We start from the raw sequence: 57671 nt of genomic DNA on the forward strand, positions 1-57671 counted from the left end.
CATCCAGTCCTACTTCAAGGACAACGCCGACCAGTGCGGCTTCGTCGGCTTCCCGAGCGCCGACGGGCTCGGCGCCCCGGTCTACGCGCTGGGCGTCGGCTCGACCCTGTCGATCGCCGCAGCCTCGCAGAATCCCGACGGCGCCGCCGCCGCCATCGACTATGTCTTCTCGCCGGAGTTCTACGGCGCCATGAACTCCGTCTGGCAGGGCGAGTGGAACACGCCGCTCGAAGACCTCAGCATGGTCAAGATCAGCGACACGGTGCCGGCCCTCTATGCCGAGACCATGAAAACGCTGGCCGACGCGGTGGGCGACAACAAATACGGCTATACGTCCTGGACCTTCCTGCCGCCGGCCACCGACACGCAGCTCATCAACGGCATCGAAGAGGTCTGGCTCGGCCGGTCGACCGTCGCCGACTATCTCGCGCAGCTCGACGCCACGTTCCAGCAGGAAAAGGCGGAGGGCAAGGTGCCGGCTGTACCGGCCCGCTGACATCGGAGCGGCGTGTGTTCTTGTGAACGCCCGCCGTTCCATTCCCCGGTGTTCGCATCGTCTCGACGGGAGATCGGTTCCCGTGTTTCCGGACGGTGCCCCAGCTCGACGGATGGAAGCGGCTCCGGCCGCTTCCGCTCGCCGGAGACAATCCGCATGCATCGCCTCTATCTGATCCCGACGTTGCTCATCAACGTCGCCATCATCTTCATTCCCGCCGCGCTGACCATCGCGCTCGCCTTCTGCCGGTGGGACGGTATGGGCATACCTGTGTTCGTCGGGCTGGCCAACTTCCGCCAGCTCCTGGCCGACCGCGTGTTCTGGATGGCGCTCGGCAACAACGTGATCTGGACGGCCATCTTCCTCACGGTTCCGATCGCCATGGGGCTGCTCGCCGCAACCATGATGCTGGTCGCCCGCCGCGGCAGCGCCTTCTTCCAGGTCATCTATTTCCTGCCGATGGTGATCGCCACCGCCATTACCGCCCGTGTCTGGCAGGGCATGATCTATTCGCCCCTGACCGGCATCGCCGGCCTCATCACCCGCGCCGGTTTCCCGGTTCCCAACCCGCTGACCCAGACCTCGACCGCCCTTTACGGCATTGCCGTCGTCGACCTCTGGCACTGGTGGGGTTTCCTCTGCGTCATCTTCTTCGCGGCGTTGCGCCAGGTACCGCAGGAGCAGATCGAAGCGGCGCGCATCGAAGGCGCCAGCTTCTGGCAGATGCTGCGCTACGTTCTGCTGCCCGGCATCCGGCCGACCATCACGCTGATGATGATCATGACCATCATCTGGTCGTTCCTGGTGTTCGACTTCGTCTACATCCTGACCCAGGGCGGCCCGGCCTTCTCGAGCGAAGTACTGTCGACGCTGGCCTACCGCAGCGCCTTCTACGATCTCGCGGTCGGCAAGGCGGCCGCCGTCGCCGTGGTGATCAGCCTGTTCGGCCTTGCGACCACCGCCGTCTACATCCGCCTGCAGGCGAAGGAGTTCGACCAATGAGGCTGATCGAAAGCCGGACGACCTTCGTCCTCACCTACACGGCGCTGGCGATCCTCCTCTTGATCACCCTGTTCCCGATCGCCCTTCTGGTGCTCAACTCGCTGAAGCCGGCAACGCAGATCGTTCAGAGCCCGCTTGCCTGGCCGGAGGTCTACCGCTGGGACAACTTCGTCCGGGCCTGGAACGACGCCCGCTTCGGCACCACCATGCTCAACTCGGCGATGCTGGCGGCGCTGACCATCGTTCTGGTCTGCTCCACCGGCTCGCTCACCGCCTACGTGCTGGCCCGCCGCAAGATCAAGAGCTGGAAGATCGTCACCTTCTACCTGCTCGCCACGACAACGGCACCGATCCAGCTGTTCCTGTTCCCGCTCTACTTCGGCTTCGCCAAGCTCGGGCTGATCAACAATGTCTTCGCGGTGTCGCTGATCTACACGGCGATCTATTCGCCCTTCGCGGTGATGCTGCTCAGGACCTACTTCCTCGCCGTTCCCAAGGAGCTTGAGGAGGCGGCTCTGATCGACGGCGCCACCCACTGGCAGGTGTTTTCCAAGGTGATGCTGCCGATCGTCTCGCCCGGGATCCTAACCGTGGCGCTGATCATCGGCCTCTATTCCTGGAACGAGTTCCTGATCGCCACGACCTTCCTGCAGCGAACCGACCGTCTGACCGCCGTCGTCTCCTTCTTCCTGCTGTCCGGCCAATACACCTCCGACTGGGGTGAGATCATGGCCGCAGCCCTCATCATCGTGCTGCCGGTGATCGTCCTGTTCATCGCCCTGCAGCGCCGCTTCATCGAAGGCATGGCCGGCGGTTCGGTCAAAGGCTGAACCCCGCGTTCCCGCAACACCTACCGGAGAGTTCCGATGTCCCTCCCCTCCGACTATCTCGAACGCGTCTACGCCGGCGTCCTTGGCAAGCTGATCGGCGTCTACCTTGGCCGGCCCTTCGAGGGCTGGACCTATGCCAAGATCATGGAGAAGCTCGGCCCCATCGACTATTACGTCCATGAGCGGCTCGGCCAGCAGCTCGTCGTCACCGATGACGATGTCGCAGGCACCTTCACCTTCCTGCGGGCGCTCGAAGACTACGGCGTCTCCCCCGACCTCTCGTCGGAAGACATCGGCAAGGCCTGGCTCAACTATCTGATCGAGCACCGGTCCATCCTCTGGTGGGGCGGCAACGGCAACTCGACCGAGCACACTGCCTGGCTCAACCTCAAGCGCGGCATCGCCGCACCAGCCTCGGGTTCGATCGAAGTCAACGGATCGACGGTGGCCGAGCAGATCGGCGCCCAGATCTTCATCGACGGCTGGGCCATGGTGGCGCCGGGCCAGCCCGAGCTCGCCGCCCGTCTCGCCCGCGCCGCCGGCCGGGTCAGCCACGACGGCGAAGCCGTCCACGCCGCCGCGCTATGGGCGGCGATGGAAGCGGAAGCCTTCGTCTCCAGCGATGTCGATCATCTGATCGATACCGGCCTTTCGGTCGTCCCCAAGGACTGCCTGATCGCCCGGCTGATCGCCGACATCCGCCGCTGGCATTCTGAGAACCCCGACTGGCTGACGACGCGGCAGCTTATCCAGGACACTTATGGTTACGACAAGTTCCCAGGCAATTGCCATGTCGTGCCCAACCACGCGTTGATGATCATGGCGATCCTCTACGCACCGCACGACTTCCAGGCGGCGCAGCGCATCGTCAACACCGCAGGCTGGGATACTGACTGCAATGCCGGCAATGTCGGCTGCCTCTCAGGCCTGATGCTCGGCCTCGATGGCATCGAGGCCGGTCCCGACTGGCGCGGCCCGGTTGCTGATCGCCTTTTGATCTCGTCCGCCGACGGCGGCAACGGCATCAACGATGCGGTGCGCATCGCCTATTACGTCGCCAATCTCGGCCGAAAACTGGCCGGCGAAGCGCCGCTGCCCTCCCCCAAGGACGGCGCCCGCTTCCATTTCTCTCTGCCTGGCAGCGTCCAGGGTTTCCGGCCCGACGCGAGATCGAACGCCAACCCGGCGCTTCGCGTTTCCAATGCCGCCTTCGGTACGGGCCGGGCTCTGGAGATCGCCTACACCGCGCTTGCTCCGGGACAGGTGGCCGCCGCAACGACGCCGACCTTCGCGCCGCCGACCGTCACGGACATGCGCACCTACGAGCTGATGGCGACGCCGACCATCTATCCCGGGCAGATGGTGCGGGCGCGCGTGGTCGCGCCCAGAGAGAACTCGGGCGCCGTTGATGTGCGCCTGACGCTGAAGGTGTTCGGCGAGAAGGATCGTCTCAGCAATGTCGACGGCAAGCCGGTGAAGCTGGTTCCAGGCGCCGAGACGGTTCTGGAATGGCGCCTGCCCGAGTTCGATGGCCAGCCGATCGGCGAGGTCGGCATCGCCGTCACCACCCAGGCCCAAAGGGCCGACGGTCGCGTGCTCGTTGACTGGTTGCGCTGGGATGGTGCGCCGGAGGTCACGCTGCGCCGGCCGAAGGCGGACAGCGACTTCTGGCGCATGGCCTGGGTCAACGGCGTCAGCTTCTTCTCCAAGCTGTTCCCGCCGAGCTTCCGCATTTCCCAGGCGGTCGGCGAAGGCATGGTCAGCCACGGCACGCGGGAATGGACCGACTACGCTGTGAAGACCGACCTTACGGTTCATCTCGGCAGCTACGGCGGCCTCGCCGTCCGTGTCCAGGGCCTGCGTCGATACTATGGCATCCGCCTCGTTCGCGACGGCCGTCTGCAGATCGTGAGGGTTCGCGACGAGACCGTGACGGTACTGGCCGAGGCGCCCTTCGATTTCGCCTTTGAAAAGGCGGTACCGATGGAGATCCGGGTCCGCGACCGCGTCATATCCGCCTTGGCGGGAGGGATAAGTCTCGAAGCCCGCGACGACAGCGACACGGCTTTGACCGATGGCGGCATCGGTCTCGTCATCCATGAAGGTGCGCTGTCGACAGACTATGTCAGCGTGTCGGCCGCCTGAGACCGGACAAGGAGAAACAGCATGGCTTCGGTCTCGATCCGCGACGTGATGAAAGCCTTTGGCGCCGCCAAGGTGATCCACGGCGTGTCCGTCGACATCGCCGACGGTGAGTTCGTGGTGCTGGTCGGACCATCCGGCTGCGGCAAGTCGACGCTGCTCCGGATGATCGCCGGCCTCGAGGATATCTCGGGCGGCACCATCTCCATTGGCGGCCAGGTGGTCAACGACCTGCCGCCCAAGGCGCGCGACATATCCATGGTGTTCCAGAACTATGCGCTCTATCCGCATATGACGGTGGCGCAGAACATGGCCTTCTCGCTGACGCTGGCCGGAGCGCCAGCGGCTGAGAAGGAGCAGAAGGTCAATGCGGCGGCGGAAATCCTCGGCCTCACCCCGCTGCTCGACCGCTATCCGCGCCAACTGTCCGGCGGCCAGCGGCAGCGTGTCGCCATGGGCCGGTCGATCGTCCGCAACCCCCAGGTCTTCCTGTTCGACGAGCCGCTCTCCAACCTCGACGCCAAGCTGCGCGTCTCCATGCGCGCCGAGATCAAGGCGCTGCACCGGCGTCTCGGCACCACCACGGTCTATGTGACGCATGACCAGGTGGAGGCGATGACACTGGCCGACCGCATCGTGGTCATGCAGGCCGGCCGCGTCGAACAGGCGGGGGCGCCGATCGAACTCTACGATCGTCCGGAGAACACCTTCGTCGCCCAGTTCATCGGCTCCCCCTCGATGAACATCCTCCCGGGGCGGCGCCAGGGAAGCGGCATCATGCTCGAAAACGGCGGCATGGTCGCCGCTTCCCTCCCCTCACACATCGAGGAAGGGCGACGCATACTGGTCGGCAAGCGCCCCGAGAACATCCGCCTCGCGGACACCGGCGGCCTTTCGGCCACCGTCAAGGTGGTCGAGCCGACGGGGTCGGAGACCTATGCCGTGTTCGATATCGGCGGCGAGGAGGTGGTCGGCCTGTTCCGGGAACGTGTCGAGCTTCACGAGCAGCAGACGGTGCGCCTGTCGTTCGACGATGGCCCGCTCCATCTGTTCGATGCGGAGACGAAACGCCGTCTGCCCGATTGAGCGAATGCCGGAGGACCGCGCCGATCCACCGGCAGAGTCCCGCCTAAAGCCGCCAGCCGGTGCCGACGTCGAAGAAGGACGCCTTCTGGATGTCGATGGTGACCGGGAAGGTGCTGTCCGCCTCGCAGCCGTCGTCCTGCCCCACGAGATGCGACAGGCTGATGCCGTCGAAGGTGGACCAGGCGAGAATGCTGCTGCCCATGGGCTCGATCAGCGACACCTTTCCTTCGATGGCCTGCGCCTCTCCCTTGGCGGGGAGGATGTGTTCCGGGCGGAGGCCGAGCACGGCTGGCCGGCCGCTCTCGATCTTCTGGGCGAAGGGATAACGGCTGACATCCAGACGGAAGTCGCCGGCCACAAAGACCAGACGATCGCCATCGGCGACGATCTTCCCCTCGACCTTGTTCATCGCCGGCGAGCCGAGGAAGCTGCCGACGAACTCGTTGGCCGGCTTGTTGTAGACGTTGAGCGGCGTGTCGAGCTGCTGGATGATGCCATCCTTCATGACCGCGATGCGATCGGCGAGCGTCAGCGCCTCGATCTGGTCGTGGGTCACGTAGATCATGGTCGACTTCAGCGTCTTGTGCAGTTTCTTGATCTCAAGGCGCAGCTCGGCGCGGAGCTTGGCGTCGAGATTGGACAGTGGCTCGTCGAACAGGAAGATGTCGGCATCGCGCACCAGGGCGCGGCCGATGGCGACGCGCTGACGCTGGCCGCCGGAAAGAGCCGACGGCTTGCGGTCGAGCAGATGGGTGATCTGCAACAGGTCGGCCGCCCATTTCACCTTCTTCTCGATGATCGCCCGGTCGATGCCGGCGATGCGCAGGCCGAAAGAGAGGTTCCGCTCGACGCTCATGGTCGGATAGAGCGCGTAGGACTGGAACACCATGCCGATGCCGCGGTCCTTGGGATCGGTCCAGGTGACGTCCTTGTCGTTGAACAGGATGCGGCCGCCGCTGACGTCGGCGAGGCCGCCGATGGCGCTCAGAAGCGTCGACTTGCCGCAGCCGGACGGCCCGAGCAGCACGAGGAACTCGCCGTCCTCAATCGTCAGGTCGAGGTTCTTGACGATCGGCACATTGCCGTAGCTGATCTCGAGGTTTTGCAGGGAAACTGAACTCATGGCTTAACCCTTCACGGCACCGGAGGCGATGCCGCGCACGAACCAACGGCCGGACACCAGATAGACGGTGAGTGGCACCAGCGAGGTGAGCACGGTTGCCGCCATGTTGACGTTGTAGGCGCGCTCGCCGGTGGTGGTGTTGACGATGTTGTTGAGCTGGACGGTCATCGGCAGGTTCTCGCGTCCCGCAAAGACGAGGCCGAGCAGGAAGTCGTTCCAGATGGCCGTCACCTGCATGATCACCGCGACGATGGCGATCGGCACCGACATCGGCAGGATGATCGAGATGAAGATCTTCCAGAAGCCGGCGCCGTCGATGCGCGCCGCCTTGAACAGCTCGACCGGCAGGCCCGAGTAGTAGTTGCGGAACAAGAGCGTCATCACCGGCATGCCGAAGATGATGTGTGTAATGACGATGGCGGGCAGCGAACCGTAGATGCCGGTCTGGGCGTAGAAGCGCACCAGCGGGTAGATGAATACCTGGTAGGGAACGAACGAACCGAGCAGCAGGCAGGCAAACAGCACGTTGGCGCCCTTCACCTTCCAGAAGGACAATGCATAGCCGTTGATGGCACCGAGCAGGATGGAGAAGATGACGCTCGGCACCAGGATCTTCACGGAGTTGCCGAAGCCAACCTGAAGCCCTGTGCATTCGAGCCCAGTGCAGGCCGACGTCCAGGCCTTTATCCAGGCATCGATGCTGAACTGTTGCGGCAGCGAGAAGATCAGGCCGAGGCGGATCTCATCCATGCTCTTGAACGATGTGACGAGCATCACGTAGAGCGGCAGCAGGAAGAACAGCGCAAGGACGCCGAGGAAGGCGTAGATGCCGATGCGCCCCCAGACCTCCTGATAGGTGAGCGGACGCTTGGTGGCGGTGGACCGTTTGGACATCACGACGCCCTCCCGCTCTTCCGGAAATACTGAGAGTAGATGACGGGCGCCATGACCAAGAGAACGGTGACGAGCATCACCGTCGATGCCGCCGTGGCGAGGCCGATGTTGGCGCGCTCGAACAGATTGTCCATGATGAACTTGGCCGGTACTTCGCTGGCCGTACCGGGGCCGCCGTTGGTCATGGCGACGACCACGTCGTACATCTTGACGATGCTGATCGACAGCAGGACGAGCGAGGTGATGATCATCGGCCGGAGCATCGGCAGGACGATCGAGAGGTAGACGCGCCAGGTCGGGATGCCGTCGATCCGCGTCGCCCGCCAGATTTCGGTGTCGACGCCGCGCAGGCCGGCAAGGATCAGCGCCATGACGAGGCCGGAGCCGTGCCAGACTGTGGCGACAATGACGGCGTAGAGCACCATCTTCGGGTTGACCACCCAGTCGAGGACGAAGCCGGTGAACCCAAGCCCATGCATGGTGTGCTGGATCCCGAGATCCGGGTTGAGGACCCACTGCCAGACGAGGCCGGCCACCACGAAGGACATGGCATAGGGATAAAGGAACACGGTGCGGAACAGGCTTTCGCCGCGCACGTTCTGATCGATGAAGATCGCCAACAGGCAGCCGAGCGCAAAGCAGATCAGCAGGAAGAAGAAGGCGATTATGACGAGGTTGCCGAGCGAGGTCAGCCAGCGCGGCGTATCGAACAGGGTGAAGTACTGGGTGAGGCCGACGAAATCGTTCTTGGGAAGCAGCTTCGAGCTCGAGAACGACAACCGGACCGACCAGGCCATGGTGCCGAGATAGGCGAAGATGACGACGACGGCCATCGGTAACAGGGCTATGTAGGCAACGAGGTTGCGCTTCACATGCCGGGTAAGTTCGGCTCCCACATGCTCCTCCCTATGTGAATGACGGGAAGACGGTAACCCGCCTTCCCGCGTCTTGAAGCAGGATCAGCCCTTGAGGGCCTTCTCGAACCGCTCGACTGCCTGATCGACGGTCATCGGCGTGTTCCACAGCTCGGTGACGATGTCCTGCACGGAACCATAGACCGACTCTTCCATCATCTGGGACGCATCGGGCGCCTGACGGGCCGGATCGGACATGATCTTCATGCCGAGCTGGGCGCAGGCGTCGAGGCTCGCCACGTCGACGTCAGAGCGGATCGGGATCGAGCCCTTCAGGTTGTTGAACTTCACCTGGACATCAGGCTGGGTCATGATCTCGACCAGCAGGTTCTGGGCCTTGACCTTCTCGGCATCATCGGTCTTCGGGAAGACGAAGACGTCGCCGCCGAGGACGTAGGGGGAGTCAGGGCGAAGGCCGGGAATGCAGCCATAGTCCTTGCCGATTTCCTTGTTGGCCTGCTTGAACTCACCCTTGGCCCAGTCGCCCATCACCTGGAAGCCGGCCTCGTTCTTGATCAGGAGCGCCGTGGTGTCGTTCCAGTTGCGTCCGGGCGAGGCCTGATCGACATAGGGCTTCAGGCTGATGAAGGTCTCGATGACCTTGCGGAACTCCGGCGAGCGGATCGCCGCCTCGTCCTTGTCGCCGTAGACGGACTTCCAGAGCGTGCCACCGCCGACATTGGTGAGCATGGCCGAGAACAGCGAGTTCTCCTGCCAGCGCTGACCGCCGAGGGCGAGCGGGGTGATGCCGGCCGCCTTGAGCTTGTCGAGGGCGGCAAAGAACTCGTCCATGGTTTCCGGCGGCTTCTCGACGCCGGCCTTGCTGAGGGCGGCGTTGGAGTACCAGATCCACAGGGGCATGTGGATGTTCACCGGCGCGGCGTAATACTTGCCGTCGACCTTGACCGCCTTGGCGATCGGCGCCGGCAGAACCTTGTCCCAGTTGTTCTTGGTGGCGACTTCATCAATGTCGTTGAGCAGTCCCTCGCCAATGATCTCGTGATACTGGCGCGAGGTGTTGAACAGCGCGGCCGTCGAGGGATCGCCCCCGACGATGCGGTTGATGGCGGCGCTACGGGCAGCCGAGCCACCGGCGACCGCGTTGTCCACCCACTTGCCGCCTGCCGCGTTGAAGGCGTCAGCGAAGACCTTGATGGCAGCGGATTCGCCACCCGACGTCCACCAATGGATGACCTCGGCGTTCAGCGGCTCCTGCGCCTTGGCAACGCCGGTTGCAGCCATAAGGGCGATCGCCGACACGGCGACCATCTGTTTCATTCCGATCATGGTTCCTCCCAAACGGATTAGCCAAGGCGCCCATAGGGCAAACTTGGATGTCCAACGGCTCCCGATCCAAAAGTGGGATCGGTTCCATTTTTGAACTTAAAGTCTTGATTTTGTCAATGCCGCTTGCGAGAAAAGCTGTGTCGGGAAAACACGCAATCGGTGGGATTTTGATTTCTCCCATTTAAAAACAAAAGGGTAAATGATAGCGTGCTGGCTGTTCGGGTGATCGGAGTTGCGTGATGGCGACCGTTAAGGATGTGGCAAAGCTGGCTGGAGTGGGGTCAGGAACCGTCTCTCGATATATTTCTGGAACCGGTTCCGTCTCGCGCAAATCGGGCGAGAAGATCGCCCGCGCCATCGAACAGCTCAATTACCGTCCCAACAGCATGGCCCGATCGCTTTCTTCGCGCCGCTCGGATCTCATCGGCGTGTGGGTGCCGTCGCTGGAAGGCCCCTACTACCACATGATGATCCGGACGATCGAAAGCGCGCTTCGCTTGCAGGGCAAGCACATGATCCTTGCCAACGCCGAGGACGCGCAATCGAACGAGGATCGCCTCGCCCACCTCGACTACCTGATCAACCGCGACTGCGACGGCATCCTGATTTCGAGTTCGCTACAGAGCGAGTTTGAACTGGCGCGCTATGCCGAGAAATTTTCCAATCTCGTCGTCATGAACCATCATACGGACGAGCTGGCCGGGCGCTGCTTTTCCATTGATCATGATCTCGGCGGCCGGTTGGCAGCCCGGCATCTTGTCGAACTGGGCCACACTCGGGTTGCGACGATCACCGGCCGGCTTTCCGCGCTGGACGCCCGCCAGCGCCATGTCGCCTTTCTCGACGAGATGGCGAAACTCGGTCACCCGGTGGTTCCGGAACGCATCGTCGAAGGCGCGTTCTCCTATGCCGGCGGCGAACAGGCCGTTGCGGCGCTGCTTGCCTCAAGCGCCGACTATTCGGCCGTGTTCTGCGGCAATGACAAGGTGGCGATGGTGCTGATCGCCGAACTGCACAAGCGCAGTATCTCGGTGCCGGGCGACGTGTCGGTCATCGGCTACGACGACGTCGAGTTTACGCCCTACACCGCCCCTGCCCTCAGCACGATCCACGCGCCGATCGAAGAGATGAGTCAGTCGGCCTGTCATCAGCTTCTCAACCTCACCTACGGCCTCGAACTCCCTTACCAGGAGCACTTCGAGCCGTCGCTTTCGGTGCGGCAATCAACAGGATCGTGCAGCCTCCAGCTCGCCCAGTGCCCCGACGGGCGCATGGCGGTCTAGTCATTTGTATCGCATCGGATGATCCGAAAGCCGAAGGCACCTTTGGGTCCGATGCTCCAGCCGAATAGTCCCCTTCCGAGAGACAACGATGCCCTCCTTCATCGAAAACGGAACCCGGTTCCATCTGGACGATCCCAAGCTGGCTCCCAACTCCGCCGCCTATCTCTGGAACCGGCGGATGATGATCCAGATGAACTGCCGCGGATACGCGGTGAGCCAATACATGGACCCGGAGCCGCGCAAATACGCCCATCCGCCGATCATGCCCGGGCAGATCTTCATGCTGCCGGAGCAGGGCTATTACCCCAACCATCCCGGCCGCTTCTTCTACCTTCGCGACAACGACTCGGGCGCCCTGTTCTCAGCCCCGTATGAGCCGGTACGAGCCGACCTCGACCGTTTCGCCTTCGAGCCGGGCCTGTCCGACATCCGCTGGCTGATCGAGAAGGACGGCGTCAGGGTCGAGCTTTGCCTCGTCCTGCCGGTGGACGACGTCGCCGAGCTCTGGACGGTGAAGATCACCAACACCACGGCCAAACGGAAGAGCCTGTCCTTCGTGCCGTTCTTCCCGGTCGGCTTCATGTCCTGGATGAACCTGGGCGGACATTTCGACCCGGCTCTCAACGCGGTGGTCTGCACCTCCGTCACGCCCTATCAGAAGATCGAGCAGTATTTCAAAAACCAGCACCTCAAGGACATTACCTTCCTCACTGCCGACCGCCGCCCTGATCATTTCGAGGTGGCCCAACAGGCCTTCGAGGGCGAAGGCGGGCTGCATGCCCCCTCGGCGCTGGCCGACGGCGGTCACCTCCGCGGCGGCGAGGCCTATTACGAGATTCCGGCCTGCGTCATGCAGTGGGATCTCACCATCGCAGGCGGCGCGAGCGAAGACTTCCGCTTCGTGTTCGGGCCGGCAAAGGACAAGGCCGAGATCGCCGACCTCCGGGCGAAGTATATCGACGGCGACGTCGAACAGGTCCGCCGGGACGCCCACGCCTACGTGACCGAGGGGGGTCGCAGCTGCCTGGAGATCCAGTCACCCGACGACACCTTCAACCATTTCATCAATCACTGGCTGCCTCGTCAGGTGTTCTACCACGGCGACACCAACCGCCTCACCACCGACCCGCAGACCCGCAACTATCTGCAAGACGCGCTCGGTGTACTGTTCATCCGGCCGCAGACGACGCGTGAGGTGATCCTGCATGCCGTGAGCCAGCAGCATGTCAGCGGCAAGATGCCGGACGGCATTCTGCTGCGGCCCGATGCCGAGCTCAAGTACATCAACCAGGTGCCGCATACCGATCACGGCGTCTGGCTGGCGATCACCGTCAAGGCCTATCTCGACGAGACTGGCGACCATTCCATCCTGGATGAACAGGTTGCCTGGACCGACGACCCGACGCCGGCCACCATCCGCGAGCATGTGACGCGCGCCCTGCGCTTCCTGGCGGCGGCCGTCGACGAGCGGGGCCTGCCCTATATCGAGCAGGGCGACTGGTGCGACCCGATGAACATGGTCGGCTACAAGGGCAAGGGCGTTTCCGGCTGGCTGGCCGAGGCGTCGAGCTATGCCATGTCGCTGTGGTCGAAGGTTTGCGCCGCCGAGGGTGACGAGGAGACGGCAAGCTGGCTGAAGTCGGAAGCCGCTGCGTTGGTCGACAGCATCAACCGCCATCTCTGGGACGGCGACTGGTATGGCCGCGGCATTACCGACGATGGCGTGGTCTTCGGCATTTCGACCGACAAGGAGGGCCGCATCTTCCTGAACGCCCAGAGCTGGGCGCTTCTCTGCGGGGCGGCCGACGACGACCGCAAGGCACGCATGTTGACGGCGATCGACGAACAGCTGGTGACGCCGTTTGGGGTGGAAATTCATGCGCCGTCGTTCACGGCCATGCGGGAGGATATCGGCCGCCTGACCCAGAAGTGGCCCGGCGCTGCCGAGAACGGCGCCGTCTACAACCACGCCGCCGCCTTCTATGCCGCCTCGCTCTACCATGTCGGTGAAGGCGACAGAGGCTTCCAAGTGCTGCGCGCCATGCTGACCGACCCGGAGCGGGCGGACATCGCCACGCGCGGGCAGCTGCCGCTCTACATCCCGAACTATTATCGCGGCGCCTATCGGCAGTTCCCGCGCACCGCCGGCCGTTCCAGCAACCTGTTCAACACCGGCACGGTCGCCTGGGTTTATCGGGCAGTGATCGAGCAGCTCTGCGGCGTGCGTGGCGAAGGTGACGGAGCGGTGATCGCCCCGCAGGTTCCCTCGTCCTGGCAGACCCTCAACTTCACCCGCCGCCTGCGCGGCGCGACCTTCAACGTCGTCTTCTCGCGCGAGGATGGCCTTGCCAAGCAGATCGTCGAGATCGACGGCCAATGCGTCGAGAGTGGACGGCTTGCCGCAATCGAAGCCGGCCGTATCTATGAGGTAAGGGTGAGAAGCCCTCGCTGAGATAGGCCGGGAGGAACCGATGATCGTTATCGTCATGGGGGTATCGGGGGCGGGAAAGACCACCGTCGGCGAGTTGCTCGCCGATCGGATGGGCTGCGGCTTCTCCGACGCCGACGATTTCCACCCCGCCGCCAATGTCGAGAAGATGCGGGCAGGGATTGCGCTTACCGACGACGATCGCTGGCCGTGGCTGAAGGCGCTCCGGCAGGCCATCGAAGACTGGCAGGCTGCCGGAGAAAGCCGTGTCATCGCCTGTTCGGCCTTGAAAGATGCCTATCGGGACGTGCTCTCGCCGCGTGACGACGTTGTCTTCGTCTACCTCAAGGGCGATACCGAGACGATTGCCTCCCGGCTCAAAGCCCGCAAGGGCCACTATATGAACCCCAACTTGCTGACGAGCCAGTTCGCCGCTTTGGAAGAGCCTGCCGACGCCGTCGTAGTTGACATTGCCCCGCCGCCGGCGACTGTTGTCGACAACATCACGGCCCAGCTCGACGCACGCGGATTTCATCAGGAAAAGAGACCGACATGACCGTTCGCTCCATCGTCGCCGACGTCACCGAGCGCATAGAGCGACGCAGCCGAGCAAGCCGCACCGCCTATCTCGATGATATCGAAAGGGCGCGCGAGGCGATCCGCGCCGCCGGCCCGGCGCGCCACCGTCTGCCCTGCTCCAACCTGGCGCATGGTTTCGCCGCCTGTCCGGCCGACGACAAGCAGCGTCTGACCGGCACCGAGGCCATCAACCTCGGCATCGTCACCACCTACAACGACATGCTCTCGGCGCACCGGCCTTATGAGCGCTATCCGGAGCTGATCCGCGAGGAAGCCCGCCGGCTCGGCGCAGTCGCCGAGGTGGCCGGTGGAGCGCCCGCCATGTGCGACGGAATCACGCAGGGCCGTACCGGCATGGAGTTCAGCCTGTTCTCGCGGGACGTCATCGCCATGTCGACGGGAATCGCCCTGTCGCATGACATGTTCGATGCCGCGCTGATGCTGGGCATCTGCGACAAGATCGTTCCCGGCCTGGTCCTGGGTGCGCTGGCCTTCGGTCACCTGCCAACCGTGTTCGTCCCCTCCGGCCCCATGCCGACCGGCCTCGGCAATGCCGAGAAGAACGCCGTCCGTCAGGCCTATGCCGCCGGCACCGCCACCGAGGCCGATCTTCTGGAGGCAGAGGCGAAATCCTATCATTCGCCGGGCACCTGCACCTTCTTCGGGACGGCCAACACCAACCAGATGCTGATGGAGATCATGGGGCTGATGCTGCCTGGTTCGGCCTTCGTGGCACCCGACACGCCGCTGCGCGACGCACTGACCCGCGCCGCCGTGGCTCAGGCCGTCGCCATCGCCGGAACGGGCGACAACAGCCTGCCGATCGGCCGGTTGCTCGACGCACGCAGCTTCGTCAATGGCATCGTCGGCCTCAGCGCCACCGGCGGTTCGACGAATCTCACCATCCACCTGATCGCCATGGCGCGCGCCGCCGGCCTCATCGTCGATTGGGACGATTTCTCGGCGCTGTCGGCCGCAACGCCGCTGCTGGTCCGCGCTTATCCCAACGGCAAGGCCGACGTCAACGGCTTCCGAGACGCCGGCGGCGTCCCCTTCCTGGTGCGCGAGCTGAGGCGGGCCGGCCTATTGCACGACGACGCCCAGACCATTCTGGGTACCGGCCTCGCGCCCTACGAGTGCACGCCCGAGCTCGACGCCACGGGCACCCTGGTGTTCGCCGAAACGCCGCTTGTGAGCGCCGACGACAGCGTGGTTCGTTCGATCGATACTCCCTTCCAGCCGACCGGCGGCATCAACCTTCTGACCGGCAATCTCGGACGCGCGGTGATCAAGTCGTCGGCCGTCGCCGTCGAGCATCAGACGGTCGAGGCACCGGCGCGCGTCTTCGCCTCGCAGGAGGCGTTCTTGTCGGCTTTCAAGGCCGGGCTCGACGAGGATTTCGTCGCCATCGTCCGCTTCCAGGGACCGCAGGCCAACGGCATGCCGGAACTTCACAAGCTGACGCCGGCGCTCGGCCTGCTGCAGGACCGAGGGCGCAAGGTGGCTCTCGTCACCGACGGCCGCATGTCCGGCGCCTCCGGCAAGGTGCCGGCCGCCATCCACGTGACGCCGGAAGCGGCGCGCGGCGGGCCGATCGGCCGTGTTCAGGATGGCGACATCGTCAGGCTCGACGTGGCGACCGGTCGCTTGGATGTGCTGTTGCCGCAGGACGAGTGGGACAGCCGGCGCCAAGCCGTTGCGGAACCCGGCATCGAAGGCAGTGACCGTCGCTTGTTCGGCGTATTGCGGCGAGCAGTTGGCACGGCCGAGGAAGGGGCGACGGCTCTCGGCTGACGAAGACGGTCGCCCATTTCCGAGCGAAGCAGGAGGCGGCTATGAGCGCGGATGAGATCGTACAGTCCTATCGGGACTACATCGCCTGCCTGAACTGCCGGGACTGGGCCGGATTGGACCTCTTCGTGCACGAGGATGTTCGACACAACGGCCGTTTGCTGGGCCTGTCCGGCTATTCAGCGATGCTACAGGGAAATGTCCGCGACATTCCTGACCTAACCTTCGAGATCGGGACGCTGGTCTCCAACCCGCCTCAAATAGCAGCTCGCCTCCTGTTCGACTGCACGCCGACGGGCGTTTTCATGGGCCTGCCGGTCAATGGCCGAAGGGTCGCCTTCGCCGAGCATGCTTTCTATGAGTATCGCGACGGCAAGATCTGGGATGTGACGTCGGTGATCGACAAGGCAGCCGTCGAAGCACAGCTCTGAACTCAGTCGTTATCCGTCTTTCTGTTCGGCAAAGGCAGTGCGGGCCGCGTCGATACGCGCCGCGTTCGTCACAACCCATTCGGCGAGCGATCGCACCGGTATCAGGAAATCCCGGCCGAGATCGGTGAGCGCATATTCCACCTGAGGCGGCTTGGTTGGCGTCACGGTACGGGACACAAGGCCGCTTTCTTCGAGATCCTTCAGCGTGGACGTCAGCACCTTCTGGCTGATCTCGCCCACCTCTCGCCGTAGCGCGTTGAAGCGGAGCGGTCCGCGTCCCAGTACCCGCACGACCAGCACCGTCCACTTGCCAGCAAACTGCGACAGCATATGGCTGATGAGTACGCATCGGTCAGTTTCAGCCTGATGGCGTGATGTGTCCAACATGCACCTACCTCCTCTCACCCGATTGCAGCCGAACCTCCTTCGGAACCTATTGGGCAGAACGTGGTTCGTGGTCCGAGTAAGTTGGGCGGTATCTGCCGGGTGACCTGGTGCCCCGAAGGTGCCTCCTTGCCAAGCTGCAAACAAGTCGCAATCTAGTTACCTATTGATACCAGCCAGCGAGACACCACCATGACGTTCATTCCTCGGATTGCCCTCATCGTCGGCTCTACCCGGCCGACCCGCTTTGCCGACAAGCCAGCGCAGTGGATGCTGAAGCAAGCTCAGGCTCGCGATGACATGGAGGTCGAACTGGTCGACCTGCGCGATTTCTCGCTGCCCTTCTTCGCCGAGAAGGCCTCGAACATGTGGGCGCCCAGCCAGTCCCCCGAAGCCGTCCGGTGGCAGCAGACGATCGGCCGCTTCGATGGCTATATCTTCGTTGTCGCCGAGTACAATCGGTCCATCACCGGTGCGCTCAAGAACGCCCTCGACCAGGCTTATGTCGAGTGGATACGCAAGCCGTTCACGGCCATCGGCTACGGGAGTGTCGGTGGTGCCCGCGCCGTCGAACATTTGCGTCTGATCGGAATCGAGTTGCAGATGGTCCCCACCCGCAGCGCCGTCCACATTGGCGGCGTCGACTTCATGTCCGTGTCGCCGATGGGCGCGAACAAGCCGATCGAGGATATCGAAGCCAACCTATTGCCATCCGCGAAGGCGGCGCTCGACGATCTGGTCTGGTGGGCCAGGGCGACGAAGGCCGCAAAAGCCGGCTGACGGCAGACCGTCGGCAGAGAAGATCCTGACGTAGCCAACACGGAAAGCCATCGGTCGCAAAGAAAACGCGACCGGTGGCTTTTCGGCCCTGAGCGAAAGGAGCTCCCTCCATGGCATCTTTTCCACCAAACACCGGCACCGCTCGGACGACCGACACTGCCGAGACGAACAAGGCCATCGTGCGCCGTGCCTTTGAGGAATGGGCCAACGGCGGCACCCGCTTCTTCGACATTCTCGATGACAAAGCCAAATGGACGATCGCCGGGTCCGGGACGTCCGCACAGACCTTTCACGACCGCAATGCTTTCCTGGCCGGCGGATACGGACCGATCGCCGATCGGTTCGCCACGCCGATGAAGCCGGAAGTGTTGGGCATCTATGCCGACGGCGACGAGGTGATCATCCGCTGGGACGGTGCGGCCGAAATGAAGGATGGCCAGACCTATCGCAACAGCTACGCCTGGTTCTTCCGCATGCGGAGCGGGAAGGTCATCGAAGCCACCGCCTTCCTCGACCTGCCAACCTACGACGCTGCGCTGGATGGCAAGCCCTTGCCACCCTGGCCGACCATCTGACCTCACATAACGTCTGGAGGAACGAAACGATGAGTAACGTCCCCATACGCATCGGTCTCGCGACCGACCTTACCGGTCCCTATCAGTCCGTGGACGGCCCTGCCGGAGCCGACGCGATCCGCATGGCGATCGAGGACATCGGTGAAGTCGCCGGCCGCTCCGTTGAACTCGTGCTCGGCGATCATCGCAATGACGAGGCCGAAGCCGCCCGGATCGCCCGGCAATGGTATGGCGAAGATGGCGTCGACATGGTGATCAGCGGCGTCAACTCCGACACCAGCCTTGCCATGACCACCGTGGCCGCCGAACATGGCAAGCCGATCTTCGTTGTCGGCGCGGGCACGTCGGTGCAAACCCGCGAACGCGCCGCGCCATCCATCATTCAATATGCCTACAGCACGGTGGCGCTCGGCACGGTGCCTGGGCTGGCGCTGACCCGGCAGGGCCTGAAGCGCTGGTTCTTCATCACTGCCGAGTATCCTTTCGGTCTTGAGCTCGAAGCGCACGGCTCCCAAGCGATCAAGGCCGCCGGCGGCACCGTGGTCGGATCTGTTCACAATCCGCATGGAGCGGACGATTTCACACCCTATATCGAAGCTGCCCGCGATAGCCAGGCCGACGTTCTCGGTCTCGCCAATGGCCACGCGGAACTTCTGAAGGCTATGGCGGCAATGGACCGGATGGGCCTTGGCGACAAAATGAAACTTGTCGGCCTGCTGACCTTCATCGACGACATCCACGAGATGGGTCTCGAGCGGGCTCAAGGCCTCTATTTTGCCGACAGCTGGTTCTGGACACGTGACGCAGACTCCCGCGCCTGGGCCGAGCGCTTCCACGCCCGGCAGGGGCGGATGCCTTCGTCCCTGCAAGCCGCCGACTATTCGGCTGCCTTTCAATATCTGAAGGCCGTGGCTGCCGTTGGGAATACGGATCCCCAAGCAGTCGTCCTGCAGCTCCGCCGTACGACGCTCAACGACATATATGTGAAGGATGGTCGCATTCGGGAAGACGGTAGCATGCTCCACGACATTTACCTGCTGCGTGCCAAAGCACCAGGGGCATCGCAAGGAGAATGGGACGTCTACGATCTCGTCGCGACGGTTCCAGGCGAGGAAGCCTTTCCTGAGGAATGATCATGCAGCGTCTCGCCGGTCAGTAGCCGAGTTCGTGCGAGACGCTGGCGCCGATCGTTTTCAGCTGTTCGATGAATGACTTGAACTCGTCCATCGATACATTCTCGACCACGGTCGAGATGGAGATGGCAGCAACGAGTTTGCGGTCATGCCCCCAGACGGGAACGGCCGCGCAGCGGCAACCCCGGACATTTTCCTGCTCGTCGACGGCGAAGCCGTCCGAGCGCACCTTGGCGAGCGCCGCCTCGTACACGGCGCACTCCGTGATGGTGTTTTCGGTCGAGCTGGCAAAATCATAGCCATCGAGGGTCTTGCCGATGACGGCAGGCGACTGGAAGGCCAGCAGCACTTTGCCGATGGCCGTCGTGTGGATCGGCATGCGCCGGCCAATGCGAGAGTAGACAATGATCGATCGCGTCCCCTCGACCTTGTCGACGTAGACGCCCGACTTGCCATCGAGTACGCCTAGATGGACCGTCTGGCCGGTTTCCTCTGACAGTTTCTCCAGATAGGGCCTGGCGACGGCGATAAAGTCGCGCGAGCGCTGGACGAGATAGCCCCGCTCAAGCAGCTTCACGCCGAGACGATACGGGGCATTGGCCTCCGTCTGCTCGATATAGCCCTGGGCCTGCAAGGTCTTCAGGAGCGAATGCAGGGTGCTCTTGTGCAGCCCCGTCTGCTGGCTGATCTCGGCCAGGTTGAGCTCGACCTTCTGCTCATTGAAGAGCTCGAGGATGTTAAGGGCGCGCTCCACAGCCTGAATCAGCGGCATTTCTCAACATCTCCAATGGCGGGATACGACCCTGCGATTCCCAGTTTCAGTTCGATTAGTGCGCCGGCGAGCGCAATCCAAGATCGGAAAGAAGACGAGGGCACCAGCCAGAGAGGCAAGGCCGACGTCGTCCCTCGTGCGGAGCCTTCCAGATTCCCATTTTCCGGCAGAGACATAGCCAACTCCCTCAATAGCCTCATCGCGGGAACCTCGTGATGCGTGTCTTTGCCTACACAGCATCCCGGATTTACCAACCCTTGTGCCGCCGTTAACGTACGACATTATAAAACATCGTTCTATAATGTAGAACGCCTAGGCATAAGGTTCAGGAGCTTCCGATGGTAGCAACGCGTTTCGAGGGCATCATTCCGCCGGTATCGACCATCTTCACCGAGGCGGGCGCTTTCGACCCGAAGGGTCAGGCTCTGGTGATCGAGAAGCTGGTCGCCGCCGGAGTGGATGGCCTCTTCATCTGCGGCACCGGCGGAGAATTCTCCCAGATGACCACCGCCGAGCGAAAGACGGTGGCCGAATTCGCGGTGAAGCAGGCGGCCGGCCGCACCAAGGTGCTGATCGGTGTCGGCTCCAACAACCCGCGCGAAGCCATCGAACTCACCGTCCACGCGGAAGCGATCGGCGCCGACGGCATCGTTGCGGTCAATCCTTCCTACTGGAAAGTCACCGAGCCCCGCCTTCTCAAGTACTTCACCGACATCGCCGCCGCGACCAAGCTGCCGGTACTGGTCTACAACATCCCCTTCCTGACCGGCCAGGACCTCACTCCCGCCTTTGTGAAATCGGTGGTCGAGGCGGCGCCCAATGTCGTGGGCATCAAGGAGACGGTCGACTCCATCGGCCACATCCGCGAGATGATCAATGTGGTCGGCGCCGTTCGGCCTGACTTCCAGGTATTTGCCGGCTATGACGACCATCTGCTGACCACCATGATGCTGGGTGGTGTCGGAGCCATCTCGGCGAGCGGCAACTTCGCGCCGGAACTCTCCATCGGTATCTTCAAGGCTTTCCGCGCCGGCGACTTCGCCAAGGCGGTGGAACTGCACAGCCGCCTGATCCGCCTTCCGTCGATGTACGGTCTCGACACGCCCTTCGTGAACGTGGTCAAGGAGGCGATGCGCCTCACCGGCGTCGACATCTCCACCTATTGCCTGCCGCCCGCCGGTCCGCTGGCCGCCGACAAGCTGGCCCGCCTTGCCGATCTGCTGAAGCAGGCCGGTCTCGCCAAATAATCAGAACCGTCGGAGGGAGGCCCCCATGTCCATCAAGGAAATCTACGACGAGAGCAACGAGGCCGTCTACGTCGCGGCGACCAATGCTCCCGGCCCCGCCGGCAAGCTGCCGCTGACGCCGGACATGCTGATCAACCGCCCGAGCGGCGACATCTTCGGCATGACGCTCAACGCCGGCATGGGCTGGGAGCCGGAGAAGCTCAACGGCAAGGAAGTGCTGATCATCGGCATCACCGGCGGCATCCGCGGCGCCGATGGCAAGCCGGTCGCCCTCGGCCTCCACACCGGCCATTACGAGACGCCGCTTCAGTTCGAGGCGGCGGCGCGTGAGGTCGCCAAGGCCGGCGGCGTTCCCTACGCTGCCTACGTCAGCGATCCCTGCGACGGACGCACGCAGGGCACCACGGGCATGTTCGACTCCCTGCCCTACCGCAATGATGCCGCCATCGTCTTCCGCCGGCTGATCCGCTCGACGCCGGTGCGTAAGGCGGTGATCGGTCTTGCAGCCTGCGACAAGGGCCTGCCGGCCCTTATGATGGCGCTAGCCGCCCAGCGCGATCTGCCGACCATTCTCGTTCCCGGCGGCGCCACGCTGATGCCGACCAAGGGCGAGGATGCCGGCAAGGTGCAGACTATCGGCGCCCGCTTCGCCAACGGCGAACTGACACTGGACGAAGCGAGCGAGCTCGGCTGCCGCGCCTGTGCCTCCGCCGGTGGCGGTTGCCAGTTCCTCGGCACGGCCGGCACGTCGCAGGTGATCTCCGAAGGTCTCGGCCTCGCTCTGCCGCACTCGGCGCTGTCGCCGTCCGGCCAGCCGGTCTGGCTGGAAGTCGCCCGCCAGTCGGCGCGGGCGGTGCTCCAGCTCGAAGAGCGTGGCATCACGACCAAGGACATCGTGACGTCGAAGGCCATCGAGAACGCCATGGTGGTGCATGCCGCCTTCGGTGGCTCGACCAACCTGCTGCTGCACCTGCCGGCCATCGCCCATGCGGCTGGGCTGCCGATGCCTTCAGTCGACGACTGGACGGCGGTGAACCGGCGCGTGCCGCGCCTCGTCAGCGTCATTCCCAACGGGCCGGTCTATCACCCGACCGTTCGCGCCTTCATGGCCGGCGGCGTGCCTGAGGTGATGCTGCATCTCAGGGCGCTGGGGCTTCTCAACCTCGACGTTCTCACCGTGACCGGTGAGACGCTCGGCGCCAACCTCGATTGGTGGGAAACCTCAGAACGCCGCCGCCGCTTCCGCGACATGCTCGAGAAGCAGGATGGCGTCAGCCCCGATGACGTGATCATGCCGCCCGCCAAGGCGGCGGCGCGCGGCCTCACCTCCACCATCACCTTCCCGGTCGGCAACATCGCGCCGGAAGGCTCCGTCATCAAGTCGACGGCCATCGATCCGTCGGTGATCGGCGAGGACGGCGTCTATCGCCACAAGGCCAAGGCCAAGGTGTTCGTGTCCGAGGTCGATGCCATTCATGCCATCAAGACCGGCAAGATCGTCGCCGGCGATCTGATGGTGCTGATCGGCGCCGGGCCGTCCGGCACTGGCATGGAAGAGACCTACCAGGTCACCTCCGCGCTGAAGCATCTCTCCTACGGCAAGCACGTGGCTCTGATCACCGACGCGCGCTTCTCCGGCGTGTCCACCGGCGCCTGCGTCGGTCACGTCGGACCGGAAGCGCTGGCCGGTGGTCCGATCGGCAAACTGCGCGACGGCGACGTCGTCGAGATGGTGGTCGATTGCCGCAAGCTGACGGGGTCGCTCAACTTCCTCGGCTCCGAGGAAAAGCCCGTCAGCCCCGAGGAAGGCGCCGCCATTCTGGCCGCCCGTCCGCCGCACCCCGATCTGGCGCCGCAAGACGAACTGCCCGACGACACCCGCCTCTGGGCGGCGTTGCAGGCGGCGAGCGGCGGTACCTGGCAGGGCTGCGTCTACGACGCCGACCGGATCATCGAAGTGCTGGAAGCCGGTCGCGCTGCGCTGGCCGCCAAGAAGAACTGACCAAGACCGGAGAAGAGGCAGCAACGCCCCTTCTCCAATAAAACTGCCGGCGCTCAGAGCTGGCATGTGGAGGGCACGGCGGCCGAGGGGGCCGGTCGTCCATCCGAACAACGCGGCAGGCCATAGGCACCGGAGCGGCACCCACCGATCCGGCGTGGGCGGTCTGTTGTCTTCGCCGGCCGCGCCGGCAACGCTAGCCAAATCAAGGGATGAGGAAATGCCTTTAGTTATCGTCGTGGCCGGCATCGTGCTGCTGCTGCTGTTGATCATGAAGCTGAAACTGAACACGTTCGTTTCATTGATCATCGTCTCCTTCTGCGTCGCGCTGGCCCTTGGTCTGCCGCTCGACAAGGTGGTGAAATCCATCGAGAGCGGCCTCGGCGGCACGCTCGGCCACATCGCCCTGATCTTCGGCCTCGGCGCCATGCTGGGCCGCCTGATCTCCGACGCCGGCGGCGCCCAGCGCATTGCCGTCACGCTGATTGAGAAGTTCGGCGAGAAGAACGTGCAGTGGGCGGTGGTCGTCGCCTCGTTCATCATCGGCATCGCGCTGTTCTTTGAAGTCGGCCTGGTGCTGCTGGTGCCGATCGTCCTGACCATGGCCAAGCAGATGAAGCTGTCGCCGCTGCATCTCGGCGTGCCGATGTGCGCCGCGCTCCTGGCCACCCACGCCTTCCTGCCGCCGCACCCCGGCCCGACGGTCATCGCCGGCGAATATGGTGCCGATATCGGCCAGGTGCTGGTCTATGGCATTCTCATCGCCATACCGGCGGTGATCATCGGCGGCCCGATCTACAATGCCATCGCCAAGCGGATCGTACCGTCGGGCTTTGCCAAGAAGGCCGATCTCGATGCCATCGGCTCCTTCAAGACCTTCGACCTCGACAAGACGCCGGCCTTCGGCATTTCGGTGCTCACCGCCATGCTGCCGGTGATCATGATGTCGGCTGCCGCCATCATCGCGGTGATCCGCAGCGAAGCGGGCATCGCCGACAACACCGGTTTTGCCGTCATCCGCCTGGTCGGTGACGCCTCGGTGTCGATGGTGGTGTCGCTGTTGTTCGCCATGTGGACCATGGGCGTCAAGCGCAACATCCCGGTCAAGGACATCATGGCGTCCTGCACGTCGGCGGCGAGCCATATCGGCATGATGCTGCTGATCATCGGTGGCGGCGGCGCCTTCAAGCAGGTGCTGATCGACGGCGGCGTCGGCAAGTATGTCGCCGAGCTGTTCGCCGGCACCAACGCCTCGCCGCTGATCTTCGCCTGGGGTGTCGCCGCTCTCTTGCGCATCTCGCTCGGTTCGGCGACGGTGGCTGCCATCTCGACGGCTGGTCTGGTCATTCCCATGCTGGCGACGCACAACGTCAACCTTGCCCTGGTGACGCTGGCCACCGGCGCCGGTTCGGCGATCTGCAGCCACGTCAACGACGCCGGCTTCTGGATGTTCAAGGAGTATTTCGGGCTGTCGATGAAGGAGACCTTCGGCACCTGGACGGTTCTCTCGACGATCGTCTCGGTGCTCGGCCTGATCGGCGTTCTGGTTCTTGAAGGCTTCGTCGGCTGATCACGAGCCAAACCGTAAGTATCGGCGGTCGCGACAAATGTCGCGGCCGCCTTTTTCATTCGAATGCCTTGCTCAGACTGACGTCTTCTCGCTGGGATAGACGACGCCGATCTGCCGTCTGATGTCGTCGAGCGTTTCCATGATCGCCACGCTCTGCTCAAGCGGCAGGATGGGACTGCTTCGTTCGCCGGCGGCAACCAGTCGCTCCAGTTCGACGGCTTCGAAGTGCAGGCCGTGCCCCTTCATGGTCGCCGGCTTGAACTCCTCGAGCAGGTTCTTCTGGCTGTCGTAGATCCGGAAGGTCGTTGGCGTATACCAGACGCCATCGATCTCGACGTGGCCTTCGGTGCCGTTGATTTCGGCGCGATTGCTGCCGGGCGCGTCGCTAGCCGACACCGTTACCGCACTGGCGCCATTGGCATAGCGGAACAGGGTAGACACTTCGGCATCGGCGCCGGTCGCCTTCAGGCGGCCCGAGGCGAGCACTTCGGTCGGCCGCCCCAGAATGTCAAAGGTGAAGGAAATCGGATAGATGGCCAGATCCAGCAGGGCGCCACCGCCCAGTTCCAGTGCGTTCAAGCGATGGTTCGGATCGTCGGGCAGATCCTGGGTATGGGTCGCCAGGAGGGTGCGGATCTCGCCGATCATGCCGCTGGCCAGCGCCTCACGCAGCCGGACCATATGCGGCAGGAAGCGCGTCCACATGGCCTCAAGAACGACGACGTCATGTATTCGCGAAAACTCCTGCAAATGCCGAGCTTCCGCACCGGTCAGCGTGAAGGACTTTTCGACGAGGACGTGCTTGCCTTCGAGAATACACAGTTCGGCCGCGCTGGCATGGAAGGGATGAGGCGTTGCAATGTAAACAACATCGACCTCGGGATCAGCCGCAAGGGCCTGATAACTACCGTGCGAGCGGGCGATGCCATGCTTGGTGGCAAAGGCGACTGCCTTTTCGATGGATCGCGATCCTACCGCCGTTACCTCGAAGTCGTTTTCGCGGAGATCACGGACAAACTGATCGGCGATCGAGCCTGTCGCCAGAATGCCCCAACGTAACTTGGCCATGAACTGTCTCTCCCTTCGCCCCCCGGGACGTTCGGCCGGGTCGTGGACCAGCCGGCCGAACGCCATCCGGTGAACCTCGCATTTATCTGACAAAAGGTCGAGGCTCAGGAGAGACCAAGCTAACCTCCGATGTCGATCTCCACCGACGACGCCGAGCGTGGAGCGACGCCGTGGAAGACTGCCTCGACATTGTTGCCGTCGGGGTCGAACAGGAAGGCGGCGTAGTAGCCGGGATGGTAGGGTCGTTCTCCTGGTCCGCCATTGTCGCGGCCACCAGCGGCAAGTCCGGCCTGATGGAACCGCTTCACAGCTTCCTCATCCTCCGCCTGGAACGCCAGATGCACGTGCGTTGCCGCATTCGCGTCCTCCCCCAGGGCGTCGATCCAGAGCTCGTCGCAGGCGAGATGCCAGTCGTCATCGGCGAGAAGCGGGATGCCGAGCGCACCGAGTGCCGCGCGATAGAATGTCGCCGTGGCAGGAAAATCTCGAGCTCTCAATTGGATATGGTCGATAAGGCGACCTCGATGCAGTATCACGCCGCTCTCCCTTGGTTGACGCGCCGTGGGTCACGCACGGCGTTGCTCAACATTCGTGTTACCGCATCATCCTGACGGCATCCGTCACCAGTTGCGCGTTGTCGCGGGCCACCTCACCCGTGACACGGCGGCAGCCGTCCTCAAGCCCGACGCGGGTGGACCAGCGACGTTGTTGGGCCAGCCCGACGAAATGCCAGACGGTCGCATCGAAGCCATGCAGAAGGGTCGGCCGGGCAATGCCCGCCTCGCCGAGAACGGACGCAATGCCGTTGACGATATCCTCGCCCTTCTGAATGTCCTGCTCGTGGTCGATTTCGATCAGGATGCGGAAGATGCGGCGGCCTTCCTCAAGCGCAACGAACCGTCGCGCATCCTCGACTGTTGCCAGCCCCGCCTCGACGCCGACGCCCATGCCATGGAGCAGATCGATGACAGCCGGCGCGTCCGGCTCGGAGAGGTTGACCGACGCATAATCGGGCAGAACGCGCCAGCCGGCGATGGCCTCGCGCGTCCGGCGCGGCTCTCCTTCGATCCACGCTCCGGTCGATACGCCGACGAGGGTGCCCGGACAGGTGCGCCGAACGAGCCGGATCGTCTCGTCGACGGCCGAAAGGCTTTCGCGACCATCGGCCGCCCGGGCATGAAGATGAACCTCCGCCGCGCCCGCGGAAATGCAGGCGGCGCTGTCCCTCGCCATCGCCTCGACCGTCAGCGGCAACGCCGGATGATAGTCGAAGGGGCGCGCGCCATTGATGCAGGCCTGAACAATCATCGGGATCTCCCATCTCGTGAGACAGCACGTCTGTCATTTCAGACAGAGAATGTGGCCTCAAATCGTCAGGAGCATCAAATGTCGTTCATCCCGCGATCGGAGGATCGAGGCGGGCAAAACCCTCCTGCCGTCTGTACGGGAAATGCGGATAGGGGGCGGCAACGGCACTTGCGGCATCCAGTCTGGCGATCTGCTCGGCGGACAGCGTCCAGCCGACCGCTCCAAGGTTCTGGCGTAGCTGGTCTTCGTTGCGGGCGCCGATGATGACGGACGATACGGTCGGCCGCTGCGTCAGCCAGTTGATGGCAACCTGCGGCACCGTCTTGTCCACCTCGCCAGCAATCTCCATCAGCGCATCGACGACGCGATAGAGATGCCCGTCTTCCACCGGCGGTCCATAGCTTGCCGTGTCATGCAGGCGGCTTCCCTCCGGAAGAGGCGCTCCGCGCCGGATCTTGCCGGTCAGCCTGCCCCAGCCGAGCGGGCTCCACACCAAAGCGCCGAGCCCCTGATCAGCGCCGAGCGGCATCAGATCCCATTCGTAGTCTCGCCCGATCAGCGAGTAATAGACCTGATTGGCGACATAGCGCGGCCAGCCATGGCGGTCGGCGACCGCGAGCGCCTTCATGATCTGCCAACCGGAGAAGTTGGAGACGCCGACATAGCGGACCTTGCCGGCGCGCACGAGCGTATCGAGCGTCGAAAGCACCTCTTCCACGGGCGTTGCCGCGTCGAAGGCGTGCAGTTGCAGGATGTCGATATAGTCGGTGCCCAGCCGTTTCAGGGCGTCCTCGACGGCGCGGATCAATCGAAAACGCGAGGAGCCCGCGTCATTCGGACCGTCGCCCATCGGCAGGCTGGTCTTTGTCGAGATGAGAGCTGTTTCACGACGGCCCTTGAGCGCGGCGCCGAGCACCTCCTCGGACGCTCCGGCCGAGTAGACGTCGGCGGTATCGAACAGGTTGATGCCGGCCTCCAGGCAAATGTCCAGGAGGCGGCGCGCCTCCTCGACATCGGTATTGCCCCAGGCACCGAACAGCGGCCCGGTGCCGCCAAACGTGCCGGTGCCAAAGCTCAGGACGGGAACCTTGAGACCCGAACGGCCAAGAAAGCGGTAGTCCATCGAGTAATCCTTTCGGAGATTGGGGCGTCAGGTTGAGCGGCAAAGCTGGGCTGCGCGACGGTCGGTTGTCGCAGCCATGAAAGCGACGACGACGGCCGCCAAGGGGAACAGGCTGGCGACCAGCGGCACGAAGACGAGGCCAGGACCGTGGTCGATCGTCACGCCACCGACCCAGGCGCCGATGGCATTGCCAAGATTGAAGGCAGCTATGTTGAGAGAGGAGGCCAAGCTCTGGCCCGCTCCTTCGACCTTGGACAGCACCCACATCTGAAGAGGGGCGACGGTGGCAAAGCCGGCGGCGCCGAGCAGTCCGACGAGCAACACGGTCGCGATGGGGGATGTCAGACCGGGCGTCATCAGCGCCAGCACTAGGGCCAGTGCGATGAGCGTTCCGAACACGGCAGCAAGGACGCCACGATCTCCCAACCTGCCGCCGACCAGATTGCCAATCACCAGGCCGCCACCGAAGACCAGCAGAATGGGAGAAACCGCCGCTTCGCCAAAGCCGCTGATGCGGGTCAGCATCGGGGCGATGTAGGTGAAGACGGCAAAGACGCCCGCATAACCCAAAACCGTCGTGACAAGTCCGAGCAGCACGGGCGCGCGGAGGATGGCGGCAAGGTCGGCACGCCAGTCCTCGGCATCATCAGGCCGACCGTCCTTGGGAACGAACAGAGCGATGACGGCGAAGGCAACCAATCCAACCAGGGTGACGGCACTGAAGGTCGCCCGCCAGCCGAACTGCTGGCCGATAAGCGTTCCCAGCGGCACGCCCAGGATGTTGGCAACCGTCAGACCGGTGAACATGACGGCGATGGCCGATGCCTTGCGATTGGGAGGAACGAGGCCGGTCGCCACCACCGATCCGACGCCGAAGAAGGTGCCGTGGGCAAGCGCCGTGAGCACCCTTGCAGCCATCAGAAGTCCATAGTTGGGCGCCAGCGCACAGGCGGCGTTGCCGGCTATGAAGACGGCCATCAGGACGAGCAGCACGGTCTTGCGCGGCCAACGCGCGGTGAGCACTGTTAACACCGGTGCACCGACGACGACGCCCAGCGCGTAACCGGAAATCAGAAGACCTGCCGTGGCGATCGACACACCGAAATCGGCGCCGACCTCCAAGAGCAATCCCATGATGACGAACTCCGTGACGCCGATACCGAAGGCACCGGCGGTCAGGGCAAAGAGAGCCAAAGGCATGTTCTGTCCCACAAGGTTGATATCAGGGGGACGAAGATAGGCCTGACGAAGAAAGCGATATAGAATGCCGGATGGCACATCATTTGTGAAATGAAGGACCAATGGCACGTTCTGAAATCAATCGGTCGGGCGAAATGGAAGTCTTCGTCCGCGTTGTCGAGCAAGGTGGCTTTTCAGCCGCCGCCCGCGCCTGTCGGATGACGCCATCGGCCGTCAGCAAGCTGATCGCCCGGCTCGAAACGCGCCTCGGAACCCGTCTCGTCAATCGCTCGACGCGTGCCCTTCAGCTGACGCCGGAAGGATGCGCCTTTTATGAACGGGCAACGCGCATTCTGGCTGACATCGAAGACGCCGAACGGCTTGCCGGAGCCGGCGAGCAGCCAGTGGGCCGTATCCGGCTGAACACCAGCGCCTCCTATGCCACCCATGTCCTGGCGCCGATCCTGCCGGAATTCCTCGAGCGCCATCCCGGGGTAACGCTCGACCTGATCCAGACCGACTTGGTCGTCGACCTCTTGGCCGAACGCACCGACGTGGCGGTTCGCGCCGGCCCACTCAAGAGTTCCAGCTTGATCGCCCGCAAGCTCGGCGACACCGCGATGGTCGTCGTGGGTGCCCCCAGCTACCTTGCGCGTTTCGGCGAACCGAAGGCCATCGAAGAGCTCGACCGCCATAACCGCCTCGGCTTCGGTTACGCCCGCTCGGTCGACGGCTGGCCCATGAGGGTGAATGGCGGGACGGTGATCGTCCCCACCGTGGGGCGGGTGACGGCAAGTGATGGCGAAGCCCTGCGGCGTCTGGCGCTCGGGGGGGCCGGGCTGGCGCGCCTTGCCAGCTTCACGGTTCGCGACGATATCGCCGCCGGGCGGCTTGTGCCGGTGCTGGAAGACTTCAACCCCGACGATCGGGAGGCTTTCCACGCCATCCACACCGGCCAGGGCGGTCCCCTTCCCTCGCGGGTGCGCGCCCTTCTGGATTTTCTCGCGGAGAGGGGAAAGGTTTCCTGACTGCCCTCACGTGTGCTAGCGGCGCTTGGCGCGCTCGAGCGGCTGGCCCGTGTCGATGCCGCCGCCGAGATCGGAGAGAATCGGGCAATCCGGCCGGCCGTCGCCGTGGCAGCAGGCAACCAGCGTCGACAGGGTGTCGACCATGCCCTTCAGCTCGGCGATACGGGTCTGAAGAACGTCGATATGGCCGCTCGCTACCCGGTGCACATCGCGGCTGGCCCGGTCGCGGTCGCGCCAGAGCGACAGGAGCTCGGCGATCTCTGCCATGTCGAAGCCCAGTCCACGCGCGCGCCGAATGAAGCGCAGTTCGTGGACATCGACGGCCCCATAGTCACGATAGCCGTTGCTCCGCCGCACGGCCGGCCGCAGGAGACCAGTGGATTCATAGTAGCGGATCATCTTGGCCGTGACGCCGGACGCCTTGGCCGCCTCGCCAATGTTCATGAGTGAGTTCCTTTCCGCCGTGAACTCGGAACCTCGCGGTCCCCGCCCGGATTGAACGATAGGACCTTCGGTGAGCTCGCCACTATACGCTTGACCTTACCATAGTGGGAAGGTCCATCCTCGGTTCGATATCAAACTGCGCCGCCTGCGGGCAGCGAACCGATAGGGAGCGCGACATGTCGCACGAACATCATCATGGATCCTCTCCGCATGATCATGGCGGGAAGTCGTCAGGGCACGAAGCCCACGGTCACGGATGTTGTGGCCACGGCCACGATCATCACCATGCCGAGCCAGCCAGCGACGCCCTGACGGTCAAGGACCCGGTCTGCGGCATGACGGTGGATCCGGCAACCGCCAAGTACCGAACCGAACATGGCGGTCATACCTATTATTTCTGCTCGGAGGGCTGCCTCAAGAAGTTCACGGCCGATCCCCAGCGCTATCTCGCCCCCGTTGCCGTCGAGGTGCCCGATAACCTCCCCAAGGGCACGATCTACACCTGCCCCATGCATCCGAAGATCCGCCAAATCGGGCCGGGGACCTGCCCGATCTGCGGAATGGCGCTGGAGCCGGAGGTGGCGTCCATCAGCGACGAGCCGAACCCCGAACTGATCGACATGACCCGTCGGTTCAAGGTTGGCCTCGCCATTTCGATCCCGGTCGTGGTGCTGGAAATGGGCGGGCATTTCCTGGGGCTCGATCATGTCATCGGACCGCGCCTGTCGGCCGTCCTGCAGTTCCTCTTGGCAACGCCGATGGTTCTCTGGGCCGGTTGGCCCTTCTTCGTGCGCGGCTGGATGTCGGTGGTCAACCGCTCGCTCAACATGTTCACGCTGATTGCCATGGGCACCGGCATTGCCTGGGTCTACAGCGTCGTCGCCACGTTCGCGCCGGGTCTGTTCCCGGCTGCCTTCCGGAACGCCGACGGCGCGGTGGCCGTCTACTTCGAGGCGGCAGCCGTCATTACCGTGCTGGTGCTGCTTGGGCAGGTGCTCGAACTCAGGGCGCGTGAACGGACGTCCGGCGCCATCAGGGCACTGCTCGACCTCGCGCCGGCAACGGCCCGCCGGATCGCGGCGGACGGCAGTGAGACGGATACCGATCTTGCCGACATCATGGTCGGCGACCGCTTGCGGGTTCGCCCAGGCGACAAGGTGCCGCTCGACGGCGAGGTGCTGGACGGCCGATCCAACGTCGATGAATCGATGATCACCGGCGAGCCGCTGCCGGTGACCAAGACCGCCGGCGCCAAGGTGATCGGCGGCACGCTCAACGGACAGGGCACCTTCGTCATGCGCGCCGAGCGCGTCGGGGCCGACACCATGCTGGCGCAGATCGTCGACACCGTAGCGAAGGCGCAGCGGTCGCGCGCGCCCATCCAGCGGCTTGCCGATCAGGTGTCCGCCTGGTTCGTGCCGGCAGTTCTCGCGGTCGCCGCCGTCGCCTTCACCGCCTGGGCGATCTTCGGTCCGTCACCGGCCCTTACCTACGGCCTCGTCGCGGCCGTCAGCGTGCTGATCATCGCCTGTCCCTGTGCGCTGGGTCTCGCCACGCCGATGTCGATCATGGTCGGCGTGGGCCGGGGCGCCGGACAGGGCGTGCTGATCCGCGACGCGGAGGCGCTTGAGCGCATGGAGAAGGTCGATGTGCTGGTCGTCGACAAGACGGGAACGCTGACCGAAGGCAAGCCGAAGGTCACGGCCATCAAGCCCATGCCGGGCGTTGATGAAACCGAGCTGCTCGCACTCGCCGCCAGCCTTGAGCGAGCAAGCGAACATCCGCTGGCAGCCGCCATCGTCAAGGCAGCCGAGGAGCTGGGATTGCAGCTTCAGTCGGCCGACGAGTTCGACGCCCCCTCGGGTAAAGGCGTTACCGGCACAGTCGCGGGCCGGCGGGTCCTGCTTGGCAACAAGCGGCTGCTGGAGGAAGCGGGGATCGACGCGAGCGAGGTCGAAGCCGCAGCCGCCTCGTTGAGAGCCGAGGGCGCGACGGCCATTCTGGTCGCGGTCGACGGCCGAGCCATTGGCGCCATCGCCATCGCCGATCCGGTGAAGGCGTCGACGCCGGAGGCGCTGCGCGCCTTGCAGGCCGAGGGCATCCGCGTCGTCATGCTGACCGGCGACAACCGCGCCACGGCGGACGCGGTCGCCCGACGCCTGGGCATCAATGAGGTGAAGGCGGAGGTGTTGCCCGCCGAGAAGGGCGATGTGGTCGCGAGCCTGCGCCGGGACGGCAAGATCGTCGCCATGGCAGGCGACGGCGTCAACGACGCGCCGGCCCTTGCGGCTGCCGACGTCGGCATCGCCATGGGCACGGGTACCGACGTCGCCATCGAGAGCGCCGGCGTGACGCTTTTGCGCGGCGATCTCGGCGGCATCGTCGCGGCGCGCCGGCTGAGCCGGGCGACCATGCGCAACATCCGGCAGAACCTGTTGCTGGCCTTCGTCTACAATGTCGCCGGTATCCCGATTGCCGCCGGCGTGCTCTATCCGGTCTTCGGGTTGATGCTATCGCCGGTGATAGCGGCCGCCGCGATGGCCCTGTCGTCGGTCAGCGTCATCGCCAATGCCTTGAGGTTGCGCCAGACGGCATCCTGACCAATGAAAAAGGGGCGGGAAAAACCCGCCCCAAGTGTCATCGGTTACTTCATCAATTACTTGATGGCGCCCGACTTCTTGTGGATTTCGATGAACTGCGCCACGTTGTCCTTGGTCACCAGCGGGCAGTCGATGTCGGTGTCGATCTGGGTGATCTTGCCGGTCAGCAGGTCGTGGGCGACGCTGATGTTCTTGGCAGCGAGGTCATAGGCGTTCTGCAGCGCCGTCGACGTCATCTTGCCGGACTGGATCAGCAGCATGGCTTCGGCCGTGCCGTCAACGCCATAGGCCAGCATCTTCTCGAACTTCGGATCGTCCTTGACGACTTCCAGGGCGCCAGCGGCCATGTTGTCATTCATGGAGACGACGGCGTCGATCTTGTCGTTGGCCTGGACCCAGTCTTCCATGAAGCGCATGGCTTCTTCTTTGTTCCAGTGCGCAATCTGCTCGCCGACGATCTTGACGTCCGTACGCTTGTCGAAGAACTCCTTCTGCCAAGCGTCGCGGCGCATGTCGGCGTGCATGTTGCCCGAGGGGCCGTTCAGCACGACGACGTTGGCGCCCTGCGGAATCTGCGTGAGCGCCAGGCGGGCGTTCACAGCGGCCTGCTCATATGGATCGGCGTCGACCGACGACGAGCCGGGGATGTCCTTGATGCGAGCGTTGGTCGTGATGACCTTGACGCCATCCTTGACGGCCTGCTCGACATAGGGACGCTGAGCTTCGCCGTTGTTCGGCTGCACGATGATGAGGTCGTACTTGTTGGCAACGGCGTTCTCGATGAACGCATTTTCCTTGGCATCGTCGGCCTGGGCGTCCATGACGTCGACGGTCATGTCCGGGTACTTCTTGACTTCGTCCATGATGCCGTTGGCCAGCCAGGCAGCGAACGAGTCGGCCTGGGCGCGGGCGATGAAGGCAATCTTGTAGTTCTCAGCCTGAGCAACCGTCGTCGCAGCCAGACAAAGGGCGGCCACGGCCGTAACGGTGCGGATCGATTTCATGAACTTCATTTGTATCTCCTCCAAGATATCTGCTTAAGGGGGCAACTATCGATCGATATGGGCCCCGCGTTTCCTCCAAAGCGAACGCACTAAGCTTTTGCCTCCTTTCGCTCATTCGGGAGCTTCGCAGCACCAAGCGTCTTCCTGGTGCGATTGACCTTGGCCCACATGTCGTATCCGACGGCCAGAGCGATGATCGCGCCCTTGATGACCTGCTGCAGATACGAGTCCACGCCTGCCAAATTCATGATGTTGTTGAGGAAGCCGACGATGAAGGCACCGGCAAGGGTGCCACCGGCCGTTCCGAGGCCGCCCGAGAAGCTGGTGCCGCCGATGATGGCCGCGGTGAGCGCCTCGAACTCGTAGCCCTGGCCCGAGTTGGGGGCGCCGACGTTGGTGCGGGCCATCAGTATGATGCCGGCAAGGCCCACGAAGACGCCGTTGATCAGATAGGCGCCAACCTTGATCCGGCCGACGTTGATGCCCGAGGCGCGAGCCGCTTCCTCGTTGCCGCCGACCGCATAGAGCGAGCGACCGAAGCTGGTGTGGCCGAGGATGTACCAGGTCAGAATGCCGATGATGATCATGAAGATGACGGGGATGGGAACGAACCCGATGCTTCCCTGTCCGAACCAGACATAATCACCGATCTGGTAGATGTTCTGGCCTTTGGTGAAGAGCAAGGCGATGCCTCGGGCCACTGTCATCATTGCCAGAGTCGCGATGAACGCTGGAATATTGAAGCGCCGGACCAGGATGCCGTTGACGAAGTTGCAGAGCACACCGACGATCAGGCCGACGGCGAAGGCGAGAGACAGCGAGCCCGTTTCCTTGAAGACGTAGACCGACAGCACACCGGCCAGCGCCAGAACCGAGCCGCAGGAAAGATCCAGAAGGCCGCCGATGATGAGGATCGTTTCGCCGAACGCCAGGATTGTCGTGACGGAGATCTGCGTCGAGATGTTCGACAGGTTCCGCGCCGATAGAAAATTCGGGCTCAGCAGATTGCAGACGATGATCATCGCGATAAGGACCAAGTAAATGGAGTATCGCGACTTGATGGTCTGCCACTTCTCCCTCGTCATCAGGTTGTTCATTTCCCGCCCCTTTACATCCCGTCATCTGGGCCATTTCGGCAAATCCGGTTCACCGAAACCGCTCCAACTGTTTGTTTCACTGCAACTTCGGACGCAAAACTGATTTCCACTTTTGCCGAACTTGCTCTCGTCAGCGATCAGACCGCTTTCTTGGCCATGTTCATCGCGTAACGCATGATTGCTTCCTGGGAGAACTCGTCTCTGTCGAGTTCGCCCGTTATCCGTCCCTCGGCCATCACGTACATGCGGTCGCACATGCCGATCAGTTCCGGCAGTTCTGAGGAGACCATGATGATCGACTTCCCCTCTTTGACGAGGTTGGTCATCAGCTTGTAGATCTCGAACTTCGCGCCGACATCGATACCGCGCGTGGGCTCGTCAAGAATGAGAATGTCCGGGTCCTGAAGCATCCACTTGGACAGGACGACCTTCTGCTGGTTGCCGCCGCTCAAGGTGCCGACCTGCACATCGATGGACGCCATCTTTACATTGATCTTCTTGCAGATTTCCTCGACCCGGCTTCTTTCCTTGCCCTTGTCGAGGCGCCCTTTCTGGAAGAACTGATCCATCGAGGCGAGCGTCACGTTTTCCTTGACGTCGCGGATCGGGACGATGCCATAGCGCCGCCGGTCCTCCGACAGCATTACGACGCCGTTCTTGATGCTGTCCTGGACGTTGCGAACCTCAACGGGGGCACCGTGAACCTTGATGGTTCCGCCGAAGCGCTCATCAAGCCCGAACAGCGCCCGCATGACCTCCGTCCGTCCGGCACCGACAAGGCCGGCGAAGCCGACGATTTCGCCCTTCTTGACGTTGAAGGAGACATTGCTGAACCCGGCCGGCCCGCTGAAGTTCTCTACTTCCAGAACGACCTCACCTCGCGGGACATCCTCCTTGGGGTAGCCTTGCCCTAGCGCGCGGCCGACCATCAGGGCGATCACCGAGTCGATGTCGAACTGATCCTTCGGCCGCGTTTCGACCACTTTGCCGTCGCGCAGGATCGAGATCTCGTCGGCGATGCGGAAGATCTCGTCCATCTTGTGCGAAATGTAGACGATGCCTTTGCCGCGAGCACGGAGATCGGCGATCTTCTCGAAGAGGATTTCGATTTCCTTGTTGGTAATCGACGACGTCGGCTCATCCATGATGATGATGTCGGCATCGCGCGAGATCGCCTTCAGGATCTCGAGCATCTGAAGGTTGGAGATCGACAGATCCTTCAGCTTGGTTTCCGGATCGTAGGAGAGATTCTCCTGCTTGAGCAGCTCGAGCGTCTTTTCCCGAATGGCCTTCCAGTCGATCTGACCGAACTTCTTCTTCGGCCAGCGACCGACAAAAAGGCTCTCCTCGATGGTCATCTCGGGCGTGTAGTTCAGCTCCTGAAAGATCATCGAAATGCCGAGCTCGCCCGCCTTGATCGGCGAGGTGATCTCGACCTTCTCGCCCTTGATCAGCGTCTCGCCGCCATCGGGCTGGTAGATGCCGTTGATGATCTTCATCAGGGTCGACTTGCCGGCGCCATTCTCGCCGCACAGCACGTGGACCGAACCTTCCTTCACAGAAAAGCAGACGTCCTCGAGCGCCTTCACGCCCGGAAACGACTTGCTTATGTTTCTGACCTCAAGAAGATTTTTCTGCATCGCGTGGGGTCCTTGATCGGCCGGATGGCGAACTATGGGGTCGGCTTGGAGCGCGCTCGTCATTTCACGCCATGAACCAGGGCAAGCCGGGCCCGATAGAGGCCGAAGGCGTCGTCATAAGCGGACTTTCGGCTCAAGGCCGGCGTCGTCGTCTTGTCGGCATCCAGGCTGACGCAGCGGTCGGCGATGGCGGCGATGTCCTCGCCTGCGCCATTCGATCGGCCATAGGCCCAGATCGCCTGAATCGCCGCACCGAGACATCCGGCCTCGTCGCCCGTGGGCACCACGATCTCGGCGCCGGTCATGTCGGCGACCATCTGCCGCCAGGGCTTGCTGCGCGCGCCGCCGCCGATCATGAACACCCGCTCGGCAGGCTTGTCGCCTCGGATTCGGTGAAGGCCGGCCAGCACGCCGAAGGTGACGCCCTCGACCATGGCCCGCATCAGGTTCTCCGGCGTCATGTTGACGGCAGAGAGACCGAGGATGGTACCGCGCGCCGTGGGAAGATCGGGGGTGCGCTCGCCGTTGAGGAACGGCAGCATGGTGATGCCTCCAGCGCCCGGCGCGGTTGCGTCCAGCGCTTCCGAGACGAAGCCGATGTCTCGGCCGAACAGATGCGCGCCGCCGGAGGTGACGTTGGTGGCGTTCATGGTGCAGACGAGCGGCAGCCAGCCGCCGCTCGACGAGCAGAAGGGCGCAACGGCGCCGCTCGGGTCGAGGACCGGCGTGTCGGAATAGGAGAACACCGTTGCCGAGGTACCGAGGCTGATGGTGACAACACCTTCGCGCACGTTTCCGGTGCCGATGGCGCCCATCATGTTGTCGCCGCCGCCGGCCGCCACCAGACAGTTGGTGGTGAGGCCGAGCGCTTCGGCGGCGACCGGCGTCAGCTTTCCGACGATGGCATCGGGCGCGATGAGCTCCGGCAGGGCGGCGGCAAGACGACCGCTGTTGCGATCGATGATCGACAAGGCCTCGGGCGCCCAGGCCCGCTTGCGAACGTCGAAGAATCCGGTGCCGGAGGCATCGCCATATTCGGCGACGAAGCGGCCGGTCAGCCAATGGTTCAGATAGTCGTGCGGCAGGAGGATATGGGCGATGCGGGCAAAGTTGTCCGGCTCGCGCTCGGCCAGGAAGGCGAGCTTTGAGATGGTGTAGCCGGTAAGCGGGATGATGCCCAGCTTCTCGTACCAGGCCTTCGGCCCGCCGAGGGCGGCGACGACACGCTCGTTGTCGGGAGCGGTCTCGGTATCGCACCAAAGCTTGGCAGGACGGATCACCGCCCCCTTGTCGTCGAGCACGGCAAGGCCGTGCTGCTGGCCGGACACGCCGAGGCAGCGGATGGCATCAGCCGGAAGGGCCGCCTCCTTGAGCGCCATGCGCACGGCGGCGATCATGGCATCGACCCAGATCGAGGGATGCTGCTCGCGGGCGCCGCTATCGCGCTCGATCAGGCTGTGGGCAGCATGACCGCGACCGCGCACCCGTCCATTCTCGTCGATGACGAGCGCCTTGGTACCCTGCGTTCCGCAGTCGACACCGATAAACATGCCATTCCTCCCTCACCCACGTGTGCCTGGCGGGCATCGGTCCGATCGGCGGGCTTCCTCTGCCCCGCGTGCCGATGGACCTGTCTTCCTCCGAGGGCCATCAGCCCTTCAGAACCGCCGGTGGGTCTCGTATTCAAAGCAACTCAACTGGGCGGATCGTTCGATTTGCCCCTCACCCGAATGGTCGATCTTCCCTTCGCCCTCGAGGAGGTGCCTTGCGGCGCGGCAATTTAGAACGATTAAGGTTCCGCCCGCATCGGTGGGCGAGACCATCCTCCGTGACCGAGATGCGGCAGTACCGCTTGAGGAGCGGGGCACTGCCCGGAGCGAAAGTTTGCATTCGTCATGCATGCCTCTCAGCTGCCTCCGGGCAACGTCCCGTCGGTCTTCCTCAGAAGGTGATCTGCACCTTGACGTCCGTGGGCCTCTGCTCTGCCGCCCGCTCGAAGGCCTCGATGGACTTGTCGAACGGATAGGTCGCCGAGATCAGCGGCTTGAGGTCGATCTTGCCGGAGCCGAGCAGCGCCAGCGTGCGGTCCCAGACGTTGGCGTAGCGGAAGATGCCGGTCAGGCTGATTTCCTTGACTTCCAGCGCCACCACGTCGATCGGCACGCGGTCCTGCGGCATGCCGACCAGAACCACCCGGCCGCCCTGCGTCACCACATCCAGCATGTCGTCGAAGGCCTTGGGAGCGCCGCTCGCTTCGAAGAACAGATCGGCGCCCTTGCCGGCCGTCCGCCGTGCCACGACGTCGGCGAGCTTCTCCTTGGTCAGATCGACGGCGATGACGCCGGGGACCTTGGCGACGATGTCGAGCTTGGCCTTGGCGACGTCGCTGACGATCACCTCCGAGCAGCCGGAGGCCAGGGCGGCGAAGGCCACCATCATGCCGATGGTGCCGGCGCCGGCCACGACGGCGATATCGCCCGGACGAATGGCGCCCTTGGCGGCGGCATAGACGCCGATCGCCAGCGGCTCGACCATGGCGCCTTCGGCAAAGGAGACGCTGTCGGGGAGCTTGTAGGTGAGCGCGGCCGGATGAACGACTTCCGGCGTCAGGCAGCCGTGGATCGGCGGCGTCGCCCAGAAGCGCACGGCCGGGTCGAGGTTATAGTGACCTTCCAGGGTCTGGCGCGAGCCGAAGTCGGGGATGCCCGGCTCCATGCAGACGCGATCGCCGACCTTGAGGTGGGAAACCTTGGCGCCAACCGCCGTCACGACGCCCGAGGCCTCGTGGCCGAGCACCATCGGCTCGTTGACGATGAAGTCGCCGATGCGGCCGTGCTTGTAATAGTGGACGTCGCTGCCGCAGACGCCGACCGCCTTGATAGCGACGCGGACCTCATCGGCCGCCGGCTCCAACGTGCCGGGGACTTCGATATCGCGAAGACGAATGTCTCCAATGCCCTCGAGAACGACGGCTTTTACCTTCATAGCTTTTCCTCCCGAGCCGCGGATTTCCATTCTCAGACGGGCTTGCACGGCTCTCGATGGGGAGGAGTATGCGCGTCGGTCGCTAATCCCGCTAAGCCAATTCAACAAATCTGTGTGCATTATTTTACATTTTGAAACCTAGACGAGTTCCAAGCCGAGATCCCCGACCGATGATTTTCCGGCTTGCGGTCGTAGGCGGCGCCCCGCTTCTCCAAAAGTCTCAGTACCCGCCCACGCCACCCTGCGCTGTCGCAGCCATCCGCGAGTCGACCGCGCCCCCTGCCACGGGAGGAGACAGGACCAGGGGAAACCCGCCATTTGCGAGCACACCCCCGCCAATTCTTTCCGTTCGGGCGGCTTTCTTGCCGCCGAAGTCGCGCCCAGCCAAGGGAACCAATCCCGGCGCGGCAGGTTTCACGAACCACCCGTGTGTTCCAGCTCACCCCGCCGAGATCCTCCGCCAAATGACCATCGTAGCTGAGCGTAGACGGTTTGGTGCCCGCAGCGACCGCGACCGAACGTCGCGTCGACGCGTGGGTCGCAAGCTCAAGTTCGATCGGTCGGACGCCCGCGCGGAGTTCCCTTCCCATCGCCCGGAGACAGATGAATGCGTAAAGTGATGCCTGGCTCGCCTTTTCCCCTGGGCGTGACGGTCGACGACAAGGGAGCCAACTTCGCCCTCTTCTCTGACAATGCCAGCGGCGTCACACTTTGCCTGTTCGATCGCTTCGGCATGACCGAACAGGAGCGCATTCCGGTTCGCGAATGCACCAATGGCGTCTGGCATTGTTATCTGCCGGGCGTCGGGCGCGGACAGGTCTATGGCTGGCGCGTCCACGGCCCCTGGGCACCCGAGGCCGGCCACCGCTTCAATCCCAACAAGCTACTGCTCGACCCCTACGCCCGCCAGCTCGTCGGCGAGGTCCGCTGGAATGACACGCTCTATGGCTACGAGATCGGCGCGGGCGAGGATGCCGACCTCACGATCGACGAGCGCGACAGCGCCGCCTTCATGCCGAAGGCTCGGGTCGTCGCGGGCACGCCGATGGTCACCACCCAGCATCCGCACGTATCCTGGGCGAAGACAGTGATCTACGAAGGCCATGTGCGCGGCCTCACCATGCTGCACCCTCTCGTGCCCCAGACGATCCGCGGAACCTTCAGTGCACTCGGGCAGCCCGAGTTCGTCGACTATCTGGTCCGCCTCGGCATCACCTCGCTGGAACTCCTGCCGATCCAATCCTTCCTGCAGGATCGCCATCTGGTCGATAACGGCCTCTCCAACTACTGGGGCTACAACACGCTGGGCTTCTTCGCGCCAGAGCCACGCTATCTTGGCGACAACGGCCTGGAATCCATCGGCGAGGCCGTCGATCTCCTTCACCAGGCCGGCATCGAGATCATCCTAGACGTGGTCTACAACCATACCTGCGAAGGCAACCACCTCGGGCCGATGCTGTCCTTCAAGGGCATCGACAACGCCTCCTATTACCGCCTGATGCCGGATAACAGGCGCTACTATGACAACCTGACCGGTTGCGGCAACGCGCTGAACACCGATCATCCCCGCGTGTTGCAGATGGTGCTGGACAGCCTGCGCCTTTGGGCGTCGGTCTACGGCATCGACGGCTTCCGCTTCGACCTTGCCACCACGCTGGGCCGCCGGCCTGAAGGCTTCGACCCCGGGCACGCCTTTTTCAACGCCATCCTGCAGGACCCGCTGCTAGGGGGGTTGAAGCTGATCGCCGAACCCTGGGACATCGGCCCCGGCGGCTACCAGCTCGGCTCCTTCCCTCCGGGCTTCTCGGAGTGGAATGGCGACTACCGCGACAAGGTGCGCGGCTTCTGGTCGGGTGAAGAGGGCTTGCTTCCGAGCTTTACCACCCGCGTCGCCGCGTCGCAGGACTTTTTTGCCGAAGGACGCCGCCGGCCCTGGTCGAGCGTCAACTTCATCACCGCCCACGACGGCTTCACCCTCCACGACCTCGTCACCTACAACCACAAGCACAACGAGGACAATCGCGAGGACAATCGCGACGGCCACGACGACAACAAGAGCTGGAACTGCGGCGAGGAGGGCGAAACCGACGACGAGGCGATCAACGCCCTGCGCCGCCGGCAGAAGCGCAACCTGCTCGCGACGCTCTTCCTCAGCCAGGGCGTGCCGATGGTGCTGGCCGGCGACGAATGCTCCAACACGCAAGGCGGCAACAATAACGCCTATTGCCAGGACAATGAAATCGGCTGGGTCAACTGGTCGGATGAGGATCCGGAACTGCCGACATTCGTGGCGCGGCTCGTCAATCTCAGAAAGAACCACTCCGCCCTGTCGAGGCCGGAGTTCCTGACCGGCGCCCGCAACGAGATGGGGCAACCCGATGTCGTCTGGTTCAACAACCATGGCGAACGGATGTCGGAGGAGGACTGGGAAAATCCCCATTCCAAATGCCTCACCCTGCGCCTCGCCCCGGTTCTCGAAAGCGAGGCGCCGCTGCTGATCATGCTCAATGCCTCGCATGTCCCAGTCAGCTTCAAGGTGCCGCCGGGGCAGCCGGGCGACTGGGAGGTGATCCTGGCGACGGGCGAGGATTTCGAGGACGTCCGGCTCGGCAGCGCTGATCATTTCACCATGCCGGCGAGAACCCTCGTTCTTGCCGAGTGGCGGGAACAAAGCCCGGCAACCACCGTTCCCGACGCAACTCCGCCGGTCGACGAGTTGGAGGACGGTTGAAGGAGGCATGCCCTGGGTCTTTCCGCCTTGGCCCGTCATCGCACCGCATCGCTTCGAGCCGACGCTCTTTCAAGGAGACCCGCCTTGGCAATCCGTACCGTTCGCCGTGAACAGGAAATGAAGTTCGGCACCCAGATGACCCCGGACGGCGTCCGCTTCCGCCTGTGGGCGCCGCTCGTGCCGTCGGTCGAGCTGGAGGTCGACGGCTGGTCGCTGCCCATGCGGCAGGACGTTCGCGGATGGTATGAAGTGGAGGTGCCCGGCGTGAACCACGGCAGCCGGTATATGTTCTGCCTGCCGGACGGCAAGAAGGTGCCTGACCCTGCCTCGCGATATCAGCCCGAGGACGTCGACGGCCCGAGCGAGGTGGTCGACCCGCTCGCCTTCGAATGGACCGATCTCGGTTGGCGCGGTCGCCCTTGGGAGGAATGCGTTTTCTACGAAGTGCATATCGGTGCGTTCACGCCCGAGGGCACCTTCCGGGCGGCAGCGGACAAGCTCCAGGACCTCGCGGACCTCGGCATCACCGCCTTGCAGATCATGCCGCTGGCCGATTTCGCTGGCCGCTGGAACTGGGGCTATGACGGCGTGTCGCTGTTTGCCCCCGACGCGTCCTACGGTCGCCCCGAGGACCTAAAAGCGCTGGTCAATCGGGCCCATGAACTCGGCATGATGGTCATGCTGGACGTCGTCTACAACCACTTCGGGCCGAAGGGGAACTACATCCCCCTCTATGCTCCCATCCTCAACGACAAGGATACGCCCTGGGGGCCGGGGCTGAACGTCGACGGCGAGAACGCCACCGTCGTTCGCGACCTGGTGCTTGCCAACGCCAGATTCTGGATTAACGAGTACCGTTTCGATGGCCTGCGCTTCGACGCGCTGCATGCCATCGAGGACAGCGGCCCCAAGCATCTCATTCAGGATCTCGCCGAACAGACCCGCGCCGCCAGCGACGGCCGTCATATCCATCTCATCGCCGAAAACTCCTACAACCAGGCGAGCTGGCTGAGGCGACGCGACGACGGCACGCCCTGGCTCTATACGGCGCAATGGAACGACGATCTCCACCATGGCCTTCATGCCCTGGTGACCGGCGAGAGCCAGCTCTACTATCAGCCCTACGCCAAGCGCATCGACCTTGTTGCCAAGGCATTTGCCGAGGGTTTTGCCTTTCAGGGCGAGTATCTTGCCCGAGAAAACCGCATGCAGGGCGAACCGAGCGCCTTCCTGCCGCCGACGGCTTTCGTGTCCTTCATCCAGAACCACGACCACGCCGGCAACCGACCGGCCGGCGAACGCATCGGGCAACTTGTGCCACGCGAGGCGGCCCGGATGCTCGCGGCACTTTACCTGCTATCGCCGCAGATTCCGATGCTGTTCATGGGGGAGGAATGGAATGCCTCGACGCCGTTCTGCTTCTTCTCCGACATCAAGGAACTGGGCGACATCATCCGCAAGAGCCGGGCTGAGGAACTCGGCGACTTTCCCGAAGCCCAGAAAGCCCGCCATATCGACCCGATGCACGAGAGCGCCTTCCTCGGATGCAAGCTCGACTGGAACGAGCGATCAACGCCTGCTTCCGCCGAGATGCTGGATCTCTACAAGGATCTCATCCGCGCAAGAAGCTCCGTTCTGACGCCGCGCCTCGTCGGCATAGAGGGCTACAGCGGAACATCGGAAGTACTCGGCGCCCAAGCTTTCAAGGTTCGCTGGACACTAGCCGACGGCTCCGAGCTCAATCTCGCCGCCAACCTCGGCGCACTGCCGCAAAAGGGCGACTGGCGGGATATCGTGCCGCTCTGGTGCGAGGGCTCGTTCACGGAGGATACGCTGGGACCGTATACCGCATTGTTCTGGCTGACCTAAAGAGACCGGCGGCGCGTCTCCTCCGGTCACATAAAGCTGTAACCGGATGGGAACTTTTATGACTCGGAGCGATTTAGAAGGTCCGTTGTTCCTTGATTTCAGAGCGGGATATCCTGGGCATTCCATTGTCATGCCAAGCTAAATCCGCCTCTGATGACCTCCGGAAGCAGTCGGCTCGGTCATTTTCGAGACGTCCTTCAGACTCTTACCGGAACTTAAAGCTTGGGGCGTAACCTTGCTTTGCATCTAGCGACGGAGAAACCGGATGCAGGCCAGCATACTGATAGTTGAAGACGAGTGGTTGATCGCGGAAGACTACGCCTCGACCCTCACTCAGGCTGGCTATTACGTTGTCGGGCCCTGTCCGTCGGTGGATGCTGCCCTTGCGGCGCTGGACCAGGAGTCCATCGACGCTGCAGTTCTGGATATACAACTGCACGATGAAACAAGCTTCCCCGTCGCAAAACGACTACAAAGTCTAGGTATTCCGTTCGCATTCCTGAGTGGGCAAGGCCGAGAGCATCTGCCCTCCGAACTGGCAACCTGCTCGCTTCTGCCGAAGCCGGTTGCCAGAGCAGCCTTGCTGACAGTCGCCAGTCAACTGAGCTCAGATGCTACTCTACAGAAAAAGCGGCGCTGAAGAGCACCGCCAACTCAATGTCACGCTGCCTTCAAAGGACTGGAAAGACGGCCGACATACCGGAGGCCACAAACAATCACGGCCCCTCGAAGGGGGCCGTGAGAGATCCACATGAGTGGCTTAGTGCTGACCGCCCTTGCGGCCGGCTTCCGCGGCGCGCTCGGGGTCGTTCTTGAAGTTGCCGCCGGACTCCTGCCCGCCCTTGCGGCCGGCTTCTGCAGCCCGCTCGGGGTCGTTCTTGAAGTTGCCGCCGGACTCCTGGCCGCCCTTGCGACCGGCTTCCGCGGCGCGCTCGGGATCGTTCTTGAAGTTGCCGCCCGACTCCTGACCGCCCTTGCGACCGGCTTCGGAAGCGCGTTCCGGATCGTTCTTGAAGTTCCCGCCGGACTCGCGGCCGCCCTGCGCAGCAATCTCCCGCTGCTTGTCTTCGTCCATAGAGGCAAATCCACGACGGGAGGTGTCGCCAGTGCTCGTCTGTTGGTTAGGCATTGCTTTTCTCCTTGATGGGGTCGTGCTGCCTTGTTGGTAGCGAGTCATAAACCCATCATCCAACCAATTGTTCCGCAGTAAATTCGATTTCACCAATCGAATCCCATAATAAACTCAGCCAGACGCACCGAGCAATACACATAGATAATTTCGACGATGTTCGATTTTACGAAAGTATGAGAAAATATACTTTGTAATAACTGCGCGTCACGCTCCGTTTTCACAATAAATGGTTGTTTTTCTCTATCGCTGCTTTTCAGACAAGCCATCCGGGATCAGATCGGTGCTGGAACGTCCGCTCCGCGGGTTCTTGCCGGCAAGGCACATTGGGAACCGTGGGTATGCCGGGACCGTTTCGACGTGGTGGATTGCCGACATTCGGCGGCCGCGGTCGTTGCGCATCGAAAGCTCTCCACAGACAGATCCGCCAGACAGCCCGAGGAGGCCGTGATGACGATCAGGGTGAAGGAAATAACGCCGCTCGAAGACGGCCAATACCGCGTCGAGTTCAGCATGATCGACAATACGGTGGTGACCATCGCATTGCCGCCGGCCGAGCAAGGCTCGCCGAGCCAAGATCCGACCGAACGCGCCAGAGACGCGATGAAAGCGGTCTGCGAGGCTGTGTCCTCCGGACTTCGGGAAGAAATTCCGACCACCAATGACGCGCGCGAAAACCAGGACCGCGACGTGATGGAAGAGCAACTGGAGGAAGGGCTTGAGGACAGTTTCCCGGCCAGCGACCCGGTGTCGATCAGCGTGCCGTCGACGTTGCCAAAGAAGACCGCAGGGAAAAGCTGAGCGCATTGCTGACGCCTTAACCGGCGACGAGAAGAAAAACGGCGCCCGGCACAGCGAGATCCGGTCCCGGCGACAAGGTGCCATCGGATTGGATAGCGAAGGCGGCGATATTGCCGCCTTCTTCGTTGGCAAGAAGAAGTTGTCGTTCGGCCTCGAGAAGCACGAAGGAGCGCGGCGAAGCGCCACGGCTCGATATGTGCTGAAGGCACTCGAGCGTACCATCTTCCGCCCAGGCGAAGACGGCGACGCTGTCATGCCCGCGGTTGGTGACGTAGACCCTGTCGCCCGAGCTGTTGAGCGACAGATGTCCGCCGAGGTTCTCGCCGGCAAACTCCAGCGGAAGCGTTGTGACGACCTCTTTGGCGGATAAGCAGCCGCCTTCGTCCACCTCAAGTGCGGTCAATGTGCTGGCAAGCTCGCTTACCAGCAGGGCAAGCGGCCGGCTTGGGTGGAAGACGAGATGTCGCGGCCCTGACCCAGCGGGAGCACGGAAAGCCACCGCTCGCTCGCCGACCCTTCCGCTGCCCGGATCGACTGAATAGGAGAGGACTTCGTCCGTGCCGAGATCGACATGGTAGAGCCAACGCTGATCGGGACCGAAGCAGATGCAATGGGCATGCGGGCTGTCCTGCCGCTCGCTGACAGGGCCGCCGCCGGCGTTCTGGCGCACCACCGGCGGCTCGACCGGCAGGCCGGTTGCCTGGTCGAGCGGGAACAGGACAATGCTGCCGCTGTCGTAGTTGGCGACCGCCAGAGAACTCTCGTCCTTGTTCAGAGCGACATGGCAGGGGCCGCCGCCGCGCGTTTCAACGCATGCCAGCCGCTCCCAGCCACCTTCCTTGGCACGGAAGGCGCCCAGCGCGCCTTCGGCCTGCTCGTTCACGAAGTAAAAGAGGTCGTGGCGAGCCGAGTACGTGCCGAAGGACGCGTTCTGCGCGCCGGGATAGGCCTCTCCCAGCGTCCAGCCATTGTCTTCCCGGGATAACGAGTGAAGGCCTGCCCCGCCGTTGCGCGCATAGGTCCCGATGAGAAGGCGCGCGCTCATGAGATGTTGATCGCCACGAAGACCGCGCCCGTCTTTTCCTTGGCCTCGGCCGCCTCGAATGCTTCGTTGATCTCATCGAGATCGAAGCGATGGGTGATCAGCTTGCTGGCGTTGAGCTTGCCTCGGGATAGGAGCTCGAGCACCATGCCCTGCTCGGGGTAGATGTCGTGATAGGCGAAGCTGGCGCTCGGGAGGATCTGGATCTCCGACATCTGGATGCGCTGCCATTCGAGTGGGATGGTCACTTCTCCCTGGTCAAAGCCGCCGACCAGCACCACCTTGCCGCCTCGCCGCACCACTTTGGTGGCGAGCGGCAGCGTCTTGGGCATGGAATGGCCGCCGGCGCATTCAAAGCAGATGTCGGCGCCGCGCCCACCGGCAAACTCCATCGCCCGCGCCACCAGGTCTTCACGGCTGCCGTTGACGACGACATCGGCGCCGAGTTCCTTTGCAAGGTCCAGCGAACTGTCCACCAGATCGGCGATCAGCACGTCCGCTCCCGCCGACTTGGCAAGTTGAAGCTGACCGAGGCCGATCGGCCCGGCGCCGATGACCACGACCTTCTGGTTGACGCTGACTTGTCCGATGTGATGGGCGTGCAGGCAGACCGAGAAGGTGTCGATCAGTGCAGCCTCCTCGAAGCTGACGTGATCGGGCAGCTTGTAGAACTTGTCTTCCGGGCCGCAGACGAACTCGCCATAGGCGCGCGAGACGAACTTGGTGCGCACGTCATAGAGATGTTCGCAGATGTTGTAGCGCTGGACCTTGCAATAGTCGCAGACGCCGTCGCCCATCACCGTTTCGATGACGACCCGATCGCCCGGTTTGAAACGGGTGACATCGTCGCCGACCTCGATCACTTCGCCGGACAGCTCATGGCCCACGATGTGATGTTCGAGTTCGGGCTCGGCCTTGTTCCAATGCCGAAGATCGGTTCCGCAGATTCCGGCGACACGCACGCGCGCCAGCACGAAATCGCCGGAGGGAATGACGGGCATCTCGACGTCGGTGATTTCAAACCGGCCGTCGGCAGTCTTCAGAGCGGCCTTCATGGGGCGCGACCCTCCTGATGGTCAACAAGACGGGATTGCTTAACCGGTGGCCTGAATCTGCGGCTCGATCCGAAGATTGACGACATCGGCCTGTTGCGACCGGGTCAGCGCGAAATGAATGGCCTCGGCAATTTCGTCGGCGTAGAGCATCTCGCGGTTGGCCAAGGCCTCCTGCATCTCTTCGTCCGTTCTCGGTTGCATGGGGGTTGCGACCGAGCCAGGCTGAATGACGGTGACCTTGATGTTCTTGTCGGCAACTTCCTTGCGGAGCGTTTCGGCGAATGCCTGAAGGCCGGCCTTGGTCGCCGAGTAGACGCTCTCGCCCACCGCCTTGATCTCGGCGCTGATCGAGCCGACGAACAGAAGGTGACCACCGCCCTGCGACTGCATGCGAAGAATGGCCTGTCGAGCGCAGGCCATCGCGCCGACGAGGTTGGTTTCGACAACATAACGCCACTCGTCCTCTTCCATTTCATAGATGGGTTCGGCGCCGAGCGCGGCACAGGTGATCAGCATGTCGATGCCACCCAGCGTCTCATCCACTGCGGCAAACACCGCCTGGACACCGTCTTTGGTTGCGGCATCGGCCGTCAGCCCCTCGACGCTGCCCCGGTTGCCGTGCGCGGCCGCAATCGCCTCGTCCAGCTCCGGCTGATGCCGACCGAAAGTGAGAATGCTGCCCCCCTCGCGAGCGAGAAGCGCGACGGTGGCGCGCCCGATGCCGGTTGTCCCACCGGTCACCAGGATGCGTTTGCCGTCAAGGCTGGTGTGGTTGCCCATAAATCACTCCCAGATCAGCTGGATTTGGCCCTTTGCCGGTACGTGATAGGTGATGAAATCTGCCGAGCTGACATGCGGGCGAAGATCCTTGCCCTCCTCGGTCGTCACCTTGATCGTGCCGAGCTTGCGGCGCTTGAGGCGCACCAGGGTGAGACCTGCGACGCAGGTTTCCCCCCCGTTCAGCGTGATGGTGACGGCACGCTCGCTCACCGGCTCGAACACCGGCACGAGCATGTCGCAATACAGCCGGAACGGCGCTCCACCGATATGATGAAAGGCGCGGGTGGCGAAGATGAAGGCCGCGCCGGCCCCATAGACCTCCTGGCCGACCTGCCCGGCCGGCTGCCCGTCGGCGTAGAGATCCTCAACCGGGAAGGATAGCTTGCGGTCGATATGCCCGTTGTTCTCGCGTTGAGTTGGCGACAACACGTCGGATGGCAAAGCGTCGGGATAGTAGAACCAAGCACGATCCAGCGCGTACTTGCAGTATTCCGTCACCAGCATGCGCGCCGCGGGATCGACATTCGAACCGCCGTCGGACAGATAGCGCTCGAAAGCCGCAAAGGAATCGAAACACTCGTAGATCGCCATGTAGGGCGCATCCTGAAGGCAGGTCGCCGCCATGAAGTTCTTGTAATGCTTGGCGAACTCGATGTTGCTCTCCCAGAACTGGCTGTTGTGGAAGAAGCCGGCGAGATAGACATAGCTTTGCTCGAGATAGACCGGTTTGTTGGTGATCCGCCACAAACGCATGCAGGCGGCGGCGCCCCATGCTGTGAGATTGGCTTGATAATTGAGGTCGAAGCCGAGGCCGGTCGCCGTGTCGATTGCCGCCCGTGCTTCGTCCAGGAAGCGTTTGTCGTCGGTGAGCTCGAAGGCTTGCAGCATCACCCAGGCATAGACGCCGCCGACATCCGTCTGACCACGACCATCGGCTTCGGCGTTCTCGGTAATGACGCTGAAGTCGGTGATCTTGTACTGGACCGGCCACTTGTACTTGAAATGATGCGCCACCTTGATGCCGAAATCGATCGACTTCATCAGCAGGTCGCGCGCTTCGTCATTGCCATCGAGCGCGAGGATGCCGAGGTTCAGCATGGGATGATAGAGATACCAGCTGTCGACCGCGTCGGCGTCCTTGTCGTCGCCTACGTTGGGCAGATAGCGGCGCAAAGACCTGAGTTTCGGATCGTAGAACTTCTTCAGTCCAGCCTTGAACTGGGCCTCGAGCGGATGCGGCTCGCCGCACCATGTCCCCCAGGCGTGGATCGCCTCAACGATGGACATCTGCACCATGATGTCGGGATATTCGGCACCAGTGTAGGGATGAACGTAACGGTATCCGTAGTGCTTGATCGTCGCCTCCGGCGCCTCGTCGAGGTCGCGCAAGGTCCGCTCGGCGCGCGCCACCCAGTCGCGGTATTCGGAGTCGGGGCGCTCGATCACCTTGTAGGCGATGGCTAGCATCTGAAGGAACTGTCGAGCGAACTGCCTCTCGTGTGGCGGAGCGTCGTAGCGGAAGACGAGGATGGCATCCGAAAGCGTGATTTGAACACCGGCCTTCAACGGATCGGTAGGCGGATTCACGCTTTGAACGGGAGCGGGCGGAAGATAGCCGAGCTCCGGCCACACGCCGCCGACGGCCCGGTCGGGCTTCGTCTTGGTCGCGCCGAAATAGTCATTGATGGCTGTCAGATTTTGAAAATACAGGATGTTCCCAAAATCGGGCTCATCGATGTGGAAATACATCAGGCCGCTGTTGAGCCCGCGCTGGATCGCCTCGACGTTGCCTTTGGCGCCCATCGGATCGTCGTTTTCCTCGAGTGGATAGACGTCGCGTGGCATGAATGGAACGAGCATGGGGACAGCGGGCGTGAAGTGCGCGGTCACCCGCAGATGCTCCAGGGCGCCTTCGCCGGTCTTGAAGACAATAAGGTGTTCGCCCAGCGCGCTTTTGACCTTCAGCCTCGCGATTTCGTCGGCCTTGCACCGCTCGGCGATGCAATCGAACTCACCGGCCAGATATGCAGCGCGCAAGGCAATGCCTCCCTTGCCCTTCCGGCGAATAAACGCCCACACTGAATCCCCGAGAGCCCGCACTTCCATCTGCAAGGCACCGAGCTGAAAACTGGCGACGGGATCGCTCTGCTTTTCCTGAAGCGCTTGCCGTAGCGCGAGCACAAAGGAACTGACCCCAACCACATCAGGATTCAGCGTACGAGTGGACATTGGCGATCTCCTCTCACTCTCTACCAGAAGCAGGAGCAGTCAAAACGGAGTGCCAAGGCATATGTTCCCCTTCGGTGAGTGTGTTTTTGGAGATCAGCATGTTTCGACGAGCGCAACATGTTGCGCAATCAGGAAGACCAGCCGCGGAACTCCGGCAAGACCAGGGGGCTCGCTTCGTTTGAAGACGTTGAGCTTCACATCAGTTTGTTTGCCCGATCTCACGAGCCAGTTTGAGATCGTCGACGAATGCCTCGAAGGCGGCCTGTTTGGCGCCGGCGTCCGGGATGCGCAGCAGATAGGATGGATGGACGGTCAGGAGGCCGCGACGGTTGCCGAATGACATCGGCCCGCGTTCGCGCGTGACGGCGACGGAGCGCTCGGCAAGCGCCAACCCCGCCGTGCTCCCGAGCGCAACAATGACCTTCGGACGCACCAGATCGATCTCGCGCCACAGCCACCAGCGCTGATGGACGATCTCACCCGTTCTGGGCTTGCGGTGGAGCCGTCGCTTACCGCGCTCGGTGAAGTGAAACTGCTTCACGGCATTGGTCATGTAGGCCTTGTCACGATCGATATCCGCCTCGGCGAGGGCGCGATCGAGCAGGCGGCCGGCCGGGCCGACGAAGGGCCGGCCCTCGCGGTCCTCGGCGTCTCCCGGCTGCTCGCCGACAAAGGCAATGGCTGCAAGCATGGGGCCTTCGCCCGGCACGACGCGACCAACGCCGGCCGCAGGCGGAAACTCCCGCCGCATGGCGTGATTGAGGTCGTCGAGCGAGGCGAAGTCCTGTTCGGTCATGGCAGGCCTCGGAAGCGCCGCACCAAATGCGGGAAGCTCGGCCGGCTCTTTCGCAACTCACCGCTCGCCGAGCGGTTCCCTCAGAACAGCCGTCGGGCATCGACCGGCCGCCATTCCACGCCCAGCTCGCGCATGATCGCAAGCGCATCATCGGGGGCACGGAAGCCGTCCGTGTTGTCGAAGAACAGGAAGACGTCGCGCGGTCGATCCGGCGCCTTCACAGTGCCGGCAAACTCGCCGTCCTCGACCGGTTCACCCCGGGCCCAAGCGGCAATTCGGCGCGCCCAACGCTGCCGCTCGGGCGCGTCATAGCCTGACCGGTAGAGGTCGCGCGAGCCGTGCAGGCGGCAATAGACGAAGTCCGCCGTCACATCCATCAGGCGGGGCCATTCGACAGTGTCGGCGCAAACCAGCGCGACATTCTGCTCGCGCAGCAGCTCGATGAAGGACGGATGGCGAAAACTGTCGTGGCGGATTTCCAGCGCATGGCGAAGGGGCTGGTTGGCAGGGCGCGTTTCGTCCGGGTTCCGGATGTGATCGTCGTGCTGGCGGGCCATGTCGGCGGCGGCGTCGGTGTCTCTCGGCAGCAGCGCCAGAAAGTCGCGCATCCGCTCGATGTCCAAGGCGAGGCTTGGTGGGAACTGCCAGAGAATAGGGCCAAGCTTCGCGCCGAGCCGCAACGGGCCCGAGGCGAAAAAGTTGGCGAGCGGCGCCTCGACCTCCTTCAGCCGCTTCACGTGGGTGATGAAGCGCGGCCCCTTGACGGCGAACAGGAAGTTGTCCGGGGTCTCCTGGAACCAGCGATCGAAGGTGCGCGGCTTCTGCAAGCCGTAGAAGGTGCCGTTGATTTCCAACGACGGAAAGCGGGAGGCGGCATAGGCGAGTTCCTGGCTTTGCCGGAGCCGCTCCGGATAGAAGCGGCCGCGCCAGGGCGAATAGGTCCAACCGGATATGCCGATGCGAATGACGCCGACCTCTGACATGCCGCCTCCGGGAGTCTACCCGGTGAGAACGTCGCGTTCAGGGGGCGGTTCCTTCCTCGCGAGGCATTCCAAGGGGGCGCAAACGCCCCCTTGGCTTTCGTGAGGCCGTCAGCCGACGCGCGCTTCGTCGTCACGCCGGATCGCCACGATGGTCGAGCGGGGCAGCGCGCCCTCGCCATCCGGGAAGGGAGCGTCGGGGTGCTGGATGCCGACGAACAGGGTCCGCTTGTCGGCCGACCAAGTCATGCCGGTAACCTCGGAGCCCTTCGGCCCGGTCAGGAAACGCTCAACGCGGCCGGTCGCCGGGTCGCCAGCGAGCATCTGGTTGTTGCCCTGGCCGAGGAAGTCGCCCTCGTTGCTGTCCTCACCGTCCGTCTGGATCCACAGAAGGCCGGTCGAGTCGAACATCATGCCATCAGGCGAGTTGAACATGTTGCCGGAGTTGATGTTCGACGAGCCGGCATAGGTATCCTTATGGACATCCGGATTGCCGGCCATGAGGAACAGGTCCCACTTGAACTTGCCGTCGGCGTGGTCGTCGTTTTCCGGATACCAGCGGACGATCTGGCCGTATTCGTTCTTCTCACGCGGGTTGACGGCGCTGAGCGCCATTTCATCGCCGCCGGCGTTGGCGCGCATCTTCCCGTCCTTCAGGACACCGCGATGACTGTTGTTGGTCAGCGCGCAGTAGGCCTCGATGGCGATCGGATTGATGGCGACCCACTCGGGACGGTCCATTGTGGTGGCGCCAACCTTGGACGCGGCCTGGCGGGTGAAGACGGCGATCTCGTCCGCCTTCATGCCGGTGGTCTCCGGCGTCAGCGCCAGCCACTCGCCATTGCCGTCGTCGGAGAACTTGGCGACGTAGAGCGTGCCCTCGTCGAGCAGCTTGGACGTGTCGCCGCCCGGCACGTAGATGCCGTTCGACACGTATTTGTAGAGGAACTCTCCGCGCTCATCGTCGCCCATGTAGACGACCACGCGACCGTCGCGGGCGACCGCGACAGCGGCGTTCTCGTGCTTGATGCGGCCGAGGGCGGAGCGCTTGATCGGCGTCGACGAGGCGTCCGACGGATCGATCTCCACGATATAGCCGGCGCGGCGCGGTTCGTTGGGATTCTTGGAAACGTCGAAGCGAGGATCGAAGGCCTCATAGCCATAGCGCGTTTCGGCGACGATACCGTAGCGCTTGTAGTCATCGGGCATGGCGAAGTTCGGATCGGTGGAACCGAAGTAGCCGTTGAAGTTTTCCTCGCAGGTCAGGTAGGTGCCCCACGGCGTCTTGCCGGCGCCGCAGTTGTTGAAGGTGCCGAGGCTGTCGGTGCCGTTGGGATCGGCAGCGGTCTTGATGAGATCGGAGCCGGCGGCGGGGCCGGAGATCTTCATCGGCGTCAGATGGGTGATGCGGCGGTTGAACGGGCTATCCAGCACGATCTCCCAGCCATCCTTGCCCTCGGCGACTTCCATGACGGTGACGCCCTGCAGGTTCTGCAGGATCTTCACGTCGTCGGCGCTCTTCGGCATGCCCTTTTCGTTATGCGGAAGGTTGGTCTCGTTGTTGACATACTCATGGTTGACGGCGATCACCTGACGGCCGCCGATCACGAACAGTTCCATGCCGTCAGTGTTCTCGCCGAAGACCTTGTCGGAGGCCTCGAGGCTGACGCCGTTGGCGGGATCGATGTCGGGAACATTGGAAAACAGCGGTTGGCCCCACTTCGCGAGCGGCTTCCAGGCGTAGCCCTCGGGCACATGCACCGTGTTGTCGGTGAAGACCGGGATCGGCTTGAAGGCGAAGCGGCCGGACGCGCCCTGGGCATGGGCGGCCGTGGAGCTCATCAGGTTGCCGAGCGTGCCCATGGCAGCGGCGGCCGAGCCGAAGGCCAGCACGCCACCCAGAAAGCCACGGCGCGACACAGCCCTTCCGACGACGCGATCGAAATCGGTGACGGCCGGTGGCGGGTTCTGCAACTCGTCCCACTCATCCCAAGACAACTTGTTGGTGTCGACATCGGCCATAATGGCTCTCCCCTGTTTGGAACAATTCCAGCAAGGGGATGTACATCTGTAAAAATACAGATCGATGACAGCGGGCGATTTACGAAACCGGCTTAGTCCGAAAGGCCCAGGTCGCTGAGGTCAGGGCCGAGCGGCACGATCCGCTGAGGATTGAGACTCTTCATCGAGTAATAGCCGCGCTTGATATGGTCGATGCTCACCGTCTCCTGAATGCCGGGCAGGCCAAGGACGCGCTTCAGGTAGCCGCCGAGGCCGGGATAATCGGCGATGCGGCGGAGATTGCATTTGAAGAGGCCGTGGTAGGCGGCATCAAAGCGGATCAGCGTGACGAACAGGCGGACGTCGGTCTCGGTGAAGCGATCGCCGTGCAAGTAGGACCGGCCATCGGCGAGCCGGGCCTCCAGCTCATCGAGCATGTCGAAGACGTCGGCGAAGGCCTCCTCATAGGCGATCTGGGTGGTGGCGAAGCCGGCGCGATAGACGCCGTTGTTGAGGCGGGGATAGATGCGGTCGTTGAGTGCATCGATCTCGGTCGCGAGATCGGCGGGATAGAGATCGATATCCGAACGCGCAAGACCTCCGAAGCCGGAGTTGAGCATCCTCAGGATGTCGGCCGACTCGTTGTTGACGATGGTGCCGAGCGTCTTGTCCCATAGCACCGGCACGGTGGCGCGGCCGGTGAAATGGGGATCGGCCTTGGTATAGATCTGGTGCAGATAGGTGGCGCCGTTGACCGCATCGGCAGTAGCACCTGGATAGTCGCCGAAGCGCCAGCCTTCGTCTGAAATCGCCGGCTCGACGATCGACAGGGATATGGCGTCCTCAAGGCCCTTCAGCTTGCGGCCGATCAGGGTTCGCGACGCCCAGGGGCAGATCAGCGCGACGTAGAGATGGTAGCGATCCGCCTCGGCGGCAAATCCGCTCCGACCGGTCGGCCCGGCAGCGCCGTCGGGCGTCACCCAATTGCGGAAGCTTGAGACTTGCCGGACGAAGCCGCCCTTTTCGTCGGTCTTTTGAACCGGCTTCCACTCCGCGGTCCATTTGCCGTCAACGAGCATGGCGATCTCCTGTCAGGTCATCAATGGGCGGCTCCGGCCAGCCCGGATACTGGGCGCGATATGGTAACGAGGACCAGCGACCGCAACCAAGACGTCGTCAGGCCGTTGGAGCGATGCCGTCCAGCAGCGCCGTCAGAGCATCGGCCAGCTCGGACTCGAAATCGAGTCGCCGTGCCAGGAGCTCCGGCCTCGACTCAAGAACCCGCTGCATGCGCGGCCGCGGATTGGCAATTTGGTGAACGCCGACGATCATGGCGAAGACCCACTGGCTGAGGCGGGCGCCCTGCCCTTGAGCGATCGGTCCTAGAGCTCTCTCGAGGCAGGCACCAAAGGCATCGGTACGTCTTACGGTGCGCAGGCGAAAGGCGAGTGCCACGTCGTCGGGAAGATTGCCCTCGAGAACCGCCGGCAATCGAGCGAACAACTGCGTCATGAGCGGCCGTTCGATAAGTCCGGCCGCAATGAACTTGGCCAGCGCGCGATGATCGGAAGGCAGCGCTTCGGCAAAAGCCGCTTCCACAGAGGCGAGCCACCCCTCCATGTCCTGCTCGAGCAAGGCGAGGAATAACTCCTCCTTGGTCTGGAAGTAGAGATAGAGGGTTCCCTTTGCGAGCCCCGCCTCGCGCGCAATAGCATCCATCGACAGCGCCGACATGTCGCTGCCGATACAAAGCCGGCGCGCCGCGTCGAGCACGTCGTCGCGTCGGCGCTCCTTCTGTCCGGCGTTCATCGCCCGGCGGATCTGCGGCATGTGGCTGTCCCCATTCGTGACCACCATAAACCAAGGCGCTTTCGAGTTTGAAGACCCACCGCGCTCTTGTGCGCTTGGCACCCCTGGTATTGGCCTCCCACCATGCCACTTGACAAATGACCGGCGGTCATTTATTGACACACACAGGATGGCCGGCGACCCAACTCGCCTATGGAGTTGCCATCATGCGGCTTTTATTCCGTCTC

The 57671-nt window shown here is 63.3% G+C and carries 50 protein-coding genes (2 of these 50 cut by a window edge); 23 read left to right on the forward strand and 27 right to left on the reverse strand.

Annotation, left to right across the window (positions count from 1 at the left end; genetic code table 11):
• From CXZ10_RS07040 to CXZ10_RS07060, 5 genes are all read left to right on the forward strand, one after another.
• Positions 1-496: the 3' portion of an ABC transporter substrate-binding protein gene (locus CXZ10_RS07040; protein WP_101288438.1), read on the forward strand. Its footprint begins 824 nt before the window's first position; only the last 496 of its 1320 coding nucleotides appear in the window; the start codon falls outside the window, past its left edge; the stop codon is at positions 494-496.
• A 156-nt stretch (positions 497-652) separates the two neighbouring features.
• Complete coding sequence (locus CXZ10_RS07045) at positions 653-1498, forward strand: carbohydrate ABC transporter permease (protein ID WP_101288439.1); 846 nt, start codon at positions 653-655, stop codon at positions 1496-1498.
• Positions 1495-2328, forward strand: coding sequence for a carbohydrate ABC transporter permease (locus CXZ10_RS07050; RefSeq protein ID WP_101288440.1), 834 nt, complete (start codon positions 1495-1497; stop codon positions 2326-2328). Before CXZ10_RS07045 ends, CXZ10_RS07050 begins: the two co-directional genes overlap by 4 nt.
• 36 nt (positions 2329-2364) lie before the next feature.
• Positions 2365-4473, forward strand: coding sequence for an ADP-ribosylglycohydrolase family protein (locus CXZ10_RS07055; protein ID WP_101288441.1), 2109 nt, complete (start codon positions 2365-2367; stop codon positions 4471-4473).
• A gap of 21 nt (positions 4474-4494) precedes the next feature.
• Positions 4495-5556 carry an ABC transporter ATP-binding protein gene (locus CXZ10_RS07060; RefSeq protein ID WP_101288442.1) on the forward strand — a complete coding sequence of 354 codons (1062 nt, stop codon included), beginning with the start codon at positions 4495-4497 and terminating at the stop codon, positions 5554-5556.
• Between the two features lie 43 nt (positions 5557-5599).
• On the opposite strand, the gene CXZ10_RS07065 is transcribed toward CXZ10_RS07060, so the two are convergent.
• From CXZ10_RS07065 to CXZ10_RS07080, 4 genes are all read right to left on the reverse strand, one after another.
• Complete coding sequence (locus CXZ10_RS07065; RefSeq protein ID WP_101288443.1) at positions 5600-6679, reverse strand: ABC transporter ATP-binding protein; 1080 nt, start codon at positions 6677-6679, stop codon at positions 5600-5602.
• Between the two features lie 3 nt (positions 6680-6682).
• Positions 6683-7573 (reverse strand): carbohydrate ABC transporter permease, encoded by an 891-nt coding sequence (locus CXZ10_RS07070; protein ID WP_210199866.1) that lies wholly within the window; start codon positions 7571-7573, stop codon positions 6683-6685.
• Positions 7573-8469 carry a carbohydrate ABC transporter permease gene (locus tag CXZ10_RS07075; protein WP_244617137.1) on the reverse strand — a complete coding sequence of 299 codons (897 nt, stop codon included), beginning with the start codon at positions 8467-8469 and terminating at the stop codon, positions 7573-7575. Before CXZ10_RS07075 ends, CXZ10_RS07070 begins: the two co-directional genes overlap by 1 nt.
• A gap of 63 nt (positions 8470-8532) precedes the next feature.
• Entirely contained in the window at positions 8533-9774 is a 1242-nt protein-coding gene (locus CXZ10_RS07080; RefSeq protein ID WP_101288444.1) for an ABC transporter substrate-binding protein, read from the reverse strand.
• 239 nt (positions 9775-10013) lie between these two features.
• Here CXZ10_RS07080 and CXZ10_RS07085 point away from each other — a divergent pair, with 239 nt between their 5' ends.
• The 5 genes from CXZ10_RS07085 (at position 10014) to CXZ10_RS07105 (ending at position 16286) form a co-directional block, all read left to right on the forward strand.
• Complete coding sequence (locus tag CXZ10_RS07085) at positions 10014-11057, forward strand: LacI family DNA-binding transcriptional regulator (RefSeq protein WP_101288445.1); 1044 nt, start codon at positions 10014-10016, stop codon at positions 11055-11057.
• Between the two features lie 88 nt (positions 11058-11145).
• On the forward strand, positions 11146-13509 hold the full coding sequence (locus tag CXZ10_RS07090) for a GH36-type glycosyl hydrolase domain-containing protein (RefSeq protein WP_101288446.1): 2364 nt from the start codon (positions 11146-11148) through the stop codon (positions 13507-13509).
• 19 nt (positions 13510-13528) lie between these two features.
• Positions 13529-14041, forward strand: coding sequence for a gluconokinase (locus CXZ10_RS07095; RefSeq protein WP_101288447.1), 513 nt, complete (start codon positions 13529-13531; stop codon positions 14039-14041).
• Positions 14038-15858 carry a phosphogluconate dehydratase gene (gene edd / locus CXZ10_RS07100; RefSeq protein ID WP_101288448.1) on the forward strand — a complete coding sequence of 607 codons (1821 nt, stop codon included), beginning with the start codon at positions 14038-14040 and terminating at the stop codon, positions 15856-15858. The genes CXZ10_RS07095 and edd overlap by 4 nt, the downstream gene beginning before the upstream one ends.
• A gap of 41 nt (positions 15859-15899) precedes the next feature.
• Positions 15900-16286: an ester cyclase gene (locus CXZ10_RS07105; protein WP_101288449.1), complete on the forward strand. Its 387-nt coding sequence runs from the start codon at positions 15900-15902 to the stop codon at positions 16284-16286.
• A gap of 9 nt (positions 16287-16295) precedes the next feature.
• Here the strand turns inward: CXZ10_RS07105 and CXZ10_RS07110 are convergent, their stop codons facing one another.
• Positions 16296-16673 carry a winged helix-turn-helix transcriptional regulator gene (locus tag CXZ10_RS07110; RefSeq protein WP_101288450.1) on the reverse strand — a complete coding sequence of 126 codons (378 nt, stop codon included), beginning with the start codon at positions 16671-16673 and terminating at the stop codon, positions 16296-16298.
• A gap of 189 nt (positions 16674-16862) precedes the next feature.
• Here CXZ10_RS07110 and CXZ10_RS07115 point away from each other — a divergent pair, with 189 nt between their 5' ends.
• The 3 genes from CXZ10_RS07115 to CXZ10_RS07125 all read left to right on the forward strand — a co-directional run bounded on the left by CXZ10_RS07115 (position 16863) and on the right by CXZ10_RS07125 (position 19158).
• Positions 16863-17450, forward strand: coding sequence for an NADPH-dependent FMN reductase (locus CXZ10_RS07115; RefSeq protein WP_101288451.1), 588 nt, complete (start codon positions 16863-16865; stop codon positions 17448-17450).
• Between the two features lie 110 nt (positions 17451-17560).
• Entirely contained in the window at positions 17561-18025 is a 465-nt protein-coding gene (locus CXZ10_RS07120; RefSeq protein WP_101288452.1) for a nuclear transport factor 2 family protein, read from the forward strand.
• Between the two features lie 29 nt (positions 18026-18054).
• Positions 18055-19158 (forward strand): ABC transporter substrate-binding protein, encoded by a 1104-nt coding sequence (locus CXZ10_RS07125; RefSeq protein WP_101288453.1) that lies wholly within the window; start codon positions 18055-18057, stop codon positions 19156-19158.
• Positions 19159-19177: 19 nt separating this feature from the next.
• Here the strand turns inward: CXZ10_RS07125 and CXZ10_RS07130 are convergent, their stop codons facing one another.
• Positions 19178-19930, reverse strand: coding sequence for an IclR family transcriptional regulator (locus tag CXZ10_RS07130; protein WP_101288454.1), 753 nt, complete (start codon positions 19928-19930; stop codon positions 19178-19180).
• 338 nt (positions 19931-20268) lie between these two features.
• Between CXZ10_RS07130 and CXZ10_RS07135 the strand changes: the two genes are divergently transcribed.
• The 3 genes from CXZ10_RS07135 (at position 20269) to CXZ10_RS07145 (ending at position 24746) form a co-directional block, all read left to right on the forward strand.
• The gene (locus CXZ10_RS07135) at positions 20269-21177 is read left to right on the forward strand and encodes a dihydrodipicolinate synthase family protein (protein WP_101288455.1); all 909 of its coding nucleotides are present in this window, start codon (positions 20269-20271) and stop codon (positions 21175-21177) included.
• Between the two features lie 25 nt (positions 21178-21202).
• Positions 21203-23179, forward strand: coding sequence for a YjhG/YagF family D-xylonate dehydratase (locus CXZ10_RS07140; RefSeq protein WP_101288456.1), 1977 nt, complete (start codon positions 21203-21205; stop codon positions 23177-23179).
• A 217-nt stretch (positions 23180-23396) separates the two neighbouring features.
• Complete coding sequence (locus CXZ10_RS07145; RefSeq protein ID WP_101288457.1) at positions 23397-24746, forward strand: gluconate:H+ symporter; 1350 nt, start codon at positions 23397-23399, stop codon at positions 24744-24746.
• Between the two features lie 72 nt (positions 24747-24818).
• On the opposite strand, the gene CXZ10_RS07150 is transcribed toward CXZ10_RS07145, so the two are convergent.
• The 5 genes from CXZ10_RS07150 to CXZ10_RS07170 form a co-directional block, all read right to left on the reverse strand.
• Positions 24819-25814, reverse strand: a complete 996-nt coding sequence (locus tag CXZ10_RS07150; protein WP_101288458.1) for a Gfo/Idh/MocA family protein — start codon at positions 25812-25814, stop codon at positions 24819-24821.
• Positions 25815-25933: 119 nt separating this feature from the next.
• Positions 25934-26350: a VOC family protein gene (locus CXZ10_RS07155; protein ID WP_101288459.1), complete on the reverse strand. Its 417-nt coding sequence runs from the start codon at positions 26348-26350 to the stop codon at positions 25934-25936.
• A gap of 58 nt (positions 26351-26408) precedes the next feature.
• Positions 26409-27122, reverse strand: a complete 714-nt coding sequence (locus tag CXZ10_RS07160; protein WP_101288460.1) for a 3-keto-5-aminohexanoate cleavage protein — start codon at positions 27120-27122, stop codon at positions 26409-26411.
• Between the two features lie 85 nt (positions 27123-27207).
• Positions 27208-28245, reverse strand: coding sequence for an aldo/keto reductase (locus tag CXZ10_RS07165; protein WP_101288461.1), 1038 nt, complete (start codon positions 28243-28245; stop codon positions 27208-27210).
• 27 nt (positions 28246-28272) lie between these two features.
• The gene (locus CXZ10_RS07170; RefSeq protein ID WP_101288462.1) at positions 28273-29445 is read right to left on the reverse strand and encodes an MFS transporter; all 1173 of its coding nucleotides are present in this window, start codon (positions 29443-29445) and stop codon (positions 28273-28275) included.
• Positions 29446-29546: 101 nt separating this feature from the next.
• Here CXZ10_RS07170 and CXZ10_RS07175 point away from each other — a divergent pair, with 101 nt between their 5' ends.
• Positions 29547-30452: a LysR family transcriptional regulator gene (locus tag CXZ10_RS07175; RefSeq protein WP_101288463.1), complete on the forward strand. Its 906-nt coding sequence runs from the start codon at positions 29547-29549 to the stop codon at positions 30450-30452.
• Between the two features lie 15 nt (positions 30453-30467).
• On the opposite strand, the gene cueR is transcribed toward CXZ10_RS07175, so the two are convergent.
• A complete protein-coding gene (gene cueR / locus CXZ10_RS07180) occupies positions 30468-30896 on the reverse strand; it encodes a Cu(I)-responsive transcriptional regulator (RefSeq protein ID WP_101288464.1) in 429 nt (142 codons plus the stop codon).
• Positions 30897-31072: 176 nt separating this feature from the next.
• Between cueR and CXZ10_RS07185 the strand changes: the two genes are divergently transcribed.
• On the forward strand, positions 31073-33496 hold the full coding sequence (locus CXZ10_RS07185; RefSeq protein ID WP_101288465.1) for a heavy metal translocating P-type ATPase: 2424 nt from the start codon (positions 31073-31075) through the stop codon (positions 33494-33496).
• 56 nt (positions 33497-33552) lie between these two features.
• Here CXZ10_RS07185 and CXZ10_RS07190 read toward each other — a convergent pair whose 3' ends face one another.
• The 5 genes from CXZ10_RS07190 to CXZ10_RS07210 form a co-directional block, all read right to left on the reverse strand.
• Complete coding sequence (locus tag CXZ10_RS07190) at positions 33553-34509, reverse strand: sugar ABC transporter substrate-binding protein (protein ID WP_210199867.1); 957 nt, start codon at positions 34507-34509, stop codon at positions 33553-33555.
• An 80-nt stretch (positions 34510-34589) separates the two neighbouring features.
• Entirely contained in the window at positions 34590-35597 is a 1008-nt protein-coding gene (locus CXZ10_RS07195) for an ABC transporter permease (RefSeq protein ID WP_210199868.1), read from the reverse strand.
• A gap of 137 nt (positions 35598-35734) precedes the next feature.
• The gene (locus CXZ10_RS07200; RefSeq protein WP_101288466.1) at positions 35735-37237 is read right to left on the reverse strand and encodes a sugar ABC transporter ATP-binding protein; all 1503 of its coding nucleotides are present in this window, start codon (positions 37235-37237) and stop codon (positions 35735-35737) included.
• 59 nt (positions 37238-37296) lie between these two features.
• Positions 37297-38787: a xylulokinase gene (gene xylB, locus CXZ10_RS07205; RefSeq protein ID WP_101288467.1), complete on the reverse strand. Its 1491-nt coding sequence runs from the start codon at positions 38785-38787 to the stop codon at positions 37297-37299.
• Between the two features lie 391 nt (positions 38788-39178).
• A complete protein-coding gene (locus tag CXZ10_RS07210) occupies positions 39179-40222 on the reverse strand; it encodes an NAD(P)-dependent alcohol dehydrogenase (RefSeq protein ID WP_101288468.1) in 1044 nt (347 codons plus the stop codon).
• 607 nt (positions 40223-40829) lie between these two features.
• Between CXZ10_RS07210 and glgX the strand changes: the two genes are divergently transcribed.
• The 3 genes from glgX (at position 40830) to CXZ10_RS07225 (ending at position 45462) form a co-directional block, all read left to right on the forward strand.
• Complete coding sequence (glgX, locus tag CXZ10_RS07215; RefSeq protein WP_101288469.1) at positions 40830-42953, forward strand: glycogen debranching protein GlgX; 2124 nt, start codon at positions 40830-40832, stop codon at positions 42951-42953.
• Positions 42954-43037: 84 nt separating this feature from the next.
• Entirely contained in the window at positions 43038-44822 is a 1785-nt protein-coding gene (gene treZ / locus CXZ10_RS07220; RefSeq protein WP_143741487.1) for a malto-oligosyltrehalose trehalohydrolase, read from the forward strand.
• Positions 44823-45087: 265 nt separating this feature from the next.
• Entirely contained in the window at positions 45088-45462 is a 375-nt protein-coding gene (locus tag CXZ10_RS07225) for a response regulator (protein ID WP_101288471.1), read from the forward strand.
• A 120-nt stretch (positions 45463-45582) separates the two neighbouring features.
• Here CXZ10_RS07225 and CXZ10_RS21970 read toward each other — a convergent pair whose 3' ends face one another.
• Positions 45583-45951, reverse strand: a complete 369-nt coding sequence (locus CXZ10_RS21970; protein WP_425298926.1) for a con-10 family general stress protein — start codon at positions 45949-45951, stop codon at positions 45583-45585.
• A gap of 450 nt (positions 45952-46401) precedes the next feature.
• Between CXZ10_RS21970 and CXZ10_RS07235 the strand changes: the two genes are divergently transcribed.
• The gene (locus CXZ10_RS07235) at positions 46402-46752 is read left to right on the forward strand and encodes a hypothetical protein (RefSeq protein WP_101288473.1); all 351 of its coding nucleotides are present in this window, start codon (positions 46402-46404) and stop codon (positions 46750-46752) included.
• Positions 46753-46768: 16 nt separating this feature from the next.
• Here CXZ10_RS07235 and CXZ10_RS07240 read toward each other — a convergent pair whose 3' ends face one another.
• The 9 genes from CXZ10_RS07240 to CXZ10_RS07280 form a co-directional block, all read right to left on the reverse strand.
• Positions 46769-47797, reverse strand: a complete 1029-nt coding sequence (locus CXZ10_RS07240) for a lactonase family protein (protein WP_101288474.1) — start codon at positions 47795-47797, stop codon at positions 46769-46771.
• Complete coding sequence (locus CXZ10_RS07245; RefSeq protein WP_101288475.1) at positions 47794-48849, reverse strand: zinc-dependent alcohol dehydrogenase; 1056 nt, start codon at positions 48847-48849, stop codon at positions 47794-47796. The genes CXZ10_RS07240 and CXZ10_RS07245 overlap by 4 nt, the downstream gene beginning before the upstream one ends.
• Positions 48850-48888: 39 nt before the next feature.
• A complete protein-coding gene (locus CXZ10_RS07250) occupies positions 48889-49629 on the reverse strand; it encodes an SDR family oxidoreductase (protein ID WP_101288476.1) in 741 nt (246 codons plus the stop codon).
• 3 nt (positions 49630-49632) lie between these two features.
• A complete protein-coding gene (locus CXZ10_RS07255; protein WP_101288477.1) occupies positions 49633-51858 on the reverse strand; it encodes a hypothetical protein in 2226 nt (741 codons plus the stop codon).
• A gap of 199 nt (positions 51859-52057) precedes the next feature.
• Positions 52058-52654: a UdgX family uracil-DNA binding protein gene (locus CXZ10_RS07260; protein WP_101288478.1), complete on the reverse strand. Its 597-nt coding sequence runs from the start codon at positions 52652-52654 to the stop codon at positions 52058-52060.
• An 80-nt stretch (positions 52655-52734) separates the two neighbouring features.
• On the reverse strand, positions 52735-53637 hold the full coding sequence (locus CXZ10_RS07265; protein WP_101288479.1) for a DUF72 domain-containing protein: 903 nt from the start codon (positions 53635-53637) through the stop codon (positions 52735-52737).
• Positions 53638-53745: 108 nt separating this feature from the next.
• Positions 53746-55656, reverse strand: coding sequence for a PhoX family protein (locus CXZ10_RS07270; RefSeq protein WP_101288480.1), 1911 nt, complete (start codon positions 55654-55656; stop codon positions 53746-53748).
• Positions 55657-55748: 92 nt separating this feature from the next.
• Entirely contained in the window at positions 55749-56714 is a 966-nt protein-coding gene (locus CXZ10_RS07275) for a glutathione S-transferase family protein (protein ID WP_101288481.1), read from the reverse strand.
• 97 nt (positions 56715-56811) lie between these two features.
• The gene (locus tag CXZ10_RS07280) at positions 56812-57465 is read right to left on the reverse strand and encodes a TetR/AcrR family transcriptional regulator (protein ID WP_180335897.1); all 654 of its coding nucleotides are present in this window, start codon (positions 57463-57465) and stop codon (positions 56812-56814) included.
• Positions 57466-57650: 185 nt separating this feature from the next.
• Between CXZ10_RS07280 and CXZ10_RS07285 the strand changes: the two genes are divergently transcribed.
• On the forward strand, positions 57651-57671 hold the start of the coding sequence (locus CXZ10_RS07285; RefSeq protein WP_101288483.1) for a hypothetical protein. It continues 408 nt past the right edge of the window; 21 of the gene's 429 nt are visible here — the first part of the coding sequence; it begins with the start codon at positions 57651-57653; its stop codon lies off the right edge, out of view.

Source organism: Pleomorphomonas diazotrophica, assembly GCF_002844595.1.
Lineage (GTDB): Bacteria > Pseudomonadota > Alphaproteobacteria > Rhizobiales > Pleomorphomonadaceae > Pleomorphomonas > Pleomorphomonas diazotrophica.

Excerpts from the sequence above, each read along its gene's own strand:
- CXZ10_RS07135 (WP_101288455.1), top strand. The coding sequence starts at position 20,269 with ATGGTAGCAACGCGTTTCGAGGGCATCATTCCGCCGGTATCGACCATC.
- CXZ10_RS07105 (WP_101288449.1), top strand. The coding sequence starts at position 15,900 with ATGAGCGCGGATGAGATCGTACAGTCCTATCGGGACTACATCGCCTGC.
- CXZ10_RS21970 (WP_425298926.1), bottom strand. The coding sequence starts at position 45,951 with ATGCCTAACCAACAGACGAGCACTGGCGACACCTCCCGTCGTGGATTT.
- xylB (WP_101288467.1), bottom strand. The coding sequence starts at position 38,787 with ATGTTTATCGGTGTCGACTGCGGAACGCAGGGTACCAAGGCGCTCGTC.
- CXZ10_RS07110 (WP_101288450.1), bottom strand. The coding sequence starts at position 16,673 with ATGTTGGACACATCACGCCATCAGGCTGAAACTGACCGATGCGTACTC.
- CXZ10_RS07235 (WP_101288473.1), top strand. The coding sequence starts at position 46,402 with ATGACGATCAGGGTGAAGGAAATAACGCCGCTCGAAGACGGCCAATAC.
- CXZ10_RS07210 (WP_101288468.1), bottom strand. The coding sequence starts at position 40,222 with ATGAAGGTAAAAGCCGTCGTTCTCGAGGGCATTGGAGACATTCGTCTT.
- CXZ10_RS07170 (WP_101288462.1), bottom strand. The coding sequence starts at position 29,445 with ATGCCTTTGGCTCTCTTTGCCCTGACCGCCGGTGCCTTCGGTATCGGC.
- CXZ10_RS07115 (WP_101288451.1), top strand. The coding sequence starts at position 16,863 with ATGACGTTCATTCCTCGGATTGCCCTCATCGTCGGCTCTACCCGGCCG.
- CXZ10_RS07240 (WP_101288474.1), bottom strand. The coding sequence starts at position 47,797 with ATGAGCGCGCGCCTTCTCATCGGGACCTATGCGCGCAACGGCGGGGCA.
- CXZ10_RS07165 (WP_101288461.1), bottom strand. The coding sequence starts at position 28,245 with ATGGACTACCGCTTTCTTGGCCGTTCGGGTCTCAAGGTTCCCGTCCTG.
- CXZ10_RS07125 (WP_101288453.1), top strand. The coding sequence starts at position 18,055 with ATGAGTAACGTCCCCATACGCATCGGTCTCGCGACCGACCTTACCGGT.
- CXZ10_RS07195 (WP_210199868.1), bottom strand. The coding sequence starts at position 35,597 with ATGAACAACCTGATGACGAGGGAGAAGTGGCAGACCATCAAGTCGCGA.
- CXZ10_RS07185 (WP_101288465.1), top strand. The coding sequence starts at position 31,073 with ATGTCGCACGAACATCATCATGGATCCTCTCCGCATGATCATGGCGGG.
- CXZ10_RS07160 (WP_101288460.1), bottom strand. The coding sequence starts at position 27,122 with ATGATTGTTCAGGCCTGCATCAATGGCGCGCGCCCCTTCGACTATCAT.
- CXZ10_RS07070 (WP_210199866.1), bottom strand. The coding sequence starts at position 7,573 with ATGTCCAAACGGTCCACCGCCACCAAGCGTCCGCTCACCTATCAGGAG.
- CXZ10_RS07130 (WP_101288454.1), bottom strand. The coding sequence starts at position 19,930 with ATGCCGCTGATTCAGGCTGTGGAGCGCGCCCTTAACATCCTCGAGCTC.
- CXZ10_RS07120 (WP_101288452.1), top strand. The coding sequence starts at position 17,561 with ATGGCATCTTTTCCACCAAACACCGGCACCGCTCGGACGACCGACACT.
- CXZ10_RS07095 (WP_101288447.1), top strand. The coding sequence starts at position 13,529 with ATGATCGTTATCGTCATGGGGGTATCGGGGGCGGGAAAGACCACCGTC.
- CXZ10_RS07145 (WP_101288457.1), top strand. The coding sequence starts at position 23,397 with ATGCCTTTAGTTATCGTCGTGGCCGGCATCGTGCTGCTGCTGCTGTTG.
- CXZ10_RS07065 (WP_101288443.1), bottom strand. The coding sequence starts at position 6,679 with ATGAGTTCAGTTTCCCTGCAAAACCTCGAGATCAGCTACGGCAATGTG.
- CXZ10_RS07225 (WP_101288471.1), top strand. The coding sequence starts at position 45,088 with ATGCAGGCCAGCATACTGATAGTTGAAGACGAGTGGTTGATCGCGGAA.
- glgX (WP_101288469.1), top strand. The coding sequence starts at position 40,830 with ATGCGTAAAGTGATGCCTGGCTCGCCTTTTCCCCTGGGCGTGACGGTC.
- CXZ10_RS07190 (WP_210199867.1), bottom strand. The coding sequence starts at position 34,509 with ATGAAGTTCATGAAATCGATCCGCACCGTTACGGCCGTGGCCGCCCTT.
- CXZ10_RS07255 (WP_101288477.1), bottom strand. The coding sequence starts at position 51,858 with ATGTCCACTCGTACGCTGAATCCTGATGTGGTTGGGGTCAGTTCCTTT.
- CXZ10_RS07245 (WP_101288475.1), bottom strand. The coding sequence starts at position 48,849 with ATGAAGGCCGCTCTGAAGACTGCCGACGGCCGGTTTGAAATCACCGAC.
- CXZ10_RS07085 (WP_101288445.1), top strand. The coding sequence starts at position 10,014 with ATGGCGACCGTTAAGGATGTGGCAAAGCTGGCTGGAGTGGGGTCAGGA.
- CXZ10_RS07200 (WP_101288466.1), bottom strand. The coding sequence starts at position 37,237 with ATGCAGAAAAATCTTCTTGAGGTCAGAAACATAAGCAAGTCGTTTCCG.
- CXZ10_RS07080 (WP_101288444.1), bottom strand. The coding sequence starts at position 9,774 with ATGATCGGAATGAAACAGATGGTCGCCGTGTCGGCGATCGCCCTTATG.
- cueR (WP_101288464.1), bottom strand. The coding sequence starts at position 30,896 with ATGAACATTGGCGAGGCGGCCAAGGCGTCCGGCGTCACGGCCAAGATG.
- CXZ10_RS07260 (WP_101288478.1), bottom strand. The coding sequence starts at position 52,654 with ATGACCGAACAGGACTTCGCCTCGCTCGACGACCTCAATCACGCCATG.
- CXZ10_RS07275 (WP_101288481.1), bottom strand. The coding sequence starts at position 56,714 with ATGCTCGTTGACGGCAAATGGACCGCGGAGTGGAAGCCGGTTCAAAAG.
- CXZ10_RS07140 (WP_101288456.1), top strand. The coding sequence starts at position 21,203 with ATGTCCATCAAGGAAATCTACGACGAGAGCAACGAGGCCGTCTACGTC.
- CXZ10_RS07265 (WP_101288479.1), bottom strand. The coding sequence starts at position 53,637 with ATGTCAGAGGTCGGCGTCATTCGCATCGGCATATCCGGTTGGACCTAT.
- CXZ10_RS07280 (WP_180335897.1), bottom strand. The coding sequence starts at position 57,465 with ATGCCGCAGATCCGCCGGGCGATGAACGCCGGACAGAAGGAGCGCCGA.
- CXZ10_RS07060 (WP_101288442.1), top strand. The coding sequence starts at position 4,495 with ATGGCTTCGGTCTCGATCCGCGACGTGATGAAAGCCTTTGGCGCCGCC.
- CXZ10_RS07090 (WP_101288446.1), top strand. The coding sequence starts at position 11,146 with ATGCCCTCCTTCATCGAAAACGGAACCCGGTTCCATCTGGACGATCCC.
- CXZ10_RS07270 (WP_101288480.1), bottom strand. The coding sequence starts at position 55,656 with ATGGCCGATGTCGACACCAACAAGTTGTCTTGGGATGAGTGGGACGAG.
- CXZ10_RS07150 (WP_101288458.1), bottom strand. The coding sequence starts at position 25,814 with ATGGCCAAGTTACGTTGGGGCATTCTGGCGACAGGCTCGATCGCCGAT.
- CXZ10_RS07045 (WP_101288439.1), top strand. The coding sequence starts at position 653 with ATGCATCGCCTCTATCTGATCCCGACGTTGCTCATCAACGTCGCCATC.
- CXZ10_RS07250 (WP_101288476.1), bottom strand. The coding sequence starts at position 49,629 with ATGGGCAACCACACCAGCCTTGACGGCAAACGCATCCTGGTGACCGGT.
- CXZ10_RS07175 (WP_101288463.1), top strand. The coding sequence starts at position 29,547 with ATGGCACGTTCTGAAATCAATCGGTCGGGCGAAATGGAAGTCTTCGTC.
- CXZ10_RS07050 (WP_101288440.1), top strand. The coding sequence starts at position 1,495 with ATGAGGCTGATCGAAAGCCGGACGACCTTCGTCCTCACCTACACGGCG.
- CXZ10_RS07055 (WP_101288441.1), top strand. The coding sequence starts at position 2,365 with ATGTCCCTCCCCTCCGACTATCTCGAACGCGTCTACGCCGGCGTCCTT.
- edd (WP_101288448.1), top strand. The coding sequence starts at position 14,038 with ATGACCGTTCGCTCCATCGTCGCCGACGTCACCGAGCGCATAGAGCGA.